This is a genomic window from Bacteroidota bacterium, from assembly GCA_018698135.1.
Classification (GTDB): domain Bacteria; phylum Bacteroidota; class Bacteroidia; order CAILMK01; family JAAYUY01; genus JABINZ01.
Map to the genome: position 1 here is coordinate 1 of JABINZ010000287.1, position 42964 is coordinate 42964.

Consider the following 42964-nt stretch of genomic DNA (forward strand, 5'->3'; position numbering starts at 1 on the left):
AATACTCTTGGTTCTAATCCTGGTTCTGCTATTCACAAAAAATATAATTTTTCAGCAAAAGCTGAAGAAAAAAATTGAAAGCCTGGAAGAAAAACACCATATTGAAATACAATATGATTTGGTAAAACTCAAAGGTCTAAGTCGATTTAGTTTGGATGATTTATATATTCATAAAGAATCGGATACTCTTCTTTTTGTCAATAGTGTAGGGATTGAATTGAATTTGAGATCTTTATTGAAAGCACAGATTAAACCGAAAACAATAAGCTTTGACTGTGCTGAAATATTCGTAAAGAATAGTGTTTCTGATACGTTAATTCATTCTGATGAAAAGATAAGTAAGTCATCTCTTCAATTACATCATTCACTGATCCAATTAATGGACAGATTAAACCATTATTTACCGAATGCAGTGATTTTTAATTCACTCAAAATTGAATCAGATTATTTTCCTCATGGCCAAATTGAATTATTTGCATTTGATATGCACAATCAAACCATAGAAACAGAACTAAAGTATTTTTATCAGCAGGATACACTCATTAATCATATCGGATGTAAGCTATCTTCATCAAGGCGAGATTTTACAATGGATGTTTATTCAGAAGATGCTATACAATTAGAGATTCCATTTCTAAATCAAGCAGAATTATTTTTGGAAAAACTAAGTTTTAATGTTTCATTAACTAAAATAAAAAGGGATAAGCTAAAAGTCATTATGGCTTTGGATCAAACAGAAGCATCAATTAACTATTCAAGATTAAATCAAGAGCCTGTTGTTTTTGATGCTTTTGCATTTAATCAGGAAATAATGATCAGCAATAATTTGCTCGAATCATTATCGTCTAGAATACTACTTAACAAAATTGAAATTCATCCCTTTTTTACGGTAGATTTAGATCCACTTACATTAAAGTTGGAGCTGAATGAAAAGAAAGTGGATGTTCATCAATTTATTCAATCGTTACCGGAAAATTGTTTTACTTATTTGAATCATGTACAAGCTTCAGGAAATTTTGATTATCATTTCTTGTTTATCCTTCCTTGGAATACGCCTGATTCCTTGCATTTGGAATCGGAAGTAAAAACAATGGATTTTAGGATACAGGATTTTGGTCAGCTTGATTTTACTAGCTTATCAGATAATTTCGAACATAGGCCTATAAATACGTTGCACGATTCCTTTACTATTCTTATTGATCCGCAAAATCCTCATTTTAAAACCTTAGATGAAATTAGTCCTTTATTAAAAGCAGCTGTTTTGTATTCAGAAGATGGCTTGTTTTATTACCACAAAGGGTTTCTTCTAGATGCAATTAAAGAAGCCCTAATTGATGATATCAAGGAGAGAGCCTTTGTCAGAGGAGGAAGCACCATATCGCAGCAATTGGTTAAAAACCTATATCTAGACAATAAGAAGGTTGTAAGCAGAAAGTTGGAAGAGATTATAATAACCTGGCTTTTAGAAAATTATGGCCAAGTTTCAAAGAATAGACTTTTTGAAATTTATTTGAATATAATAGAATGGGGGCCAGGTATTTATGGAGCCAGTCAGGCATCATGGTTTTATTTTAATAAAGATGTGAAGGAGTTAAGTTTATCAGAATCGATTTTTATGGCTGCTATAATTCCAAGACCTAAGAAATTTCAATATGCATTTAATAAAGAAGGTAAGCTACACGATTATTTTGCATCTCATTATCAGGTTGTGGGACAGAGAATGATCAAGCATGAAATTATTAATCAGGAGCAATTTGATCAGCTTATTCCAAATGTAGAGTTGAAAGGACTTGCAAAAAATAAATTGAAAGTAATTCAATTGCAGGAGATTGATTCTATTATGTAGTGCAGTTTCAACCTGTTGTTCGTAGCTTGAAGCTGCGAACAGCTAAAGTTTGCAAAGCTATTGCTTCAAAAAACCAACTTGCTCAAATTGATTATTTTCAGGATTGAAAACAGAAAGAATATAATACCCTGAACTTAAATGATTTAAATCCAGATGTTGGTTGTAATTTCTATTTGCTAAGGTTAGTAACTCTTTACCAAAAATTGAATAGATTTTGATATCCAAAGAGGAATTTTGATGATTATTTAACTCAACAATAAGTTTGTCTTTTACAGGATTAGGATAGATGTTTTTTATCAGGCTGTTTGCTCTTGTTGGATGCTCATTAATTGATGTATTATAACAAAACTTAGATGACTCAAGTATTGCATTATATGCATTCAATCTGCCTTGTGTGGTGGTAATATTAATCAGACTTCCTTTTAAGTCAGTTCCATTTAATAAAAATTTACGCATCAAAAAAGCAACACTGTCTGGATTTGTTTTGGCCGTTTTCATCAAATTTTCGCAGGCTGCAGCATAAAGCAACCCAATGACTCCAGCAACCTGAGGAGCAGCAGCCGAGGTGCCACCAAAATAATCAAATCCATCAGGATCCGATTTGGTATCGTCTGTAGTAAACACATTTTTACCTGGAGAACCCAAATCAACATGAATTTTACCATAGGCAGCACCATTTACTTTTAAGTCATTTTTGTCTGTATTGGTTGCAATAATTAAGTATTTACTGGGACATTGAGAAGGTAAATCGCCTTCCACATCTACGTCTCGATCTGCATTAGCCGTAGCGCCAACATTTAGAACACCATGCTTACCTAAACTGTCATACAAAGAGCACCATATTGGAGCATCTGCCGCTTTACCAAAATCTATTCCCCACGATGCATTGGTCGCCACAATATAAGCTCCTTTAGCTCCATTGCTTGAATTATATAGTTTTCTCATGGCTAAAACGTAGGAGTAGGAAGTAATTGCATCTGCTTCATCTCCACCACCAACAATTATCATCAATTTTGTGTTCCAATTGATACCAGCAACTCCACTTGTATTATTTCCTTTTGCTCCAATTATTCCAGCTACAGAGGTACCATGATATCCGCCACCAGTAAAAACATCATTATCATCGTAATAGGTGTTCCATCCATAATAATCATCGATATATCCATTTAAGTCATCATCAATTCCATTGGCAGGAATTTCATGATAATTTATCCAAATGTTATCACCAAAATCTTTGCGAGCTTCATCAATTCCATCATCAATCACGGCAATAACTATGGTATCACCCAAAGCTGTTAAACCACCGGTTGTGGTATCCCAAGCTTGATCTGCATCAATATCAGCATCAATCGTTCCTCCTGTGCTTCCATCATTATACAATTGCCACTGCAAGTAAAAAAGCGAGTCGTTGGGTGGGTTGGAGCGTTTTGTTATTTTATGGTTGAATTGAGCAGAAATTACTCCCGTGTGAGCATAAACATGTTCAAAGAAAGTAATTTCATCAATTAGGTTATAATTGAATTGTATCAGATGGATATTCAAATCTTTTGAAAGACATTTTACAGGCTGAATGGACGTAACCTCATCTTTGAATAAAGCTAATTGATGACATAATTCTGAAACAGGAAAGTCACTTACTAAGTGAACAATAATTTCTCCTTTTTCATGTCCGTTATCTTGAGCTTTCACAATAAAACCCAACAAGAGTATTGACAGAGTAATGATATGTAATCTGGTATATTTTAGCATAATTTAATCTCCAAATGAAATTCCAACATTTCTGGCAATTTTAACCAATTCTCCTTGTGGATCAACCAATTTCTGACGTCCAATAATGTTTTCTAAATGCACATGAGTCATCTTTTCGTTTTGAAGACAAACCATATTGCCAAAGTGGTTTTCTTCAATCAATTCAATAGCAGCAACACCATATCGTGTTGATAATATTCTGTCGAATGTAGATGGTGAACCACCACGCTGAATATGACCTAGAACTGTGGTGCGAATTTCATGATCAGTCACAATGGGCTCTAAATCCATGGCAAGTTTGAATCCAACACCTCCTAAACGAATAGGGTCAGGACTGTCTTTAACTATGCGATGAATAACAGCTTCTCCACCAATGGCTTTGGCTCCTTCAGCAATTACAACAATGCTAAACAGTTTTCCACGTTTCTCCCTGTCTTTGAATTTTTCTGCTATTTTATTAATATCATAAGGTATTTCTGGAATTAATATCACATCAGCTGTGCCTGCAATACCTGAATGTAAAGCAATCCATCCTGCATTTCGCCCCATGACTTCTAAAATCATAATACGATGATGAGATTCTGCTGTAGTATGCAAGCGATCAATAGCTTCCGTGGCAATATTAATGGCAGTCATAAAACCAAATGTATACTCGGTATAATCCAAATCATTGTCGATGGTTTTGGGCACCCCAATAACACGAATACCTTTACGTGCAAAATCACGGGCAGATGTTAAGGTTCCATCACCACCAATTATGATAAGCACGTCAACACTTTCTTTTTTCAGATTTTCAATGGCGACATGTGACATATCTTTTTTGATTTTTTTGCCATTTTCTTCGACTTCATAATCAAAAAGATTGTCTTTGTTTGAGCTATATAAAATGGTTCCACCAATATGCTGAATGCCAGAAACGGCAGCCATATCAAGCTTGATGAAATCGTTTAAGTAAAGCCCACGATAACCAAAACGATAACCAATAAGCTCTAGATTGTGTTTTAAAATAGCTGTTTTTGTTATAGCTCTGATAACAGCATTCAAGCCAGGGCAATCGCCACCACCTGTCAGAATAGCTATTTTTTTTATTTTTGGATCAATCATTCATTTGAATTTTAACTGTTACAAAGTTAATAATTAATGATAGGAGTATTATTTACTGTGAATGATTTTACTAACAAACAACTGATGTTTATTCAAATTGCTTATAATACTGTATGCGTTCATAAAGCAAATTTGCATATTCACTGGTTTCGATACTTTCCTGTTTACGAAAAGATCGGATTGCCCATAATCGTGCTTTCCAGAGTTCTCCATTAACTTCGTTAGCCACTGCTAAGTTATAGGCAGCTTTGGCAGCGATTTGATCATTTTTATTTCCTCTGTAAATGGCATCCCAAATGTCAATAGCGTCTGGCCATTTATTCGTGCTAGCATATTTAAATGCTTTACGCATATTTTCACTACCAGTAAAATACAATTTCCGTATTCCCTTATGCCACGAGGGAATGATTTGTTGTGCATAAGCATAGGCGTCATTATATGCAACTGATGCTATATAGTCTAATGAATCGGCTAAATAGTCACTTGCTTCACTCTTTGTTTCGCTGCCTGTTTTCTGTGTATAAAATTGGAAAAAAGTTAATGAATCAAGTATCGTTTTATTTTCAGGATTAAGTAACAACAGTTGGTTTTGATAGTTTATTTTGATTCCATATTTTTTTTGAAGAATAACTTGATCTAACTCATATTCTTTTTCATAATAAGGTGCTAATTCTGTGGTATATTGTTTTAAATCTACCACTAATAATAGCACACTTCTAGAAATTCCGTGCTCTTCAATTCTAGACCAATCAATAATATTATTATGAATTAGTTCATTTTTTACATTAATTGGCCTGACACTTTTAAAATGACTGTATAGATTGGTGCAGCTGCTTATTCCAATAATCGATTCAAAGGCAGCTATTTGTTTGGTATCAAAACTATCGGCTGGTATATCGGAATCAATATACTTTAATAAAACTGAGGTATCAAGTTCAGTATTATTGGAGGCAACAAACAAATCTGTTTTGTAAGCAGGGATTACAATATTACCAGGTACATAAGTTTCAATTGTAATGTTTTTTGTGCTTTTGCAAGACGAAAATACAATGACTACGAATATTGAAAGTAGGATGTTGTATCTAGAAAAGGACATAAATTATTCTGCTAAGAATTTCAGAAGAGCATCCCAATACTCTTGATGGTCCTTTTTTTCTGCCCATAATGCTTTTGAACCGTGCTCTCCTTCACCCTCAGGAATAAACTGAGTTTTTTCAATTGATGGTATCGCGTCAAATATTGCTTTTGCTTCATCTGCTTCCTTTTTGGATGAAGTGATAAAAACGGGTATGTTTAAATTGGCAATACTTTCTTTTAATTTAAGATGTTCACCAAAATATTCTCCGGGACTAAAAGATATCACTTTGGCAACATTTTCATTTTCGGCTGCTATTTTCAATACCAAAGAAGCAGAATAGGAGCTTCCGACAAGTATTACTTTGCGACCATAAAACTGTGTTGCATAATTTACAGCAGCAATTATGTCTTGTTCAGCATCCAGATATTCTGTAGGTAAACCTTGGGATTTTGCTCTTTTTGCTGTAATATTTTTGACCTGATTAACTTCATCACCTGATCGTTGATCGATAACAAAGCAATTGTAACCTAAATCATAAAACTTTTGTGCAGTTTCGGTATACTCTCCACGAGAATATCCTGCCTGATGACAAAGAACAAATACTTCAGCTTCTTTATTATTACAATATATTTCAGCTGTTATCAACAAACTGTCCAATGAATGAAAAGTAACAGATTCAATTACTGAATTCATATTATCTTCACATTCATTTACGATAAATTCTTCCTGTGCCTGTTTGTTATCTTGACATGAAAACAAGGCAAATAGCAATATGAATAAATAACATCCTTTACAATACATATCTATAATATTTTATCAAAAAACTCTTCTTTATTTACAATATGACGCGTATGAGTGGCTGTTCCAATAAGCTGATCCTCTTCCATGCAAGCAATGTTAAAAATAAGTTTATTGCCTTTTTGCTCTATGAGTTCTGCTTTACAACTAACCGATTTTTCTACCAATGTAGCTTTCAAATGTTTCACATTGATTTCGGTACCAACAGTAACATGGGTGTCAGGTAAAAACTTCTGAACACAAACATGGGCTGTGTTTTCCATAAAAGCAACCATTGCAGGTGTCGCAAAAACTTCAACCAATCCACTTCCAAAATGGCTGGCTGTATCTTCCAGTTTCACAATCGTTTCAGATTGATTTATGGTTCCAATGGGTATATTAAATTCACTCATTTTCAGGGTAATTAAAAGTGATGACTTGTTTTAAATTAGGATGCAAACTTTGAGAAACAGGGCAGGTGAAAGCTGCATGTTTAATATGTTTTTTCTCCCGTTCAGAATAATTATTATGAGGAAAAGAGAGATTTATATGAATTTCACTAATTCGTCTTGGATTTGAAGCCATCACTTTGGTGACTTCGGCTATCGTGCCATCTATATTAAAATGATGCGTATTTGCAGCAATTCCCATGATCGTTAACATACAAGAGGATAGGGAAGTGGCAACTAAATCAGTAGGGGAAAACTTTTCGCCTTTACCTTGATTGTCAATAGGTGCATCTGTAATAACCACACTTTCCGATTGTAAATGAGTCATTTCTGTTCTCAGATTACCAATATAAACAGTTCGGGAAGTTATCATCACTTATATTTAAATTTCTCCTGTTAAAAACATAAATTTTGTTCAAAGTAAAATTCAAAATTTATATTTTCAGTCGGAATCGCTTCGCTTTTACATGATTTTTTTTCATTTGTCTGTAGGTAATTTCAAACGAAAAAAAATCATATATATTTGACTAGTTCAAACCTACAAATTATTTTTGAGAAAAAAAGCGATCATTATTGAATTACCTTAACTGCTACTTATAAATTGATAAAAATCAAGTAATGCAAGACAAGTCATATAAAAACATCGATGCAAAGATGCATATTAATGAAATTCAAAACCTATACGAATAGCAAAACGGTTAATTTCATCTCTTCGTGTAATATCTGCATTTAAATCGGGATTGAAATACGTTGAAAATTGTTCCTGACGTCTGTAGCCCAATGTAACAATTATAGCTGAGCTATTACTAAATGTGCTTTTAATTCCAAATAGGGCATTAAACATATAACCGCCTATGTAGTCATGTTCCCAATCTGAGTTGCTGCGTCCATCAGCGAAAAAAGTATATCCACCTTGAAGAATAGCAATGGGTGTAAACTTTTGTTGTCTAAATTCATATCTGGCGTCAGCAAATAATGGAAAGGATGCTTGTCCTGTATAGTCAGGTCCGAAGCCCAATCCCAATGAAAATCGATTAGCAAATCGATATCCGTTTACGGTGAAAATGCTGGCTCGTACAGGATTATAATAATAATAGGAATTACTTCCAATGAGCAAACCAAAGTTAGTATGATTGAAATATCCTTTCTCATGAAGCACAACTGGCTTCTTCTTTTTGAATATATAGGTTTCTTCTTTTTCAATTTTCAGAATTTCATCTGCTTGAAAAACCCACACATTTCCACCTATAGTTTCAATTTTAACATGTTTGTCTGGGAAATATTCGATAATCTTACCACGTACAAGTCCTCCGTTTTTAAGATAAACTACATCTTCCAAATCTGATTGTGCGCTTAGTACTATACTAAATCCTACAGAAATAAGGACTAAAAAAAATCGTTTCAACATAATATTACAGTTCATATGAAGAGGCTGTTTAAAAGATTATTCAAATTTGAGTATTATTGTTCAATAATGATGTAATAAGTTTCAAGAAGGTTGCTTATATCCTGAACTCAAGTTTATAATAACAATATTTTTGTAAAAATATTTTATGAATGCGCAACCAATTTATTTGTCTTCTCATCTAATGGTCAGATAAGTTAAAAATTACAAATCATGAAAATATTGAAATTGAAAAACACGCTACAATTAGCAGTTATTTTATCACTTGTATTATTCTCATATTCTTGTGACAAATCAACAGAAAAATTCACATATGTAGCCAATGTACCCATATACATGGATTACGATGAATTCAGAGCAACTGCAATAACATTTGAAGCACCAATGCCTCTGGAAAACACAGGTAAAATATATTTTAAGGGAGGAAAAATCTATGTCAATGAGTTATTTAAAGGAATTCACGTAATAGATAATTCAGATCCCACAGCTCCAAATAATATTGGATTTATTAGCATCCCTGGTAATGTTGATATTGCCATAAAAGGAAATATCCTTTATGTTGATAGCTATATTGACTTATTAGCCATTGATATTAGTAATATCAACAATCCACAAGTTACAACCCGCTTAGAAAATGTTTTTGAACCATCTTTGCCACCTTTTGATGAAACTTTTCCTGTGGCACCTTTAGATCATGATCAGGGTGTTGTAATTGATTGGAAAATTGAAAAGATAACTGAAAAAATTGATGTTACTGGAAACTATTATTATGGAGGTACACGTTGGTTATTTACTGAAGTAGACGCACTTAGTGCTAACAGCCCAGGTAGTGGAACCAAAACATATTTTGTTCCAAATGCAGTTGGGGTAGCTGGTTCAATGGCTCGTTTTATTATTTTTTCTGATTATTTGTACACTATCAATGCCGAGGATATCAAAGTCTTTAATATTTCAAATACTCCAGAACCACAGGAAGGTGCGTCTGTAGAAACAGCACGTATTATTGAAACCTTATTTGTTTATAACGATAATTTGTTTGTTGGATCAACAACTGGAATGCTAATCTATAGTTTGGGAAATCCTGCAAATCCAACTTATTTATCTATGCTTGATCATTTTAGATCATGTGATCCAGTTGTTGTGGAAGGCGATTATGCCTATGTAACCCTTAGAGCAGGAAGTGGTTGTGGTAGCAGTAATTCAAATCAGCTTGATGTGGTAAATATTGCCAATATTACCAGCCCATATTTGGTGAAAAGTTACTCTATGACGGGCCCTTACGGATTAGGCATTGATAATGATGTGCTCTTTATTTGTGATGGAGATGATGGTCTTAAAGTGTTTGATGCAACTGATAAAACACGAATCAGCAATAATATGATCAAACATTTTCCTGCCATAAATGCATTTGATATTATTCCTTATAATAATTTAGCCATGATGATTGGCTCAGATGGTTTGTATCAGTATAACTACAGCGATCTTGATAACATGGAATTATTAAGTGTAATTCCAATTGTAAAATAGTTTTATGAGGTTTTTACATCTTGGCTACGATATGCCTTTGTATAGGCCTCCCAGTGAGGCAAATTCCCTTATTTTACAGCTGACAATTGGTTGTTCCTGGAATAAATGTGCATTTTGCGAAATGTATAAGGCCAAAAAATTCAGGATAAGAACAGAGGAAGAAATAGAGGAAGAAATAGAATTTCTGGCCACTTATGATACAGACGTTAGAAGAGTTTTCTTTGCCGATGGCAATGCAATGGTTCTGTCGGCAGACAAACTCCTTCGAATTATTGATAAGATTCATGCAAATTTCCCCAAAGTTCATAGAATCTCAGCCTATGCCTTACCAAAAGATATTCTGTCCAAATCAGAGGAAGATTTAAAAGCCCTTAAAGAGGCTGGATTGAATTTACTGTATGTGGGAATTGAATCGGGTGATGATGAATTATTAGAAAAAGTAAATAAGGGCGAAACCTATGAATCAACACTTATTAGTCTTTTAAAAGCTAAACAAGCAGGAATAAAACTCTCTTTAATGGTCATTAATGGTTTAGGTGGAAAAAAGTATTCATTCCAACATGCGCTTAATTCGGCAAAACTCATTAATGAAATCCAACCAGAATATGTTTCAACACTTGTATTAAGTTTTCCTACTGGAGAAAAAAAATATGCAGAACACTTCAATGGAGATTATGAATCGATGACCAAAATTGATTTAATTCAGGAGATGGAGGTGTTTCTTGAGCATTCAGATTTGAATTGCTCAATTTTCAGATCTGATCATGCATCAAATTATCTGGTATTGAAAGGAATATTGGGACGAGATAAAGGACGGCTTTTAATGCAAGTGAAAAAAGCAATTAGTAATCCTCATTTAGTTGAATTGAAAGAAGAATGGCAATTGGGCTTTTAGATTTGTGTCATTTCAATAATCTTCTCGGATTCGATTATATTTTCATTTAAGCCTTTCTGTATTACTAAATTCATAGCTTTGGCCACATCAGATGCCTGTACACCTCTGTATTTCCTAAGTTTTCCTCTTAAAGCAATCTTAAATGTTTGCATGAAAACTTTACCTAATTTTTCTCCAAATCTCTTTTCTCGCCTGCTTCCTAATAGTAGAGAAGGTCGTAAAAAATAATAGTGACTAAATCCAATTGTTTTTATTTTCTCTTCAACTTCTCCCTTGGTTCGTAAGTAGAAATTGGATGAATTCGAATTTGCCCCAAGTGATGAAATCAGGACAAGTCGTTTAACACCATTTTCATGAGCTAATGTGGCTACTTTTACTGGCAATTCATAATCAACATATCTAAAAGCATCCTGGCTTCCAGCGGTTTTAATTGTTGTACCCAAACAAATAAAAATAACGTCACCTTTAATTAGATGTGCGTATTTATCTATTTGGTCAAAATTAGTGACATGTTGTATGATTTTTGGGGAAGTGATGGGTAAGGCTTGTCTTAAAAATACTTCGGCTTTAGTCCAGTAATTATCGTCAATTAACAAATTAAGTAACTCGGTTCCAACCAATCCTGTTGAACCAAAAACAATGGCTGTATTTGAACTCATTTATTAATTGTATATCAACAATATTTACATAAAAACGAAGTTGTAAAATTAGCAATATTAAGGTTAACGAGTAGCATCAATAAACTAATTTTATGATTTACCCCATTTGCTTGAAATATTGATTTGTAGAATCACTTAAGCTTTTAATCAAATAAAAGTATTTTTGTAAAACTAAAAGATGGTAAAAATGGCAAAGTCAAAACTAATTTCTGGTTTCTCCAAACAGACAAAAAATGATAAAATTGAATTGATTGCACAGAATTTTACTAATCCAGTCGAAACCATAAAGGAGTATAAATCATTTTGGCATAATGACGCTGAAATTCAAAAATTACTTGACGAGTTTAGTGAAAACACTATTTCGAATTTCTATTTCCCCTATGGCATCGCGCCAAATTTTGTCATCAATGGTAAGAATTATATTCTGCCCATGGTTATCGAAGAAAGCTCAGTAGTTGCAGCAGCAGCAAATAGTGCTAAGTTTTGGTCGACAAGAGGTGGCTTTCATGCAAAAGTAGTTTCATCTGTAAAAATTGGTCAGGTTCATTTTACATGGAAGGGTAATCTTGAAAAATTACAACTCCATTTTGAGGAAATGAAGCAAAGGATGATTAAAAACGCCAAGCCAATAACAGCTAAAATGGAAGCACGTGGTGGTGGAATAGTAGATATTGAATTGGTCGATATGACCCATGAAATTGATGACTACTACCAGCTTAAAGCTTCATTCGAAACAGTGGATTCAATGGGAGCTAATTTTATTAATTCCTGTCTAGAGGATTTTGCCATGACATTGCGCTCTTTTCTTTATAATATGCCCTATTTTGAAGGAAGTGACAAAGACTGCACGGTTATCATGTCCATATTATCGAATTATACACCAGATTGTTTGGTACAAGCATGGGTTGAATGTGATCTAGAAGATTTGGGCCCTTTTGATGATGGGCAATCTGTTGATGACTTTGTTATGAAGTTTGAGCAAGCGATTAAAATTGCTAAAGTTGATACATTTAGAGCTACTACACATAATAAAGGAATATTTAATGGAATTGATGCAGTTGTATTAGCAACTGGAAACGATTTCAGAGCAGTTGAAGCAGCTGGACATACATTTGCTTCGAGAGATGGAAAATATAGAAGTTTGACTGATGTTACTATTGAGAATGGTCGATTTAAATATATGTTGACAACTCCGATGGCCATAGGAACAGTTGGCGGTTTAACATCACTACATCCATTGGCAAAATTAAGCTTGGAGTTGTTAGGTCGTCCGGGAGGAAAAGAACTAATGATGATTGCAGCCACTTCTGGATTGGCAAATAATTTTGGAGCAGTAACCACATTGGTCACAAAAGGAATTCAGAAAGGGCACATGAAAATGCATTTGCTAAATATATTGAATAGCTATAATGCTACGGATACTGAAAAACAGCAAACAGTTGATTATTTCAAAGACAAAAAGGTAAGTTTTAATGCTGTAAGAGAATATCTTGATCAATTAAGAAAATAATCATCGAAACTTATTATTCAAACGGGAAATTATTATTCACTGGTGAATATCTGGTGTTAAGAGGAGCAAAAAGTTTAGCTGTTCCTGTTAAGTTTGGTCAATCTTTACAAATCGAACGTATTGATGAGCAAAATGTTCTTTATTGGCAAAGTAAAGAATTCGGCAAAACATGGTTTGAAGCCAAAATCAAACTGGATTCTTTTCTAATCGAACATACAAGTGATGATACAATTGGATCGAAACTATTGTCCGTTTTAAAGGAGGCTAGAAATTTAAATTCATCATTTTTGAGTGACGGGAGAGCTTTTAAGTGCGAAACGAATTTGAATTTTAATAGAAAATGGGGATTGGGCTCCAGCTCAACATTGCTTTCCTTAATTGCAGAATGGTCAAAATGCGATGTATATGAATTGCTGAAAAATACTTTTGGAGGATCTGGATATGATGTTGCCTGTGCACAAAGTGCTGGCCCATTAACATATCAAATAGTAAATAATATGGCAGTCGTTAATCAAATTAATTTTAAGCCTGATTTTAGAAAGAATATCTGTTTCGTTTTTTTAGGAAAGAAACAACAAACAGATCAGGAAATTAAAAGGTTTAATTCTGAATCAATTATTAGCAAGTTTGAAGTAGAACAAATAAGCAATTTAACAAACGATATTATCAATGCGTATAGTCAGGGAGATTTTAATGAAAGTTTGACTAAACATGAGAAAATCACGGCTTCTGTTATAAAAAGAATCCCAATTAAAGATGAGCGATTTGCAGACTTCAATGGTGAAATTAAATCATTGGGTGCATGGGGTGGTGATTTTATTATGGTCTCTTCTCTCATGAACAGAGAAGAAACAATGGCTTATTTCGAATCTAAAGGTTTATCAACTATACTGAGCTATGATGATATGGTTTTGTAAACGAACTATTCTTCAGTTGCTTTTCTTCCCTTATGAATATATTTATTTACTTTTCGCAATAAAACATCCCTTTTAATTGGCTTTGTAATCAAGTCATCACAACCAGCATCTAAAACTAAGTGCTTATTATTGTGATATACATAAGCTGTTTGCGCAACAATAGGTAAATCAGGTCTTAATTTCCGGATGATTCGTGTCGTTTCATAACCATCAATGCCGGGTAAACGAATATCCATTAAAACAAGGTCAATGTTCTCGTGTTCCTTACACAGCTCAATTCCTGTTTCTCCATCCATTGCCCATAAAACTTGTGCATAAGTTCTTCTTAAAATACTATCAATGATCATATGATTGGTTTCCATGTCCTCTACCACAAGAATCATTTTTCCCATAAAATCATATTGCTTCTTTTTCTTATCCTCTACCATTTGATCGATTATTTTCTATTTTGTATCGATATATTTCGAAATCTTTTTGAGAAGAATTTCTTTTTTAATTGGTTTGGTAATCAGGTCATTACAACCAACTTCAATGACTTTGTGTTTTTCCTCTTCCATTACATAAGCGGTTTGCGCAACAATAGGTAATTCAGGTCTGAATTTACGAATTGCCTGGGTTGCTTCATAACCATTCATCTTAGGAAGACGGATGTCCATTAAAACGATATCAATATCTTCATTTTCTTCACACATTTCAACAGCTTGCTTGCCATCCATTGCCCACATTAATCGAGCACTGGTAGGACGTAACATCAGGTCGATGAGCATGTGGTTCGTTCTTTCATCTTCAACAATGAGTATAAACTTATTTAGCCAGCGGTATTTGCGACCTGAATCCGATATTTTTTTCTTTTTTCTTTTTTTTAGTTCAACCATGATATACACTTTAATCCTCAAAAAAGAAGGGATTATTGACTTTATTTAACTAATTCTCGTGCTTCTAAAATAAGGTTTTTTAAAATAACAAATAATAATAATATGAACAATTCTGAATTTATGTTGCTTTTGGTATTTCGATTATAAGTTTAACTTTGCAGAGAAAAAACAGCTAAAATTGTATTCAAATCCAGAATTAGTATTGAAAGGAGCTTTTTTAGAGAGTTCTATTTGTTGGCAAAGCCCATCCAATATTGCTTTGATAAAATATTGGGGAAAATACGGTATACAACTGCCTCAAAATCCTTCATTAAGTATTACCCTAAATAATGCAGTAACCAAAACGAAAGTTACCTATGCTTATTCTACTACAGGTAAAATTGAAACACAGCTTGTTTTTAATGATGGAGAAGCGCCACTGTTTCATGAAAAAATTAATGTTTTTCTAAAATCGATTCTACCAATTTTTCCATTTTTAAGTCAATTGAAGATGACTATTGAGTCAAGCAATACATTTCCTCATTCCGCTGGAATTGCTTCTTCAGCATCAGCCATGAGTGCATTGGCTTTATGTTTATGTTCAATAGAGAATAAGTTGTTTAGTTCATTATCCAATGCTAGTGATTTTTTTAATAAAGCAAGTTATGTAGCCCGATTAGGTTCAGGGAGTGCTTCCCGATCTGTTTATGGAGGACTGGTGCTTTGGGGAAAATATGATGAAATCAATGAAAGCTCCAATGAGTTTGCAGTTCCATTAAGGGAAAATATACATCCCAATTTTGCAACTTTACATGATGCAATTTTAATAGTTTCTGATCAGGAAAAGAAAGTTTCCAGCACAAAGGGGCATAGTTTAATGCATGGCCATCCGTTTGAAAAAGCTCGATTTGAACAAGCAAGAGCAAATATGAAGGTATTATTAAGTGCTTTGAAAGATGGAGATATACCTCAATTTATTGAAGTAGTTGAAAATGAAGCACTGAGTTTGCATGCCATGATGATGACTTCCAAGGAGTCGTTTTTATTAATGGAGCCTGCAACTATCCACATTATCGACAAAATCAGATTTTTCCGTAAAGAAAATAAAGTCGATATTTGCTTTACACTTGATGCAGGGCCGAATATACACTTGATTTACAGTGAAAAGGATAAACATCATGTGAAGGGATTTATTAAGAATGACCTACTCAAAAATGGTCTAATAAAAAATTGGATTGATGATTGTGTTGGTGATGGTCCTAAAATAATAAAGGAATAATGAATTATAAGGTAGGTAAAGAATTTCATGCGAAGATTATGCTGTTTGGAGAATATGGCGTAATCTGTAATTCGATGGGATTGACTATACCTTATCAGGAGTTTAAAGGTCGCTTGAATTTTAAAGAAAATGTTCCTGAAAAAATTCATGAATTTGCAATTAACTCAAACAAAAGCATACGGAATTTCTTTTCATATCTTAAAAAACTTCACGATAAAAAGCAGTTAAAGTTTACTTTGAATACAGAGCTTTTTGAAGAAGAAATAAAGGAAGGATTGTTTTTTGAATCCAGTATTCCTCAAGGTTTTGGTATTGGGAGTTCAGGTGCATTAGTGGCTGCTTTATACGATCGTTATGCGCTAGATCGAATTAACAACAGAAAGAATATAAATCCACTAAGGATTAAGAAATTAAAAGATGTTCTTGCCCAGATGGAGTCTTATTTTCATGGGAAATCCTCAGGATTGGATCCTTTGAATTGCTATATGAAACAGCCATTGCTGATTCAATCGAATAAAGAAATTGATAAAGTTGGACTCGATATGGCATCCAAACAAAAAGGGATGTTCTTAATCGACACGGGTACAATAGGAGAAACGGAACCTTTGGTTAATTATTTTATGGAACAATGTCAGAACGATGTTTTCTTTAAAGGACTACAAACCGAAATGATTCCTTCCAGCGATCGTTGTATTAAATCCTTTATTAAAGGTGAGGTCAGAGAATTTTATAAGAATATCAAAGAATTATCCAAATATTTATTAGTCAATTTTGCGCCGATGATTCCTGAACCTTTCAGGGATGTGTGGAAAAAAGGACTTGAAACCAGTGTCTTCTATCTCAAACTTTGTGGTTCAGGAGGTGGTGGATACTTGATTGGTTTTGCTGAAGATCTAGAATATGCCAGGAAAATGCTGGAAGAGTTGGATGTGAAAATCATTCCTTTGTATCAAATGGCTGAGCAAACAGACACTAAACAATCGAAATAACACCCAAAATGAAATTGTATAAGATAAATACCGGTTATTTTAAACTGGATGGAGGAGCTATGTTTGGTGTAGTTCCAAAAGTAATATGGCAAAAAACAAATCCTGCTGATGAAAATAATTTATGCAGCTGGGCAATGCGCTGTTTGTTAATTGATACCGGTGATAGGAAAATTCTGATTGATAATGGAATAGGAGAGAAGCAAAGTAAAAAATTCTACAGCCACTATTTCCTTCATGGAGATGATACAATGATTAAATCATTGGCTGCACATGGTTTTACTCCAGATGATATTACCGATAATATTCTGACACATCTGCATTTCGATCATGCGGGTGGTGGTATTAAGAAAAAAGATGATGGGGACGGCTATGGACCTGTTTTTAAAAATGCCACTTATTGGGTGAGTAAATCTCAGTGGGACTGGGCTATGAATCCAAATGGAAGAGAAAAAGCATCGTTCATGGATGAGAACCTATTACCGATGCAGGAGTATGGACAATTGAAATTTATCGAAGAAGAAACTGAATTATATCCTGATATTTTCCTTCGAATATTTGATGGACACACCAAAGGACAAATAATTCCTCAAATCAATTTCAATGGCCGCACCTTGGTTTATATGGCTGATTTACTTCCATCAACAGGACATATTCCATTATCTTATATCATGAGTTATGACACCAAACCTTTGGTAACATTAGAAGAGAAAATCAAGTTTATGGAAGAAGCAGTTGAGAATAAGTACACTCTCTATTTTGAGCATGATTACTACACGGAATGCTGTTCATTAAAACGAACCGAAAGAGGGGTAAGGCATGATAAGAGTTTTTCTTTGGAGCAGTTTGTAACCAATAATTTTTGATTTAATTCCCCTGTAGAGAGGGGTTAGGGGTGTGTTGAAACTCTTATAGCTTTGATTTTTACCTCCCAATGCCACCTGCAAAGGACTCAGTGAATTGTTAGTTTGTCAATATCTGAGTCATCAAAGATTGACTCAGATGGGAGTTGCTATAATGTCATTCATCTTTAAGTAACTGATTCATAGAAATATAAATTATCTCTTGAAAACAAATCAGGAATCTGTGGCAATTTTCACATCATAGTTACAATTACGGATATTCAATAAAATTTTAATATTTTGTCTCACACTTAACATAAATGTATTACTTTTGTATCTGATAATAATTCTTATCTAATAATAATTATTGAATGAATCGTCAAATTTCCATAGAAGATAGTAAGCAGAAGTTAGTGGAGCATGATTTACGTGTTACCCATCAGCGCTTGGTTATTTATATGGAATTGTTTTCATCGCTTGAGCACCCTACAGCAGAAATGATACATTCGAAACTTGTAAAAGAGTATCCGACAATATCATTGGCAACAGTGTATAAAACATTAGACACTTTCGCAAAAAGTGGTTTGATCAAGAAACTGAAATCAATTGATGATTCGCTGCATTATGATGCAGATCTTCATTTCCATAATCATTTAGTTTGCAATAAAACCAGTAAAATACTTGATTATGACGATGAGGAATTGAACACGCTTGTACATGATTACTTTAAATCAAAAAAGATTGATAATTTTGATGTACAGGAAGTTAGACTTAAAATATTTGGTGAAATAAAAAATTAAATTAATTAGAAATCATGTCTTTAGTAGGAAAAAAAGCTCCTGCATTTGTAGCAGATGCAGTAGTAAACGGTGGTGAATTTGTCGAACAATTTTCACTCGAACAGTATATTGATGATAAATATGTTGTATTCTTCTTTTATCCATTGGATTTTACATTTGTTTGTCCAACTGAAATTCTTGCTTTTCAAAAAGCAAAAGCAGAATTCGAGAAAAGAGGAGCTGTTGTTGTAGGTTGTTCTGTGGATTCAAAATTTAGTCATTGGGCTTGGTTGAATACACCAGTAGATAAAGGTGGTATTCAGGGAGTTCAGTATCCTATAGTAGCCGATTTATCAAAAACGATTGCCATTAATTATGGCGTTTTAGCAGGTGAATATGATATGGATGAGCAAAGTAATTGGGTATTTGAAGGTGCACCTATTGCATTCCGTGGTTTATTCTTAATTGATAAGAAAGGAATAGTCCAACACGAATTGGTAAATAGCTTAGACTTGGGTCGTTCAACAACTGAAGCCTTAAGAATGTTAGATGCTTTAAAGCATTTCGAGGAAAATGGTGAAGTTTGTCCAGCAGATTGGAAAGAAGGCGATGATGCCATGAAACCAACTTCAGCTGGTGTGGCTGATTATTTGGCCAATCACTAATAATATATGATAGAAAACAGTGATAACTGAAAAGAATCAGGGACCTTCGGGTCCCTTTTTTTTGTTACTACACAGAGCTGACCATAGTTTGAAGATACGGACAACTTCTATTTTATAGAATAGTTGTTTAATTTTTGCTTCTTATTTTTGAAAAAACAAATTCTTATGTCAAACTCAATTAAATTCATTCTCTTTTTGGGCATCTATTTTATTTGCAGCACAGCTTCAGCACAAAATGTAAAGCTTAAATCAATTGAAGTTAATTCTTTAGGACAAGTTACAGAATATCGTTTTTTAGTTAATTCAGGTTATGATGAATTAGATCTAATTATCAATGGGAATGGATTTATTAAAGGACTGGAATTAGTCAACAGTGAAGCTGATCAGGCATTTGAATACTATGATGAATATGAAGAGTTTGAATTGCACTCAAAACTTTCTAAAATCGGAGATACAGAAATTAAGTACTACTCATCATTTGAAGTGAAAGAAAAAGCCGGGAAAATTTCGCAAATTGGTCATATAAAAATTGATTATTATACAATTGATCCTGATAAAGTATCGAAATTGTATTCCATTGGCAATATTGTGCTGAAATATTACATCAGAAGCCAGCATGCAAGTTTAGCTGGAAAAATGCGCAGTATTAATGATTTAGAATTTGATTATTATACCAATACCGTTGAAACTGAAAAAGTTGGAAGTGTGATGCAAATTGGAAAATACACTTTTGATTATTATACGGAATATGATAGTCGTGCCAAGATAGGTAAGCTAAAGGAGGTTGAAGGAGAAGATGAAAGTTTTGAGTTGAGAGTTTTGAATTTGATGTAATTATTTTACCATACCAATAGAATTTAGATTTGACAACTTTCGTAAAGTTGTCAAATCTGTCCTATCCATTATTCCTCTAGAGAACCAACTTCTTTCTCTACTTCATGCAATATTTCGCAAGACTTAACCAATTTCTGCATATTTGTATGATCAGGATATAATGGTCGGTCAATGTCTAGGAAATCAACATATTTGCGAATAACTTCTTTGGCTTTTGTTGTTCCCTTACCAAAACTATATTCTCTAAAATCCAATGCCTGAGCAGCTGCCATAAATTCAATTCCCAATATGCCATAAGCGTTATCAAGTATTTGAAAGTTTTTAATAGCAGTATTCATTCCCATGGATACAAAATCTTCCTGGTCGGCAGCAGCTGGTATAGACTGGATGCAGGCCGGTGCAGAGAGAATTCTCTGTTCAACAATCTGCATATCAGCTGTATATTGGCTTAACATCAATCCTGAAAACATACCGGCACCTTTGGTTAAGAAAGCAGGCAATCCAACACTTAAAGCAGGATTATTTAAACGATTCATTCTTCTTTCTGACATTATTGAAACCATTGTAATGCAATAACCGGCCATGTCCATTGGAACTGAAACTGGAGAGCCCTGAAAATTAGCACCACTCAATTGCATATCTTCTTCGGGGAAGAAAATTGGATTGTCACCCACACCATTTAATTCTATTTCAACTTGCGAGCGAGCATAAGCCAATGCATCATGTGCTGATCCAATAACCTGAGGAGTTGAACGCATGGAATATGCATCCTGCACTTTACATTTTACTTTTTCTTCCTTCAAATCACCACCAGTAACAATTTTGTTAATCGATTCAGCACTACGAACAGCACCTTTAAATCCACGTACTTCATGAAGTTTACGTGTATAGGGTTTCATGTTTGCTTTAAGTGCTTCTAAACTCATTGCGGCAGCAATTTCTGCCTGTTTCAACCAATTATTTGCATCAAATAGAAACAAAGCACTCATGGCTGTTAATAGGTTTGAGCCATTAATAGCTGCTAATCCATCACGTGCCTGAAGACCAGGAATCTCAATTTCTGCCTTGTCCATGGCGTCTTTTCCTTCCAATAATTCTCCTTTATAATAAGCCTGTCCTTCCCCCATAAGCAGAAGGGCTATTTGAGACATAGGGGCAAGGTCCCCAGAAGCTCCTACAGAACCCTTTTGACAAACAAAAGGAGTAACTCCTTTGTTGAGCATTTCAACATAAGTTTGGGTGATAATTGGGCGACAACCTGAATTTCCATGTGCATGCACATTAATTCTACCCAACATGGCAGCTCTAACATATTCAATTGGAGCAGGATCTCCAATACCAGCTGCATGATTGTAAATCAAATATTTCTGAAAATCCTGTACCTGATCATCATCCAGCACTACTTCTGAGAATTCTCCAATACCTGTATTTACACCATACATAATTTCATGGGCATCAATTTTCCTTTCAAGCATTGCACGACATACTTTCATACGCTCTAAAGCATCAGGATGAAGTTCTACAATCTCATTTTCTCTCGCTACTTTGACCATTTTTTCAATAGTCAGTCCAGAACCTGTAATTACAATAGTCATTTGAATATGTTTTAAATTTATTAGTTGTATTTATAAATAGATTTCAAATGTAAATAAATAGGAATAAATTCTAATTCCTTATATAAACTTTCTAGCTGAAACATAATCTCCGTTAATAAATAGCCACTTGGTTTAGAAATAGATAAGTCTACAAACTATCCAGTCGTTTTAATAAGATTAACTCGATTACTCATGCAATATCATATTTTAAGCAAACCATTTGATGTGATGCGTTAACAACTTAAAACGTTTATTCGCCAATATAATTCCTGTATTTACAATGTAAATTACTCAGATTGTATATTTTGCATTTTCTTTGCATTGATAAAACAAAATACAATGACATGACAAATCGTAGATTATTTAGAGATTCTTCTAATGAAGTAATTGGTGGAGTTGCCTCAGGTATCGCAAATTATTTTGACGTTGATGTAACCATAATTCGAATATTGTTTGTTTTAGCTGCCATTTTTGGTGGATGGGGACTGATTGTTTACATTATTTTCTGGATTGCTGTGCCACGTGATATCTCCAAATCACATGATAATTCTTATAAGAGAGAGCCTAAAGATGAAAGCAAAAGCTCCGACTTCTCTGAAAAAAGGTATAATTCAACAACAGATTCACCTGAAGTTGAAAAAAGAAAAAAGGGGAGTTTAATAGGAGGGACAGTACTTATTATAATTGGTGCTTTTTTTATCATTGAGCGTTACATTCCTAGAATTGACTTTGATGATTTCTGGCCATTTATTCTGGTTATAATAGGTTTGGGACTTCTCTTTTCAGGTTTTTTAAAAACGGGTAAAGATGAAAGATAATCAATTCAAAAGCATTATTTGGGGTATTATTCTAATCGTTCTGGGAGTTCTATTTCTATTATCAAACTTGGATATTATTGATTTCCATTGGAGAGACTTCATGCAATTATGGCCAATGCTATTGGTTTATTGGGGACTTAGTGCACTTCCGATTAATAATTACATTAAGCTTGTGCTCGTTATTCTAGTATTAGGATTCACTGTATATCTTGCCATGGAGTATCCTCAGCCATTTAGATTTGATTTTAATACACATAATGCATGATAAAATTGGATCATGTTAATTGGGGTATGATTGGTTGCGGCCAAGTTACTGAGAACAAAAGTGGACCTGCATTTAATAAAATTGCTAATTCGAATCTCATAGGTGTTATGTGCCGTAACGAGACTAAAGTTAGTGATTATGCAAAACGGCATCAGATTAAAAAATATTTTACAAATGCAGATCAGCTTATTAATGATGCTGAAATAAATGCCATTTATATTGCCACTCCTCCAAACATGCATGCTGAATATGCCATAAAGGCCATGCTTGCAGGTAAAGCAGTTTATGTTGAAAAACCGATGGCTCGTAAGTATCAAGAGTGCTTGGAAATGCAGCAGGTTCGTAAAAGCACCCAGATCCCCTTATTTATAGCGTATTATAGAAGGGCATTACCTTATTTTTTGAAGATTAAGGATATTTTAAAGAGCAACTGTCTCGGAAAAATATATGAAATAAACACTACATTATTCAAGAAACCTAGGAATACAGATTCTGATCAAATAAATCGACCTTGGCGAGTCAAACCTGATATTAGTGGTGGTGGCTATTTCTATGACTTAGCTTCACATCAATTGGATATATTTGACTTGTATTTTGGACAAGGTACATTGCAATCATCACAAGTGCTAAATTTGGCTGGATTGTACGATGCGGAAGATACAGTAGCAGCAGAAATAGCATATGGAGATACTTTGTTAAAAGGCAAATGGTCTTTTATTGTCCAAGCTGAAGAAGAATATGACAGAACTATTTTTAAAGCAGAATATGGGGAGCTAGCGTTCTCATTTTTTTCCCAAGAAGCAATTGAACTAACGCTTAATGGGAAAATAGAAAGGTGGGAAATAAAGGCGCCTGAGCATATTCAAATGCCCATGATTGAATTAATTGTAAATGAATTAATTGGAAAAGGCAATGCACCCTCTAATCTGAGTGCTGCAATACGGACAAATAAACTAATGGAAGATATTGTCAAGCCTTATTATACCATAGACAAAGCCTGATCCAGAGAATCAAATTTGTGTCTGTAATCTTCCATTGAACAAAGAATTATTTCCTGAGCCTCTTCAGCACTATACATATGCGTTATTTCGACATCTTTTTTATTGCCAGGCATATCCTTATAGGTGAGAAAATAATGTTTCAATCGTTCAATAACCATCTCAGGACAATCAGTAATGTCTTTATAGCCTTCGTAAACAGCATCATTATTTAAAACAGCAATAATTTTGTCGTCAGCTTCATTATCATCAATTAATCTGAAGCCTCCAATGGGACGTGCTTCAACTATGATATTTCCATGAACGATTTCACTTTCTGTCAATACACAAATATCAATAGGATCTAAATCTCCTTTAATGTTTTTCAGATCCGTTTTATTCATGCAATACTCAGCCACCTTATCAGCACTGAATGTTTGTGGAATAAATCCATAAAGAGCAGGAATGGTATTGGAATATTTCTGAGGGCGGTCAACTCGCAGGTAACCACTTCTTTTGTCAATTTCGTATTTAACTGTATCTCTGGGAACCATTTCAATATAGCAATCAACGATTGCAGGTGCATTAGCTCCAATATCAACACCATGCCATGGATGTGATTTATATCGTAGGCCCATCAAACGGCCAATTGGATCCATTATTTTGTTTTTCATCAGTCTATAATTGTTTTTTAGTTGTCAGATGGAACTCGCATATAGTCATTTCCTTGTGCCTTCACAGCGAAGTGTTTCGGTACACAAGTGTGTGTGTAAACTTATTCTCATGCTCGTTTCATCTTATTTTCATCTTTAATTGGGATTGCAAAAATAACGAATCATTTGTTCAAAGTATTTACGCATATAGTCAAAAGTTGAATTATGATTATTTTTGCTCATACAAAACTGACATATGACCTTATTATTAGTTTCCATCGCTCCAATAATAATAATTGCTTTCTATATTTATTTTAGAGATAAATATGAAAAAGAGCCTATTGGTTTGCTCTTGCTAAGCTTGCTTTCAGGTGGCTTGATTTTTATTCCTATTCTATTGCTTGGTAGTTTGTTAAAGCCATTAGGTGAAACCCTGAGTGGTTTGTATCAGGCTGGTTTTGATGCTTTTATCATGGCTGCTTTTATCGAAGAAGGATTTAAGTTTTTAGCTGTTTATTTGCTTATTTGGAAGAACAAGAATTTCAATGAAAAATTTGACGGAATTGTTTATGCTGTATTTGTCAGTTTAGGATTTGCACTGGTTGAAAACATAATTTATGTATTTTCAAATGGATTGTCTACTGGGTTATTGAGAGCGTCTACAGCAGTGCCATTTCATGCCATTGATGGTGTTATTATGGGTTTTTACTTTGGAATTGCTCGTTTTAAAATGATTAATAAATCATCCAATCTCGCAAAGGCTTTTATTTTACCCTTTATTTTTCATGGATTATATGATTTCTTCTTGATGTCTCAGAATGTTGTCTTTCTATTATTATGGATTCCATTATTAGTTTATCTCTGGAGAAATGCTTTTAAAAAAATGAAATTGCATTCACAGACTTCAGTATTCAATGACGAAAATCATTTATAAGTAAAACAGATAGTAACCTTTTTTATAAGAAAGAATTAAATAGTAGATTTGAGTTAACAAAGAATTTAATATTATGGGTTTATTACGTACGCTTAGAAATGATTTAATGGGATTGAGAAAATATTATAATTTCTCACAATGGATTATGAGGTTAGTCCTTTTTGCCTATATCTTAATTGTTTATAGTGGACGATTAACCTACTTAGATGTTAACTCAGAATATTTTCTTCTTGCTGTTATTTATACTTTTTTCGGATTTTTTGTTATTGTTGGCGGATTTAGTCGTTCTTCTGAATTAACACGTATATCCTCTATTGTGATGTTAATCACGGTTGTTGCTCATACATCTGCTTCATTTTTCATTTACCATAATTTTGACGAGGCATTTGCTTCCCGTTTATTATTCATTGGGATATTATTATATTTTGCCACTGTTAGTAAGCGAAGTGATTATTATTGGAGAAGTAAATATGATCGCAAAGATCTGGATGTAGAGGAGATGGTTTTAAATCCTAAAGACAAGGAAATGAATCAATAAGATTCAATGTTATTAAGCATCTTATTCAATCCAAATTTTTTGTTGAGGAAATAGTTTTATCAGGTTATCTTTGTATGGAAATTGTATTTTAATGGTCAATTTGCAAGCTTGAAAAAACACTGCCTGTATGACTTTGAAAGACAATAATCTAAAACACAGATAGAAAAGTAGATGGCTAAAATTATTTCCCTGGCAAATCAAAAAGGAGGAGTTGGTAAAACCACCACCACAATTAATCTAGCTGCAAGTTTAGCAGCTTTAGAGTATAAAACCCTCGTTATTGATGCAGACCCTCAGGCAAATGCAAGTTCCGGACTCGGTATTGATCCCAAAGAAATTAGTACCAGTATTTATGAATGCATCATAAACAATTTGGATCCAAATGAAGGAATTGTTAAAACACAGATTGACAATTTATACATTATTCCTTCTCATATCGATTTAGTTGGAGCTGAGATAGAAATGATCGGGCTTCCTGAAAGGGAAAACATGATGAAGAAAGTCATTGCAAAAATCAAAAATGATTTTGACTTTATTATCATAGACTGTTCACCTTCATTAGGGATTATTACTGTGAATGCCCTCACCGCCTCAGATTCTGTAATAGTACCTGTTCAATGTGAATATTTTGCTTTAGAAGGATTAGGGAAACTATTGAATACAATTAAAATTGTTCAAAATAATTTGAATCCCAATTTAGAAATTGAAGGGATTTTATTAACCATGTACGATATCCGCCTAAGGTTATCTAACCAGGTTGTTGAAGATGTAAAAACACATTTTCAGCAATTGGTTTTTGATACCATTATCCATCGTAATATTCGAATCAGTGAAGCTCCTGGTTTTGGAGTACCTGTGTTAATGCATGATGTAGAAGGCAGAGGAGCCATTAACTATTTAAATTTGGCAAAAGAAATATTAACAAACAATAATCTTGCTGTTAGCAAGGAATTAAAGAGTGTAGAATAAATAGATGAGTGCAAAACGACAAGCTTTAGGGAAAGGATTAAACGCACTATTAGCGGATTCAAATACAGATGTAACTGCTAAAAATCCAGTACCGTTAAACAATGTGGCCGAAATTCCTATTAACGAAATAGAAGCCAATCCTTTTCAGCCACGAGAAGCCTTTAATGATGAAGAGCTTGAAGAGCTGGTCGAATCCATAAAAATTCATGGTATTATCCAACCAGTTACTGTCAGAAAGATTGGAAGAGGGAAATATCAACTTATTTCTGGAGAAAGAAGAACCAGAGCAAGTATCCGAGCCGGCTTAAAGAATATACCAGCCTATGTTCGTATTGCAGATGATCAGGGTATGCTTGAAATGTCTCTGATCGAAAATATTCATAGAGAGAATTTAAATGCTATTGAAATAGCTATAAGTTATAAAAGACTTATTGAAGAGTGCAGCCTAAAACAAGAAGAAGTTGCTGGTAGAATTGGTAAAAACAGAACAACAGTAACAAACTATCTCCGTTTATTAAAATTGCCTGACGAAATTCAATTGGCTATCAGAGACAATAAATTAAGCATGGGGCATGCACGTAGTTTAATTACAATCGAAGATAAGGAACATCAATTGGCTATTTTGGAAATCATTCTGAAAGAAGAGCTTTCAGTTCGAGAAGTGGAAGAATTGGTCAAACAAGGCAAAGAAGAAGTGTTTCAAAGAAATGAAAATTCGGAGCCCAAATTAAAGTCAAAAGTTCAAAAAATTGAGTATAATCATTGGGAACAAAAATTTGCTGATCTTTATTTAACAAAAGTAAAAATAAGATCAAAAAGAGCTGGAAAAGGAGAGCTGATTATTCCATTTCAATCAGAAGAAGACCTTGAGAGACTGGCATCTTTATTGTCAAAATAATTTACTGTGTCATTAAAATCTACATGTTTAATATCAGGTTTGTTTTTTGCCTTGATCGTGCAATTTTCATTTAGTCAGGTTAAAGCACAGCATACTCTTACACCCGTTTTTACCTCCTCTGTTTTAGTTAAGGATAGCCTGAAAAAAGACGACCTGATTAGTCCTAATCGAGTTTTGTTACGATCAGCTATTATTCCAGGTTGGGGTCAGTTAACCAATAAACAATACTGGAAAATGCCAATTGTTTATGCTGGATTAGGAGCCTGTGGGTATTTTATTTATACGAATAATATGTACTATCGAAGGTTTAAAGAAGCCTTTATATTGCGAACTGATGAGGATCCTTTAACAATTGATCAGTATGATCCTATTGCAGGAACTTCAGAATTTCGATATGCATCAAGTACACAATTGCAGCAAAAAAGAGATGAATCTCGTAGAAATCTTGAATTATCGGTATTAGCAACAACGGCATTTTATCTATTAAATCTAGTTGATGCATATGTGGGCGCTCATCTTCGAGAGTTTGATATCACTGATGATTTGTCGTTTACGCTAAGTTTACCTGAAGCATATATGTTTGAGAATAATAAAGCAGTAATTTATTCTGGATTAGTTTTGACATTTTAATAAAATAGAAACTCATGAAAATATTTTTATTTGGTTACGGACAAATGGGCAAGGAAATTGAAAAACTTGCCATCACCAGAGGTCATGAAATTACTGGCGTCTATGACCCTTATCATGCATTTAAGTTCAGCGAAAAGGATTTTTTGAATGCCGATATCATTATCGATTATACAACACCAGGTAGCGCAGTTTATAACATAACAAAAGCTTTTGAAGCCAATAAACCTATTGTTGTGGGAACTACAGGATGGTATGATGAATTTGATACCGTTGAAGCTTTAAGTAAAAAATACAATGGTACATTGTTCTATGCTACCAACTTTAGTATAGGTGTAAACGTAATGTTCAGTATTAGTGAATTACTAGCCAAAATGCTTAATAATCAGGATAGCTATTTAGTTTCAATTAACGAAACTCATCACAGCAAAAAGAAAGATGCTCCAAGTGGAACAGCAATTACTTTAGCTGAAAATCTAATTAAGCATATGGATTTTGTTGATCACTGGGAAAAGATCGAAAAAGGGCAGGAGTTTGAACAAAAAGGTGGGGTAATTCCTATATTTTATTCCCGAGAGGATGAGGTGGTTGGAACCCATGAAATAAGCTTACATTCCAATGTTGATAAGATAACAATTCGTCACGATGCCTTTAATAGAACAGGTTTTGCCACTGGTACATTAATTGCAACTGAGTGGGTTGCTGATAAAAGAGGTATTTTCACAATGAAGGATCTTTTCCAAAACATAAAATAAAAATAATGAGTCTACCTAGTTTCTACATCTTTCTTATTATCTACTATTTATTGCTTTCATTTTCAGTTTATAAGTTATTTCCATTAGCAGGAATTGCTAGCTGGAAAGCATTAGTACCTGTTTATAATCTATTTCCTATCCTTAAATTAAGCGGTCGTTCCTGGTGGTGGTTTTTACTACTATTAATTCCTGGTGTTAATTTATTAATGTTGGTGATCATTGTATTAGGAATTCTTAAATCATTTGGAATATACAACAATAAGGAACTCATTATTTATACTTTGATTGCTCCTTTATCGCTTATTTACTTAGCGATGACTAAAAAACCAAAGTACGAAGGTCCAGGTGGTTCTGCAGAATACATTGCCATGCGTAAAAAATCAAAGTCAAGAGAATGGGTTGATGCGATTGTTTTTGCAGCCATTGCCGCTACCATTATAAGATGGTTTTTTATTGAAGCCTATACGATTCCAACCTCATCTATGGAAAAAACCCAACTGGTAGGTGATTTTCTATTTGTTAGTAAGTTGAATTATGGTCCCAGAATCCCAAATACTCCGATTGCTTTTCCATTTGCACATCATACAATGCCTCTTTTAGGTGGTAAATCTTATGTTGAATGGTGGAAAATACCCTATAAAAGATTACCAGCTTTTGAAAAAATTGAAAACAATGATGTAGTTGTTTTTAATTATCCAATGGAAGATTGGCGACCTGTAGATAAAAAAGAAAATTATATTAAAAGATGTATTGCCATTCCTGGTGATTCTCTAAGAATAATAGATAGGGCTGTTTACATAAACAGCAGTTTAGTTGAGTTGCCTGATAAAGGGCAATATCGATATTTTGTGAAAACAAATGGAACCGGATTTAATCGAAGATTATTGCATGAAATGCAAATTACAGAAGTGCAAACTTTGATGAGTAATCAAGGAGAGTTTGTGATGTGGTTAACCCGCGAAAACGCTACAAAAATTAAAGAACTGAAAAATGTAATTCAAATTGAACCTATTATTCAGGCCAAAGGCGAATTAGATCCGGATGTTTATCCTTTTTATCCAGCATTCAATTGGAATATTGATAACTATGGTCCTATTTATGTCCCGCAAAAAGGAGATAAAATTGAACTGACACTGGAAAACTATAAAACCTATGAAAGGGTTATTAAAGAATACGAAAACAATCCAACTCTCAAAATGAAGGATGGGGTTGTTTCAATTGATAATCAGACTATCACGCATTATACGTTCGAAATGGACTATTATTGGATGATTGGTGATAACCGTCACAATTCAGCAGATTCAAGATATTGGGGTTTTGTTCCTGAAGATCATATTGTTGGAAAGGCACTGTTTATCTGGATGTCATGGGATAAAGATGGAAAAGGATTTAATAAAATTCGTTTCAATCGATTATTTAAAGGAATCCATTAATGATTTTAACGATAGGCTGCTCTTGTCAGCCTGTCATTTATAGCTAATCCCAAACCTGTTTTTGGAAATACTTCTGTAAGGATTATGTCAGCATGCAGAGAATCTAAATGATGCATGGCTTGAAAAAGCTTTTGGGCAGCTTCTTTTAAATCCCCTTTTTTTGACAGCACAACTTGATTCTTAATTTGTGAGTATTCCTTTTCGAATGATAAAACCGCTAGTTTTTTGTCGGAATATTTCAAAATTAGTTCTTCAATATCTCCTATTAGCATTGGGGTTTGTGTTGCATAATGACTTTTTAATTGTCCTGGAGCATTAATTTGCTCAGCCTGATGAAAGACAACATTTCTGCTACCTACTGTATCATATAGCTGATCGATCGTTATTCCTCCTAATCTGAGAACCTGAAGCTTATTATTATGAAAGCTTACAATTGTTGATTCAATTCCAATTTTGCAATTTCCTCCATCAAGAATAAATGGAATTTTGCCTTGTAGCTGATTATAAACATGCTCTGCTTTTGTTGGACTAATTTTTCCAAATAAGTTTGCGCTTGGGGCAGCCAGAGGAAAAGAAAGCGAACTCAATAATTCAAGAGTAAGTGGATGATCAGGAATTCGAATAGCAACAGAAGGAAGTCCACTACTAACAATGTCGGGAATAAGATCAGATTTTGGCAATACGTAGGTTAAAGGGCCAGGAGAAAACTCTTCTGAGAGTTTGAAAATTATATCCGGGATATTTTTTACAAAAGTTGAAATCTTAGTTAAAGAGTTCGTATGGACTATTAATGGATCAAAACTTGGTCTTTGCTTGACTTCATATATTTTCAGTACTGTTTCAGGATTAAGCGCATTTCCTGCTAAACCATAAACAGTTTCGGTTGGTATTGCCACCACCTCATCTTTTTTGAGAAGTGCAATTGCTGTTTCTACATTCGTGTCAATTCGTGTAATCATATATTATTTGAATTGCAAAAATACGAATACATGCACTAATCATGTATTGACGATTAGAATGAAAAATTAATAAAAGAGATGAGGCTAATCATTCCCAGTATACTTTTTAATATAGTGTATATTCCGAGTGTAATTATAACGGAAATAATGATGTAGCTAATAAAATGCCTTTCTATAATTTCAATGTACTTCTTACATGCTAAATAATAAAAGTAAATCCCTAATAATCCAATCAATTCAAATTTGTGATTTAATTGGAAAATATAAATGAAAAATAAAGCAATAAAATAAGGCAACAACGAAAATGAAATCATGACCAAACTTTGCTGCAGACTTGCATTGCTGCCAAGTGGTTTAGCGAGTTTATAAACCATCCACGAACTTGCGAGAACTAAACTGTTTGGAAAAACAAAGCCATAAAGAATTGAAATGACTAAGTCGGGTAAACTAAAACATTCAAATATGTTTAAGGGGCCAAGAAGTATGGCTAAGATCAATAAAATTGAAATGGGGAGTAAGGTCTTAACAAAAACATCCTTATCGGTTAGTTTCCTTGAAAATATAAATTCCCAATAACGCTTGGGTTTAAATAATAGTTGGATCACTTTTGCATTAAAACGTATCATAACACTCTTTCTGTACAGAGCAAATATATTAAGTTAAACGAGTTTTCTGCATGATAGCTGAAATTAAGGAGATTCAGGCTTTTCTCAATGCAATATTTACCTATTTTTGCACTTAAATTAAAATTTACCAATGGATCGCAATTCAATATTAGGATTCTTATTAATAGCAGCTGTATTGCTGGGTTTTTATTTTATTAATAAGCCAAATGAACAAGAATTAGCTGAAAAGCAACGAATATCTGATTCAACTTTTGTTGTACAGGACTCTATTCGGAAACAAGCGATAGTTCAAGCTGCAATTGCAGATACTGGAACACAAATTCAATCTATTAGTGATACAAGTAGTTTTCAGGAAGCAGTAGTGTTGAATGTTCCTGCTGAATTTGAAAAATTTACTGAGGGATCAGATGATTTTATAGTGCTTGAGAGTAATTGGTTGAAAGTTAAAATTGCTCCTAAAGGAGGTCGTGTAGTCTATGCTGAGTTAAAAGAGTACACTACTTACGAAGGTGCACCATTGATATTATTTGACGAAGGTGATCAGGAATTTGGCTATAAATTTTCTGCTTCAAATAAAATTGTAAATACCTCAGATTTATATTTTGAGGTCGATCAAAATGCAACAGCCATGTCAACTGAGGCTGGTTCAACAGTTTCTATGAAAATGAAACTAAATGAACACCAATATATTGAGCATAAATTTAGCTTGGTTGATGACTCTTATATGCTGGATTTTCAAATCAATTTGGTTGGATTCGATCAAGTTATTCCAAGGACAATTAAGTACATCGATCTGAATTGGAATACAAAAACTCTTTTTCTGGAACGAAAAGCAAAAAAGAATTCGAGAATAGTGGGAAGTAATCCAACCGTATATTATCGATATGAGAATGAAAAACCCGGCCGTTTAAATGATACTAAAGATGGAAGCGAGAATCTGGATGGCAAAGTACAGTGGGTTGCATTTAAACAACACTTTTTTAATCAGACCTTAATTTCAAAAACCAATTTTCTCAGAGGTCATATCGAAAGTGAAACGATAGAAGATGAAAAACACCAAAAGCGTTTGGATGCTACGTTAAGCTTTGCATTTGAGCATATTCCGGTGCAAACTTATGATTTGAATTTCTTTTATGGCCCCAACCATTACAAAACCCTCAAAGCCTATAATTTGGAAATGGAGGAGCAAATTTTCCTCGGAAGAAACATTTTAAGATGGGTGAATGTTGGTGTTGTTATTCCTGTATTCAATTTTCTGAGTAAATACATTGCCAACTACGGAATTATCATATTGCTGCTTACGCTTATAATTAAAATGATTTTATTGCCATTGACTTATAAATCATATTTGTCAACTGCAAAAATGCGTTTACTAAAGCCTGAGCTAGATATACTGAAAGAAAAAGTAGGGAAGGATCAGGCTAAAATGCAACAGGAGCAAATGAAGCTTTACCGACAAGCAGGGGTGAGTCCAATGGGCGGTTGTTTGCCGATGTTATTGCAGATGCCTATACTGATAGCCTTATTTCGCTTTTTTCCTTCATCTATAGAATTAAGACAAGAGAGCTTCCTCTGGGCTCATGATTTATCTACCTACGATTCAATATGGACATTTGGTTATGTACCTCTTTTGGATAAGATTTATGGTGACCATGTGAGTTTGTTTACTGTGTTGATGACCATCTCTACACTTATTTATACGCGTATGAATAGTCAAATGATGGGTGGTGGAAATGATGCCATGGGCAAACAAATGAAAATAATTCAATATGTGATGCCTATCATGTTCTTGGGTTTCTTTAATAATTATTCTGCAGGTTTAAGCTATTATTATTTCCTTGCCAATATCATTACTTTTGGTCAGCAATATCTGTTTAAGCAATTTGTTAATGAAGATAAGCTGAGAAAGAAAATTGAAATGAATAAGAAAAAGAAAACAGGCAAAGGAAAGTCAAAGTGGCAACAGCGGCTTGAAGACATGCAGAAACAGCAGCGCCAAGCAAATCAGAAAAAGAGATAAGTATTAGCCTGTCATTTATAGCAATTAGTATTTTAATTTGAAAGATATTCAAACCGATATCAGTAGTTATCTAGCTGGTAATGAAATATTCAGCTTAGTATCTGATTTATCCGATAAGTCCCAAACAGATGTTTATGTTGTTGGTGGTTTTGTCAGAGATCAGTTTCTTCATCGTCCATCAAAAGATATCGATTTTGTTGTTGTTGGAGATGGTATTGAATTCGCAAAACTATTTGTTAAGTCGATTGGTCATAAAGCTGATTTGAATATTTTCAAAACTTTTGGTACCGCAAACATCAAATTCAAAGGTTATGAAATTGAGTTTGTTGGTGCTCGCAAAGAGTCTTATCAGCTTAATTCCAGAAATCCAATTGTCAGTAAGGGTAGTTTCGAAGATGATTTGAATCGCAGAGATTTTACAATTAATGCGATGGCAATTAGTATGAGAAAGCAGGATTTTGGATCCTTAGTTGATCTTTTTTCTGGTTTGAATGACCTAAACAGTTGTATTCTACGCACTCCATTACATCCTGATAAAACATTTATTGACGATCCTTTGAGAATGATGCGTGCAGCTCGATTTGCTTCTCAACTTGGATTTAGCCTGCATCCTGATACTTTCGATTCGATATGCAAAAATGCAGATCGTTTGCAAATAATCACACAGGAAAGAATTACAGATGAATTGAATAAGATCATGTGCTCACCAATACCTTCAATTGGATTTAAATTATTACATGATACTCACTTATTAGATTATATTCTTCCTGAATTGTTGGATTTGAAAGGAGCAGAAACCATTGATAATATCTCACACAAAGACAATTTTTATCATACGCTGCAAGTACTGGATAATATTTCTGAAGTTACTGATAATCTGTGGTTGCGTTGGGCATCACTTTTACACGATATTGGCAAACCTGCTACCAAAAAATTTGATAATAAAGTAGGCTGGTCCTTTCATGGGCATGAAGTAGTTGGATCGAGGATGGTTCCTCAGGTTTTTAAAAAGTTGAAGCTTCCAATGAATGAGAAAATGCGGTATGTAAGAAAAATGGTTTATCTGCATTTACGTCCTGTAGCTCTCACAAAAGAAGAAGTTACTGATTCAGCCATCAGACGATTAATAGTAGAGTCAGGTGATGATATAAATGACCTACTGGTACTTTGTAAAGCAGATGTGACTTCAAAAAATCAAGAAAAAGTAAAAACTTTCTTGAGACGTTTTGATAATGTAAAAATCAAAATAGAAGAGGTCACTGAAAAGGATGAATTGAGAAATTGGAAGAATCCAATTGCTGGTGAAACCATCATGAAAGCATTAAAATTAAAGCCTTCCCGATTAGTTGGTGAAATAAAAGATGAAATAAAAGAAGCCATTATGGAAGGGGTAATTGGAAATAATTATTCAGAAGCTTTTGCATTATTACTGAAAATTGCAAAAGAAAAAGGTCTTGAAGTTGATTTAAATGAAAACAAGGCTAATTAATTGTCTCGTTTGCAATTTATAAACTAATTTTGAAAGAGTAATCAAATTAATACCATGTCAGTTTATAGTATAAAAATTTCTGTAAAGGATGATCCGGATATTTTCAGGATTATTGACGTAGATGCAAATCATCCTTTGATTGTATTGCATAAAGCAATCCTGAATTCTGTGCATTTTGAAGATGGCGAATTAGCATCTTTTTACCAGAATTATGATAGTAGAAGTGATCGTGAAGAATTTTGCTTAACTGACATGCAAAAGGAAGAAGGCGCTACATTGATGAAAGATGTTAGTATTGCTGATGTGTTAAAAGAAACTGGAGATAAACTGACTTATATTTATGATTTCTTAAACATGTGGAATTTTGAAGTTGAATTAGAAAGCATTAGAAAAGAAAAGTTAGAGAATGAAAAATTACCTAAATTAATAAAGTCCTCAGGTGATGATCCAAAACAAGAGTTATTTGCTGGTTTTGATGAAAAAAGCATGTCGGATGACGATATGGAATTATTGAAAAACTTGATAGAAAAGAATGATGATGTTTATGATGGAGGCAACGAATCGGATAAATTTGATTTAAAAGATTTGGACGATCTGGATGATTATAAAGATGAATTAAGCGGATTTGAGAGTTTGGATAGTTTAGAAGAAGATTATCCTGACAATGATAATTATTATTAATCCTTCACATGTCCAAAATTGTAGTCATTCAAGGCCCTACAGCATGTGGAAAAACTACTCTAGCTATCTCCCTTGCATTAAAGTTTGGTGCTGAAATTATTTCGGCCGATTCTCGGCAATTTTACCATGAACTAAATATAGGAACAGCAAAACCCTCAGATACAGAGTTAGCTCAAGTAAAGCATCACTTTGTTGGTTTCGAATCGATATTGAATCCTGTAGATGTTTCTGCATTTGAGCAAGTTGCTTTAAAAACAATAAGCCAGTTATTGAAAGCTGGTAAATTGCCATTTCTAGTAGGTGGTTCAGGATTATTTATTGATACAGTTACCAAAGGAATAAACCATATTCCTGAAGTTGATAGCTCCATTAGACAAGAATTGGACTTACGCATGGAAAATGAAGGACTTGCCATTTTGTCTGACGAATTGAAACAGCTGGATATCTTCACTTACAACAAAATAGATATACATAATCCCAGGCGAGTAATTCGAGCTTTAGAAGTATGCATAGGAACTGGAAAAGCTTTTTCTTATTATACAAATCAACAGTTACCAAAACGTGATTTTGAATCTGTTAAAATAGGCATCGAAGTTCCAATCGAAGTTTTATACAAGCGTATAGAAGACCGATGCGATCAAATGTTTGACAATGGATTAGTAAATGAAGTAGAAAGTTTGATTGAATTTCGTGAGCTGACTTCCTTGAAGACCATTGGCTATACTGAATTTTTTGATTATTTTGATCACAAATATTCACTTGATGAGGCCATTGCTAAGTTTAAGCAGCATAGCAGGAATTATGCAAAACGACAAATGACTTGGTTAAGAAGAGACAAAGAGATTGTTTGGTTTCAGGCTAATGAAATTCAAAAGATGGAAGAATTTATTCGATCTTCATTGAATTAAACACATATTTATTTTGTTCTTATTATACAATTCCTAATATTTACATCCTGAACAAATAGCCATTTAAAATCCTTAGAAATGATTGATGCCATTTTTAATCATAAAAGTATACGTAAGTATAAAAATACGCCAATTGATGCCTCGACATTAAACACTGTTTTGGAGGCTGCAAGCAGAGCGTCTACTACCGGTAATATGCAGGTGTATAGTATTGTAGTTTCAAAATCTCAAGAAATACGAGATGAACTATTAGGTTGCCATTTTAATCAGGCTATGGTCAGTGAGGCACCTGTTGTATTAACCTTTTGTGCAGATATAAATCGTTTCAACAAATGGTGTAAGTTAAGTAAGGCTGAGCCTGGTTATGATAACTTTCTGTTTTTCTTTACTGCAGCCATCGATGCTTTATTAGCAGCTCAAAATGCTTGTATTGCTGCTGAGGATCAAGGATTGGGGATATGTTATTTAGGAACTACTATCTATTTAGCTGATAAAATAATTGATGTTCTTAACCTGCCTAAAGGTGTTGTACCTATTACTACAGTGGTTGTTGGCTATCCGGATGAAAATCCAGGTTTAACAGATCGCTTACCTTTAGAAGCCATTGTTCATGAAGATACCTATCAGGATTATTCAGATGAAACAATCAAATCTCTTTTTGAAGAGAAGGAGAACATGAACTTTTACAAAGAAATTGTGAAAGAAAATGATGTTGAAACATTAGCCCAGGTTTTTACAGATAAACGCTACAAAAAAACAGATAATCTCCATTTTTCAAAAGCTTTTCTTGAAGTGATCACGAAGCAAGGCTTTATGAATAATGATTAAGGAATTTCGAATTGTTTCAATACATTTCCTATTCTTAGTCTGTAGAAATAGCCTTGTGTTTGGGGACTCAGGATTATGAAATTGAATTAATACTTGTCCATAGTCCCCACGCCTTTCGCCATTGTTGGTGTTATCACCAACAATTAATAATAATTTAGTGAAAACACCAAATAAGGCAACCCCACTAACAGTAGTTTGTAGAAATGGCTTTGAGATTTAGGACTAAGGATTAATTAACTCTAATAAGTTGGAGTGCATCCAACCTGATTCTTGCCTCACTAATGAGGTTTGCAAGAGTTGACTGTTCTTGTAAAGCAATCTGAATTTCTTCCGGTCGAATGTGCTTATTTTTTTTTTGTAACAATTTAAGTCGATCGATTTCGTGATCCAGAGTGAAATTCATCTTTTTCATCCCATTTGCTACTTCTGTTGCCCCTAAGGCTTCAGCAATTTTGGAGGCTTCTGACATCATATTAGGAAGAATGCTTTCCATAAAGCTGTCATTATCTATCAAATCGTCCATTTTACCGGGTAGCAATTGTTGGTCAAAGGTTTCAACTGAATATAAATGAGTTACATCCGTGCAACTGTGGTCAACAACAACTCTCAGGGGTGTATTGGGCAGAAAACGATCCACATAAATGCTTTGTTCTCCTGCTGTTTCAAGAACAAAAAGTAGCTCCAGGAGCAGGGCAGGGTTTCCTTTTTTACGAAGGACTCCAAAACTGACAGCTCCAGTTCCTGAACTCAATACCATGTCAATGGCATCTGTTACCATAGGATGATCCCAGCTGAGGAAACGAATATCTTCCCGGCTCAGTGCTCGCTTACGATCAAATGTGATTGAAACACCTGTATTTGGAATCGAAGGAAAAACCTCATTATTGGTTCTGTCAGGATGCAATAAATAGGTTTGGGGAGCAAGGTCTTCTATTTCAACACCAAAATGGTCAAAGACATTGTTCATGTATATTTCAAGACTCATATTAAGGTCTTCTGCCTTGATCAGCTCAACCAGTTTTTTTGCAATTTCAGGACGATAGGAATTCATTTCCAGTAAACGATCGCGCCCGTCTGCAAGGGTCTTTTTTAATTCTTTTTGGAAAATAGCTGTTTCAGCGATCAATGATTTCAATTGCTTTTCAGCATCAGGTGATGAGAGCGATATGGCAGTCTTGAGCAGACGATCGCTAAATAACTGAGCCAGTTGATTACCTCCTTCAAGGTTTTCCCTAAAAGCATCTAATCCTTCATGAAACCATCTGACAAGTACTTCTTGAGGGCTTCCTTCCAGGTATGGGACATGAATGTGGATATCATTTGACTGACCGATCCGGTCGAGGCGGCCTATTCGTTGTTCCAACAATTCTGGATGAAATGGCAAATCGAATAAAATGAGGTGATTTGCGAATTGAAAATTTCTTCCCTCGCTTCCTATTTCGGAACATATAAGTAATCGGGCACCATCTGTTTCTGAAAACCAAGCTGCATTTCTATCCCGTTGGACAATAGTGAGATCCTCATGAAAAACACCAACTTTCAGATTAATTCGATTAACTAGTGCCTGTTCCAAGGCAATCACCTTTTCTTTACTCCTGCAGATGAGTAGTGCTTTTGCAGGGTGTAGATCCTCCATTTTTTTTACAAGCCAGTCAACTCTTGGATCATTAGTGAACCAAAATTGTTGTTTAACCGAAGAGTCCACAGTAGACTCCATATCCACTAAAAACTCCTTTGACAAACGCTCTTTCCAAAGGTCAGACTCGTCTACGCCCTTGATTGGAATCAAGTGAGCCTTTCGCTTTGGAAAGCCGCTCATTGCTGATCGTGTATTTCGGAATACAACCCGGCCTGGTCCATGTTGGTCAAGCAAATCCTCGATTAGATTCTTCTGTGCTGAATATCCACCTACAGCCAGAGAATCTATTCTTTCTTTGCCAAATATCGATTGTAGTAAACTTTTATCCTTAGCCCGTAAAGATTTGCCTAATGATAATTTTTCAACAACATCAGCAATCTCTTTATGATCTGAAGATTCGTTTTTGAAAGCATCATAATCAGCGTATCTGTCAGGATCAAGTAAACGAAGTCGTGCAAAATGACTTTGAAGTCCCAATTGCTCAGGGGTAGCTGTCAGGAGAAGTAAGCCTTTTGCAACTTTACTCAATTGTTCAACAACACTGTAGGCTGGACTGACTTTATCAACTGACCATTCCAGATGATGTGCTTCATCTACAACCAGCATATCCCAATTGGCCGATAGTGCTTGTCGGGCTCTAATCTCTGAACCTGCTAAGAAAGCCGTACTACAAATGATTGATTGATTGTCCAGAAAAGGGTTTCCATCTGGTGCGCTCTTGTCAATTGAGGAACAACGCTCTTCATCAAAAATGTGAAACCACAGATTAAATCTTCGAAGTAATTCGACAAACCATTGATGAACAAGTGACTCAGGAACGAGAATCAAAACTCTTGATATCCGCCCACTTAAAAGTAAACGATGCAGAATTAAGCAAGCCTCTATTGTTTTTCCAAGACCTACCTGGTCTGACAGCAGGACACGAGGGGCATATCGCATACTCACCTCATGTGCAATGTAAAGTTGATGAGGAATCAGATCGATTCGGCCACCGACAAATCCATTTACAGGAGAAATTCTCCTATTATGATCATGTTGAAGAGTCTTCCTGCGTAATGAAAATAGTTCTGGTGTGTCCACATCTCCCATGGAAAGTCGATCATCTAAACCATATTTTACTGACACATCTCCAATATCTGCCTCAGATAATGTCCAATCTTGACCAAAATAAGTGAATAATTTGCCATCTTCATGAACTCGTTCAATTAGCATTGAACGTTTATTGGTGTCCACAATTGTATCCCCCGGCTTGAAGAATACTCTGCGAACCGGAGCATTTTCTATAGCATAAAGTCGGGTTTCACCGGATACTGGAAAATGTATCTTTACCCGACTTTTACTGATTTCAGTAACGATTCCTAGTCCGAGTTCAGGCTCACCTTCACTAGTCCATCTTTGATCAGGAAAGAAAATTTCCATATTGTGATTCATATTTGTTGATGATTCATCACCTTTTTGGGATGGTATCATGGTGTGAAAAAATGAAGACTAATGCATAATTTGCTTTATACAAACGAAAATAAAAGCCCTTTTTCAATGGCACGAAGAAAAAGAAAGTAGATGAGATAACAAAAGCCTGAGTTGAATAATTGGCAATTGAATTAAATAGTTTTGGCTGACCCAATTAGGGCAATACTTATGGGTTAAACAATGTATTCTATTATAGTCCGTAGTAAACTTGCTACTAATCCAAGCTACCGGCCGATAGCTGGGTGAATATAAGATTGCGTTATTGTATATAGTGCTATTTAGAATGTATTAATAAATTTTAGTATATTTGATAAAAAATATCATGAAAAAACTACTAATTACTATTCCATTTTTAATTTTATATTTTATTAGTTTTGCCAATGGAATACAAATAAGCCCCCAGTCTTTTGAATGTGATACTGTTATAATAGGATCTGAAATAGAAATAATATATACAATAAGCAATACATCTAATTCGACTACTGAAATTCTTAATATCAAATATCTTTCACCTGATATTTCACATTCACTTGATTCGAAATATATTTCACCAAATTCTCAAACCATACTAAAAATTATTTTCACTCCACCTATAGTAGGAATGTTTTATAAATCTATTCAGATAGTCACTGCAGAAGGTATGGAGGTTGTTTTTTTTAAAGGTTACGCAGTTGAGGGTGAACAATCTAAGCATCAGGAAACAATTGACACTGGTTTTACTTTTCGTAATAGCTTATGGGGGATGACAAAAGATGAAGTATTAAATTCGGAGAAGTTACCAGATCCAATTAATAAAGATGATATTATTGGTTACAGTTCCACAATAGCAGGCTTTGATTGTTTCATATTTTATATTTTTATTGAAAATAAATTAGTTCGATCAAAATATGTTTTTACTCAAGTGCATTCTAATGAAAATGATTTTATTTCAGATTATTATTCTCTAAAAAATATTTTGAAAGAAAAATATCATGATCCAAGTCTGGATAAGATTTTCTGGAAAAATGATTTGTATAAAAACGATCATGATCAATGGGGATTTGCTATCAGTCTTGGCCATTTAAGCTATTACTCGGTTTGGGTAACATCAAGAACAAAAATTTATCTTTATTTAACAGGGGAAAATTATAAAACTAAATTAGAAATCGAATATGTTAGTATTGATTTATTGGATTTTGAAAAGGAAAAGAAAAAAGAAAAAGTATTAGAAGATTTTTGATGCCCCCACTATCCTTAGTATATAGAAATGGCCTTGTGTTAGGAGAACAAGGATTAATTAACTCGAATTTTTATTTAAAGTGAGAACAAAAAAAACATATTGAATCAATTATAGCCCGTAGACCCCTTTCTTCGAACCCAAGACTGACTAATGAAAGGTAGGGAACTTGAGCAAACTGGAAATACTATCTTATTTAAGATAACTATTAATTATCGACTAAGTCTTTTATTACTATATAGTTGCTTAAGTATTTCTTCCTGTGTTGAATTCCGAAGCCCTGGTAAAATAGGTTTCAACTCGCTTTCAGCACCAAAGAAAACAATATGCGCTTTGGTAACTAAGTGAATATTGATCTTAAGAATTTCTGATGAGGGTGTAAATTAAACTCTGTCCAAAATCGTAAATTTGATTATGGATCAGAACTATTTAGACAATTTAGAAGAAAAAGCGCTAGAACAGTTTAAGAGTGGGAAGTCGCTTTTTGGAAAAGATGGAGCGTTTGCTCCAT

Annotated in this window: 42 protein-coding genes; 27 read left to right on the top strand and 15 right to left on the bottom strand. The window is 34.1% G+C overall.

Annotation, left to right across the window (positions count from 1 at the left end; genetic code table 11):
• Positions 1 to 1846, top strand: a 1846-nt coding sequence (locus HOG71_17820) for a transglycosylase domain-containing protein (GenBank protein MBT5992708.1), incomplete at its 5' end; no start/stop codon positions are given.
• A 57-nt stretch (positions 1847 to 1903) separates the two neighbouring features.
• Here HOG71_17820 and HOG71_17825 read toward each other — a convergent pair.
• From HOG71_17825 to HOG71_17855, 7 genes are all read right to left on the bottom strand, one after another.
• On the bottom strand, positions 1904 to 3595 hold the full coding sequence (locus HOG71_17825; protein ID MBT5992709.1) for a S8 family serine peptidase: 1692 nt from the start codon (positions 3593 to 3595) through the stop codon (positions 1904 to 1906).
• A 3-nt stretch (positions 3596 to 3598) separates the two neighbouring features.
• Complete coding sequence (locus HOG71_17830) at positions 3599 to 4696, bottom strand: 6-phosphofructokinase (GenBank protein ID MBT5992710.1); 1098 nt, start codon at positions 4694 to 4696, stop codon at positions 3599 to 3601.
• 91 nt (positions 4697 to 4787) lie between these two features.
• The gene (locus tag HOG71_17835) at positions 4788 to 5795 is read right to left on the bottom strand and encodes a hypothetical protein (GenBank protein ID MBT5992711.1); all 1008 of its coding nucleotides are present in this window, start codon (positions 5793 to 5795) and stop codon (positions 4788 to 4790) included.
• Positions 5796 to 5798: 3 nt separating this feature from the next.
• A complete protein-coding gene (locus tag HOG71_17840) occupies positions 5799 to 6578 on the bottom strand; it encodes a hypothetical protein (protein MBT5992712.1) in 780 nt (259 codons plus the stop codon).
• Between the two features lie 2 nt (positions 6579 to 6580).
• On the bottom strand, positions 6581 to 6952 hold the full coding sequence (locus HOG71_17845) for a thioesterase family protein (protein MBT5992713.1): 372 nt from the start codon (positions 6950 to 6952) through the stop codon (positions 6581 to 6583).
• 7 nt (positions 6953 to 6959) lie between these two features.
• A complete protein-coding gene (locus HOG71_17850; protein ID MBT5992714.1) occupies positions 6960 to 7376 on the bottom strand; it encodes an OsmC family protein in 417 nt (138 codons plus the stop codon).
• A 288-nt stretch (positions 7377 to 7664) separates the two neighbouring features.
• Positions 7665 to 8411 (bottom strand): hypothetical protein, encoded by a 747-nt coding sequence (locus HOG71_17855; GenBank protein ID MBT5992715.1) that lies wholly within the window; start codon positions 8409 to 8411, stop codon positions 7665 to 7667.
• Positions 8412 to 8621: 210 nt separating this feature from the next.
• Between HOG71_17855 and HOG71_17860 the strand changes: the two genes are divergently transcribed.
• Together HOG71_17860 and HOG71_17865 are read left to right on the top strand one after the other, a co-directional pair.
• A complete protein-coding gene (locus tag HOG71_17860) occupies positions 8622 to 9935 on the top strand; it encodes a hypothetical protein (protein MBT5992716.1) in 1314 nt (437 codons plus the stop codon).
• 4 nt (positions 9936 to 9939) lie between these two features.
• The gene (locus HOG71_17865) at positions 9940 to 10830 is read left to right on the top strand and encodes a B12-binding domain-containing radical SAM protein (GenBank protein ID MBT5992717.1); all 891 of its coding nucleotides are present in this window, start codon (positions 9940 to 9942) and stop codon (positions 10828 to 10830) included.
• On the opposite strand, the gene HOG71_17870 is transcribed toward HOG71_17865, so the two are convergent.
• A complete protein-coding gene (locus tag HOG71_17870; GenBank protein ID MBT5992718.1) occupies positions 10827 to 11489 on the bottom strand; it encodes an NAD(P)H-binding protein in 663 nt (220 codons plus the stop codon). The genes HOG71_17865 and HOG71_17870 overlap by 4 nt on opposite strands.
• A gap of 187 nt (positions 11490 to 11676) precedes the next feature.
• Here HOG71_17870 and HOG71_17875 point away from each other — a divergent pair, with 187 nt between their 5' ends.
• Positions 11677 to 12999 (top strand): hydroxymethylglutaryl-CoA reductase, degradative, encoded by a 1323-nt coding sequence (locus HOG71_17875; protein MBT5992719.1) that lies wholly within the window; start codon positions 11677 to 11679, stop codon positions 12997 to 12999.
• Positions 13000 to 13052: 53 nt separating this feature from the next.
• Positions 13053 to 13916 carry a GHMP kinase gene (locus HOG71_17880; protein MBT5992720.1) on the top strand — a complete coding sequence of 288 codons (864 nt, stop codon included), beginning with the start codon at positions 13053 to 13055 and terminating at the stop codon, positions 13914 to 13916.
• A gap of 5 nt (positions 13917 to 13921) precedes the next feature.
• Here the strand turns inward: HOG71_17880 and HOG71_17885 are convergent, their stop codons facing one another.
• Positions 13922 to 14344 (bottom strand): response regulator, encoded by a 423-nt coding sequence (locus HOG71_17885; protein MBT5992721.1) that lies wholly within the window; start codon positions 14342 to 14344, stop codon positions 13922 to 13924.
• A 15-nt stretch (positions 14345 to 14359) separates the two neighbouring features.
• The gene (locus HOG71_17890) at positions 14360 to 14791 is read right to left on the bottom strand and encodes a response regulator (protein ID MBT5992722.1); all 432 of its coding nucleotides are present in this window, start codon (positions 14789 to 14791) and stop codon (positions 14360 to 14362) included.
• A 178-nt stretch (positions 14792 to 14969) separates the two neighbouring features.
• On the opposite strand from HOG71_17890, the gene mvaD reads away from it, so the two are divergent.
• From mvaD to HOG71_17920, 6 genes are all read left to right on the top strand, one after another.
• Positions 14970 to 16049 carry a diphosphomevalonate decarboxylase gene (gene mvaD, locus HOG71_17895; protein ID MBT5992723.1) on the top strand — a complete coding sequence of 360 codons (1080 nt, stop codon included), beginning with the start codon at positions 14970 to 14972 and terminating at the stop codon, positions 16047 to 16049.
• Entirely contained in the window at positions 16049 to 17038 is a 990-nt protein-coding gene (locus HOG71_17900) for a mevalonate kinase (protein ID MBT5992724.1), read from the top strand. Before mvaD ends, HOG71_17900 begins: the two co-directional genes overlap by 1 nt.
• Before the next feature lie 8 nt (positions 17039 to 17046).
• Positions 17047 to 17901 (top strand): MBL fold metallo-hydrolase, encoded by an 855-nt coding sequence (locus HOG71_17905; protein ID MBT5992725.1) that lies wholly within the window; start codon positions 17047 to 17049, stop codon positions 17899 to 17901.
• Between the two features lie 347 nt (positions 17902 to 18248).
• Positions 18249 to 18677 carry a transcriptional repressor gene (locus HOG71_17910; GenBank protein ID MBT5992726.1) on the top strand — a complete coding sequence of 143 codons (429 nt, stop codon included), beginning with the start codon at positions 18249 to 18251 and terminating at the stop codon, positions 18675 to 18677.
• A gap of 14 nt (positions 18678 to 18691) precedes the next feature.
• A complete protein-coding gene (locus HOG71_17915) occupies positions 18692 to 19321 on the top strand; it encodes a peroxiredoxin (GenBank protein MBT5992727.1) in 630 nt (209 codons plus the stop codon).
• Between the two features lie 165 nt (positions 19322 to 19486).
• A complete protein-coding gene (locus HOG71_17920; protein ID MBT5992728.1) occupies positions 19487 to 20155 on the top strand; it encodes a hypothetical protein in 669 nt (222 codons plus the stop codon).
• A gap of 68 nt (positions 20156 to 20223) precedes the next feature.
• On the opposite strand, the gene HOG71_17925 is transcribed toward HOG71_17920, so the two are convergent.
• The gene (locus HOG71_17925; protein ID MBT5992729.1) at positions 20224 to 21750 is read right to left on the bottom strand and encodes an aromatic amino acid lyase; all 1527 of its coding nucleotides are present in this window, start codon (positions 21748 to 21750) and stop codon (positions 20224 to 20226) included.
• A gap of 344 nt (positions 21751 to 22094) precedes the next feature.
• Here HOG71_17925 and HOG71_17930 point away from each other — a divergent pair, with 344 nt between their 5' ends.
• From HOG71_17930 to HOG71_17940, 3 genes are read left to right on the top strand one after another with little or no spacing between them, the layout of a single operon-like run.
• Positions 22095 to 22568, top strand: a complete 474-nt coding sequence (locus HOG71_17930) for a PspC domain-containing protein (GenBank protein ID MBT5992730.1) — start codon at positions 22095 to 22097, stop codon at positions 22566 to 22568.
• On the top strand, positions 22558 to 22833 hold the full coding sequence (locus HOG71_17935) for a hypothetical protein (GenBank protein ID MBT5992731.1): 276 nt from the start codon (positions 22558 to 22560) through the stop codon (positions 22831 to 22833). Before HOG71_17930 ends, HOG71_17935 begins: the two co-directional genes overlap by 11 nt.
• Positions 22830 to 23834, top strand: a complete 1005-nt coding sequence (locus HOG71_17940; protein MBT5992732.1) for a Gfo/Idh/MocA family oxidoreductase — start codon at positions 22830 to 22832, stop codon at positions 23832 to 23834. Before HOG71_17935 ends, HOG71_17940 begins: the two co-directional genes overlap by 4 nt.
• Here the strand turns inward: HOG71_17940 and HOG71_17945 are convergent.
• Positions 23813 to 24484 carry an inorganic pyrophosphatase gene (locus HOG71_17945; GenBank protein ID MBT5992733.1) on the bottom strand — a complete coding sequence of 224 codons (672 nt, stop codon included), beginning with the start codon at positions 24482 to 24484 and terminating at the stop codon, positions 23813 to 23815. The two genes, HOG71_17940 and HOG71_17945, sit on opposite strands and share 22 nt — an antisense overlap.
• Positions 24485 to 24719: 235 nt before the next feature.
• On the opposite strand from HOG71_17945, the gene HOG71_17950 reads away from it, so the two are divergent.
• The 7 genes from HOG71_17950 to lepB all read left to right on the top strand — a co-directional run bounded on the left by HOG71_17950 (position 24720) and on the right by lepB (position 30617).
• Positions 24720 to 25397, top strand: coding sequence for a PrsW family intramembrane metalloprotease (locus HOG71_17950; protein ID MBT5992734.1), 678 nt, complete (start codon positions 24720 to 24722; stop codon positions 25395 to 25397).
• A gap of 73 nt (positions 25398 to 25470) precedes the next feature.
• Positions 25471 to 25935: a hypothetical protein gene (locus HOG71_17955; protein MBT5992735.1), complete on the top strand. Its 465-nt coding sequence runs from the start codon at positions 25471 to 25473 to the stop codon at positions 25933 to 25935.
• A 171-nt stretch (positions 25936 to 26106) separates the two neighbouring features.
• Positions 26107 to 26904 carry a ParA family protein gene (locus HOG71_17960; GenBank protein MBT5992736.1) on the top strand — a complete coding sequence of 266 codons (798 nt, stop codon included), beginning with the start codon at positions 26107 to 26109 and terminating at the stop codon, positions 26902 to 26904.
• A 4-nt stretch (positions 26905 to 26908) separates the two neighbouring features.
• On the top strand, positions 26909 to 27802 hold the full coding sequence (locus HOG71_17965) for a ParB/RepB/Spo0J family partition protein (GenBank protein MBT5992737.1): 894 nt from the start codon (positions 26909 to 26911) through the stop codon (positions 27800 to 27802).
• Positions 27803 to 27808: 6 nt separating this feature from the next.
• A complete protein-coding gene (locus HOG71_17970; GenBank protein MBT5992738.1) occupies positions 27809 to 28432 on the top strand; it encodes a hypothetical protein in 624 nt (207 codons plus the stop codon).
• A gap of 14 nt (positions 28433 to 28446) precedes the next feature.
• A complete protein-coding gene (gene dapB / locus HOG71_17975) occupies positions 28447 to 29184 on the top strand; it encodes a 4-hydroxy-tetrahydrodipicolinate reductase (GenBank protein ID MBT5992739.1) in 738 nt (245 codons plus the stop codon).
• Positions 29185 to 29498: 314 nt separating this feature from the next.
• Positions 29499 to 30617: a signal peptidase I gene (lepB, locus tag HOG71_17980; protein ID MBT5992740.1), complete on the top strand. Its 1119-nt coding sequence runs from the start codon at positions 29499 to 29501 to the stop codon at positions 30615 to 30617.
• A 5-nt stretch (positions 30618 to 30622) separates the two neighbouring features.
• On the opposite strand, the gene HOG71_17985 is transcribed toward lepB, so the two are convergent.
• Positions 30623 to 31576 (bottom strand): threonylcarbamoyl-AMP synthase, encoded by a 954-nt coding sequence (locus tag HOG71_17985; protein MBT5992741.1) that lies wholly within the window; start codon positions 31574 to 31576, stop codon positions 30623 to 30625.
• 53 nt (positions 31577 to 31629) lie between these two features.
• Positions 31630 to 32202, bottom strand: a complete 573-nt coding sequence (locus HOG71_17990; protein ID MBT5992742.1) for a hypothetical protein — start codon at positions 32200 to 32202, stop codon at positions 31630 to 31632.
• A gap of 130 nt (positions 32203 to 32332) precedes the next feature.
• On the opposite strand from HOG71_17990, the gene yidC reads away from it, so the two are divergent.
• From yidC to HOG71_18015, 5 genes are all read left to right on the top strand, one after another.
• Complete coding sequence (yidC, locus tag HOG71_17995) at positions 32333 to 34222, top strand: membrane protein insertase YidC (protein MBT5992743.1); 1890 nt, start codon at positions 32333 to 32335, stop codon at positions 34220 to 34222.
• A 37-nt stretch (positions 34223 to 34259) separates the two neighbouring features.
• Positions 34260 to 35711 carry an HD domain-containing protein gene (locus tag HOG71_18000; protein MBT5992744.1) on the top strand — a complete coding sequence of 484 codons (1452 nt, stop codon included), beginning with the start codon at positions 34260 to 34262 and terminating at the stop codon, positions 35709 to 35711.
• Positions 35712 to 35765: 54 nt separating this feature from the next.
• The gene (locus HOG71_18005) at positions 35766 to 36392 is read left to right on the top strand and encodes a hypothetical protein (protein MBT5992745.1); all 627 of its coding nucleotides are present in this window, start codon (positions 35766 to 35768) and stop codon (positions 36390 to 36392) included.
• A gap of 8 nt (positions 36393 to 36400) precedes the next feature.
• On the top strand, positions 36401 to 37300 hold the full coding sequence (gene miaA / locus HOG71_18010) for a tRNA (adenosine(37)-N6)-dimethylallyltransferase MiaA (protein MBT5992746.1): 900 nt from the start codon (positions 36401 to 36403) through the stop codon (positions 37298 to 37300).
• A 78-nt stretch (positions 37301 to 37378) separates the two neighbouring features.
• On the top strand, positions 37379 to 38128 hold the full coding sequence (locus tag HOG71_18015; protein ID MBT5992747.1) for an NADPH-dependent oxidoreductase: 750 nt from the start codon (positions 37379 to 37381) through the stop codon (positions 38126 to 38128).
• A 229-nt stretch (positions 38129 to 38357) separates the two neighbouring features.
• Here the strand turns inward: HOG71_18015 and rapA are convergent, their stop codons facing one another.
• Positions 38358 to 41186, bottom strand: a complete 2829-nt coding sequence (gene rapA, locus HOG71_18020; GenBank protein ID MBT5992748.1) for an RNA polymerase-associated protein RapA — start codon at positions 41184 to 41186, stop codon at positions 38358 to 38360.
• 373 nt (positions 41187 to 41559) lie between these two features.
• Here rapA and HOG71_18025 point away from each other — a divergent pair, with 373 nt between their 5' ends.
• Complete coding sequence (locus HOG71_18025) at positions 41560 to 42456, top strand: hypothetical protein (GenBank protein MBT5992749.1); 897 nt, start codon at positions 41560 to 41562, stop codon at positions 42454 to 42456.
• The last annotated feature ends 508 nt before the right edge of the window (positions 42457 to 42964 follow it).

Coding starts and splice junctions, on each gene's coding strand:
- HOG71_17960 (MBT5992736.1), top strand. CDS start 26,107: ATGGCTAAAATTATTTCCCTGGCAAATCAAAAAGGAGGAGTTGGTAAA.
- HOG71_17915 (MBT5992727.1), top strand. CDS start 18,692: ATGTCTTTAGTAGGAAAAAAAGCTCCTGCATTTGTAGCAGATGCAGTA.
- HOG71_17835 (MBT5992711.1), bottom strand. CDS start 5,795: ATGTCCTTTTCTAGATACAACATCCTACTTTCAATATTCGTAGTCATT.
- HOG71_17990 (MBT5992742.1), bottom strand. CDS start 32,202: ATGATACGTTTTAATGCAAAAGTGATCCAACTATTATTTAAACCCAAG.
- HOG71_17925 (MBT5992729.1), bottom strand. CDS start 21,750: ATGACTATTGTAATTACAGGTTCTGGACTGACTATTGAAAAAATGGTC.
- miaA (MBT5992746.1), top strand. CDS start 36,401: ATGTCCAAAATTGTAGTCATTCAAGGCCCTACAGCATGTGGAAAAACT.
- HOG71_17950 (MBT5992734.1), top strand. CDS start 24,720: ATGACCTTATTATTAGTTTCCATCGCTCCAATAATAATAATTGCTTTC.
- HOG71_17890 (MBT5992722.1), bottom strand. CDS start 14,791: ATGGTTGAACTAAAAAAAAGAAAAAAGAAAAAAATATCGGATTCAGGT.
- HOG71_17965 (MBT5992737.1), top strand. CDS start 26,909: ATGAGTGCAAAACGACAAGCTTTAGGGAAAGGATTAAACGCACTATTA.
- HOG71_17920 (MBT5992728.1), top strand. CDS start 19,487: ATGTCAAACTCAATTAAATTCATTCTCTTTTTGGGCATCTATTTTATT.
- HOG71_17865 (MBT5992717.1), top strand. CDS start 9,940: ATGAGGTTTTTACATCTTGGCTACGATATGCCTTTGTATAGGCCTCCC.
- HOG71_18025 (MBT5992749.1), top strand. CDS start 41,560: ATGAAAAAACTACTAATTACTATTCCATTTTTAATTTTATATTTTATT.
- dapB (MBT5992739.1), top strand. CDS start 28,447: ATGAAAATATTTTTATTTGGTTACGGACAAATGGGCAAGGAAATTGAA.
- HOG71_17840 (MBT5992712.1), bottom strand. CDS start 6,578: ATGTATTGTAAAGGATGTTATTTATTCATATTGCTATTTGCCTTGTTT.
- HOG71_17860 (MBT5992716.1), top strand. CDS start 8,622: ATGAAAATATTGAAATTGAAAAACACGCTACAATTAGCAGTTATTTTA.
- HOG71_17850 (MBT5992714.1), bottom strand. CDS start 7,376: ATGATAACTTCCCGAACTGTTTATATTGGTAATCTGAGAACAGAAATG.
- HOG71_18015 (MBT5992747.1), top strand. CDS start 37,379: ATGATTGATGCCATTTTTAATCATAAAAGTATACGTAAGTATAAAAAT.
- HOG71_17955 (MBT5992735.1), top strand. CDS start 25,471: ATGGGTTTATTACGTACGCTTAGAAATGATTTAATGGGATTGAGAAAA.
- HOG71_17825 (MBT5992709.1), bottom strand. CDS start 3,595: ATGCTAAAATATACCAGATTACATATCATTACTCTGTCAATACTCTTG.
- yidC (MBT5992743.1), top strand. CDS start 32,333: ATGGATCGCAATTCAATATTAGGATTCTTATTAATAGCAGCTGTATTG.
- HOG71_17940 (MBT5992732.1), top strand. CDS start 22,830: ATGATAAAATTGGATCATGTTAATTGGGGTATGATTGGTTGCGGCCAA.
- HOG71_17875 (MBT5992719.1), top strand. CDS start 11,677: ATGGCAAAGTCAAAACTAATTTCTGGTTTCTCCAAACAGACAAAAAAT.
- HOG71_17855 (MBT5992715.1), bottom strand. CDS start 8,411: ATGTTGAAACGATTTTTTTTAGTCCTTATTTCTGTAGGATTTAGTATA.
- rapA (MBT5992748.1), bottom strand. CDS start 41,186: ATGGAAATTTTCTTTCCTGATCAAAGATGGACTAGTGAAGGTGAGCCT.
- HOG71_17900 (MBT5992724.1), top strand. CDS start 16,049: ATGAATTATAAGGTAGGTAAAGAATTTCATGCGAAGATTATGCTGTTT.
- HOG71_17945 (MBT5992733.1), bottom strand. CDS start 24,484: ATGAAAAACAAAATAATGGATCCAATTGGCCGTTTGATGGGCCTACGA.
- HOG71_18005 (MBT5992745.1), top strand. CDS start 35,766: ATGTCAGTTTATAGTATAAAAATTTCTGTAAAGGATGATCCGGATATT.
- HOG71_17910 (MBT5992726.1), top strand. CDS start 18,249: ATGAATCGTCAAATTTCCATAGAAGATAGTAAGCAGAAGTTAGTGGAG.
- HOG71_17885 (MBT5992721.1), bottom strand. CDS start 14,344: ATGGTAGAGGATAAGAAAAAGAAGCAATATGATTTTATGGGAAAAATG.
- lepB (MBT5992740.1), top strand. CDS start 29,499: ATGACTAAAAAACCAAAGTACGAAGGTCCAGGTGGTTCTGCAGAATAC.
- HOG71_17985 (MBT5992741.1), bottom strand. CDS start 31,576: ATGATTACACGAATTGACACGAATGTAGAAACAGCAATTGCACTTCTC.
- HOG71_17935 (MBT5992731.1), top strand. CDS start 22,558: ATGAAAGATAATCAATTCAAAAGCATTATTTGGGGTATTATTCTAATC.
- HOG71_17930 (MBT5992730.1), top strand. CDS start 22,095: ATGACAAATCGTAGATTATTTAGAGATTCTTCTAATGAAGTAATTGGT.
- HOG71_17870 (MBT5992718.1), bottom strand. CDS start 11,489: ATGAGTTCAAATACAGCCATTGTTTTTGGTTCAACAGGATTGGTTGGA.
- HOG71_17905 (MBT5992725.1), top strand. CDS start 17,047: ATGAAATTGTATAAGATAAATACCGGTTATTTTAAACTGGATGGAGGA.